This is a genomic window from Bacillus altitudinis, from assembly GCF_001191605.1.
Lineage (GTDB): Bacteria > Bacillota > Bacilli > Bacillales > Bacillaceae > Bacillus > Bacillus altitudinis.
Window position 1 is genome coordinate 3,458,867 of sequence record NZ_CP009108.1, and the last position, 57,671, is coordinate 3,516,537.

General features: G+C 41.7%; 53 protein-coding genes and 2 other annotated features (1 of these 55 cut by a window edge). Of the genes, 9 read left to right on the forward strand and 44 right to left on the reverse strand.

Annotation, left to right across the window (positions count from 1 at the left end):
* Positions 1 to 33: 33 nt before the first annotated feature.
* The 7 genes from ID12_RS17470 to zapA all read right to left on the reverse strand — a co-directional run bounded on the left by ID12_RS17470 (position 34) and on the right by zapA (position 7,885).
* Complete coding sequence (locus ID12_RS17470; RefSeq protein ID WP_008345988.1) at positions 34 to 1,743, reverse strand: AMP-binding protein; 1,710 nt, start codon at positions 1,741 to 1,743, stop codon at positions 34 to 36.
* 100 nt (positions 1,744 to 1,843) lie between these two features.
* Positions 1,844 to 2,299, reverse strand: coding sequence for an Imm63 family immunity protein (locus tag ID12_RS17475; RefSeq protein WP_035701944.1), 456 nt, complete (start codon positions 2,297 to 2,299; stop codon positions 1,844 to 1,846).
* Positions 2,300 to 2,461: 162 nt separating this feature from the next.
* Complete coding sequence (locus ID12_RS17480) at positions 2,462 to 2,866, reverse strand: DUF350 domain-containing protein (RefSeq protein ID WP_007501637.1); 405 nt, start codon at positions 2,864 to 2,866, stop codon at positions 2,462 to 2,464.
* A gap of 14 nt (positions 2,867 to 2,880) precedes the next feature.
* Positions 2,881 to 5,238, reverse strand: coding sequence for an endonuclease MutS2 (locus ID12_RS17485; protein WP_046527238.1), 2,358 nt, complete (start codon positions 5,236 to 5,238; stop codon positions 2,881 to 2,883).
* Between the two features lie 21 nt (positions 5,239 to 5,259).
* Positions 5,260 to 6,972 (reverse strand): DNA polymerase/3'-5' exonuclease PolX, encoded by a 1,713-nt coding sequence (gene polX / locus ID12_RS17490; protein ID WP_046527236.1) that lies wholly within the window; start codon positions 6,970 to 6,972, stop codon positions 5,260 to 5,262.
* 114 nt (positions 6,973 to 7,086) lie between these two features.
* Positions 7,087 to 7,620 carry a CvpA family protein gene (locus ID12_RS17495; RefSeq protein WP_008345997.1) on the reverse strand — a complete coding sequence of 178 codons (534 nt, stop codon included), beginning with the start codon at positions 7,618 to 7,620 and terminating at the stop codon, positions 7,087 to 7,089.
* 7 nt (positions 7,621 to 7,627) lie between these two features.
* Positions 7,628 to 7,885, reverse strand: a complete 258-nt coding sequence (gene zapA, locus ID12_RS17500) for a cell division protein ZapA (RefSeq protein WP_008345998.1) — start codon at positions 7,883 to 7,885, stop codon at positions 7,628 to 7,630.
* A gap of 134 nt (positions 7,886 to 8,019) precedes the next feature.
* Here zapA and rnhC point away from each other — a divergent pair, with 134 nt between their 5' ends.
* Entirely contained in the window at positions 8,020 to 8,943 is a 924-nt protein-coding gene (gene rnhC, locus ID12_RS17505; protein ID WP_079920306.1) for a ribonuclease HIII, read from the forward strand.
* A 245-nt stretch (positions 8,944 to 9,188) separates the two neighbouring features.
* On the opposite strand, the gene pheT is transcribed toward rnhC, so the two are convergent.
* The 3 genes from pheT to ID12_RS17520 form a co-directional block, all read right to left on the reverse strand.
* Positions 9,189 to 11,603, reverse strand: a complete 2,415-nt coding sequence (gene pheT / locus ID12_RS17510) for a phenylalanine--tRNA ligase subunit beta (protein WP_050827539.1) — start codon at positions 11,601 to 11,603, stop codon at positions 9,189 to 9,191.
* Between the two features lie 15 nt (positions 11,604 to 11,618).
* A complete protein-coding gene (pheS, locus tag ID12_RS17515; RefSeq protein ID WP_008346004.1) occupies positions 11,619 to 12,653 on the reverse strand; it encodes a phenylalanine--tRNA ligase subunit alpha in 1,035 nt (344 codons plus the stop codon).
* Positions 12,654 to 13,029: 376 nt separating this feature from the next.
* Positions 13,030 to 13,773, reverse strand: coding sequence for a TrmH family RNA methyltransferase (locus tag ID12_RS17520; RefSeq protein WP_050827541.1), 744 nt, complete (start codon positions 13,771 to 13,773; stop codon positions 13,030 to 13,032).
* Between the two features lie 113 nt (positions 13,774 to 13,886).
* Between ID12_RS17520 and sspI the strand changes: the two genes are divergently transcribed.
* Positions 13,887 to 14,108: a small acid-soluble spore protein SspI gene (gene sspI, locus ID12_RS17525; RefSeq protein WP_008346010.1), complete on the forward strand. Its 222-nt coding sequence runs from the start codon at positions 13,887 to 13,889 to the stop codon at positions 14,106 to 14,108.
* Positions 14,109 to 14,153: 45 nt separating this feature from the next.
* On the opposite strand, the gene cstA is transcribed toward sspI, so the two are convergent.
* The gene (gene cstA, locus ID12_RS17530) at positions 14,154 to 15,950 is read right to left on the reverse strand and encodes a carbon starvation protein CstA (protein ID WP_039168858.1); all 1,797 of its coding nucleotides are present in this window, start codon (positions 15,948 to 15,950) and stop codon (positions 14,154 to 14,156) included.
* 349 nt (positions 15,951 to 16,299) lie between these two features.
* Positions 16,300 to 17,388, reverse strand: a complete 1,089-nt coding sequence (locus ID12_RS17535; RefSeq protein WP_017358255.1) for a M42 family metallopeptidase — start codon at positions 17,386 to 17,388, stop codon at positions 16,300 to 16,302.
* A gap of 178 nt (positions 17,389 to 17,566) precedes the next feature.
* On the opposite strand from ID12_RS17535, the gene ID12_RS17540 reads away from it, so the two are divergent.
* The gene (locus ID12_RS17540) at positions 17,567 to 17,971 is read left to right on the forward strand and encodes a hypothetical protein (RefSeq protein ID WP_046527305.1); all 405 of its coding nucleotides are present in this window, start codon (positions 17,567 to 17,569) and stop codon (positions 17,969 to 17,971) included.
* A gap of 17 nt (positions 17,972 to 17,988) precedes the next feature.
* Here ID12_RS17540 and ID12_RS17545 read toward each other — a convergent pair whose 3' ends face one another.
* The 4 genes from ID12_RS17545 to infC all read right to left on the reverse strand — a co-directional run bounded on the left by ID12_RS17545 (position 17,989) and on the right by infC (position 19,451).
* Entirely contained in the window at positions 17,989 to 18,255 is a 267-nt protein-coding gene (locus tag ID12_RS17545) for a DUF1294 domain-containing protein (protein ID WP_008346019.1), read from the reverse strand.
* Positions 18,256 to 18,318: 63 nt separating this feature from the next.
* The gene (rplT, locus tag ID12_RS17550) at positions 18,319 to 18,678 is read right to left on the reverse strand and encodes a 50S ribosomal protein L20 (protein WP_007501659.1); all 360 of its coding nucleotides are present in this window, start codon (positions 18,676 to 18,678) and stop codon (positions 18,319 to 18,321) included.
* A 31-nt stretch (positions 18,679 to 18,709) separates the two neighbouring features.
* Positions 18,710 to 18,910 carry a 50S ribosomal protein L35 gene (gene rpmI, locus ID12_RS17555; RefSeq protein ID WP_003216324.1) on the reverse strand — a complete coding sequence of 67 codons (201 nt, stop codon included), beginning with the start codon at positions 18,908 to 18,910 and terminating at the stop codon, positions 18,710 to 18,712.
* A gap of 25 nt (positions 18,911 to 18,935) precedes the next feature.
* Positions 18,936 to 19,451 (reverse strand): translation initiation factor IF-3, encoded by a 516-nt coding sequence (gene infC, locus ID12_RS17560; protein WP_024718649.1) that lies wholly within the window; start codon positions 19,449 to 19,451, stop codon positions 18,936 to 18,938.
* Between the two features lie 71 nt (positions 19,452 to 19,522).
* Positions 19,523 to 19,654: a sequence feature (ribosomal protein L20 leader region), on the reverse strand.
* Between the two features lie 336 nt (positions 19,655 to 19,990).
* On the opposite strand from infC, the gene ID12_RS17565 reads away from it, so the two are divergent.
* Positions 19,991 to 20,566, forward strand: a complete 576-nt coding sequence (locus ID12_RS17565) for a DUF4352 domain-containing protein (RefSeq protein WP_017358258.1) — start codon at positions 19,991 to 19,993, stop codon at positions 20,564 to 20,566.
* 136 nt (positions 20,567 to 20,702) lie between these two features.
* Positions 20,703 to 21,482: an HAD family hydrolase gene (locus tag ID12_RS17570; RefSeq protein WP_017358259.1), complete on the forward strand. Its 780-nt coding sequence runs from the start codon at positions 20,703 to 20,705 to the stop codon at positions 21,480 to 21,482.
* 55 nt (positions 21,483 to 21,537) lie between these two features.
* Here ID12_RS17570 and ID12_RS17575 read toward each other — a convergent pair whose 3' ends face one another.
* The 20 genes from ID12_RS17575 to ID12_RS17670 all read right to left on the reverse strand — a co-directional run bounded on the left by ID12_RS17575 (position 21,538) and on the right by ID12_RS17670 (position 44,001).
* A complete protein-coding gene (locus ID12_RS17575) occupies positions 21,538 to 22,458 on the reverse strand; it encodes a methyl-accepting chemotaxis protein (protein ID WP_008346027.1) in 921 nt (306 codons plus the stop codon).
* A 171-nt stretch (positions 22,459 to 22,629) separates the two neighbouring features.
* Positions 22,630 to 24,570, reverse strand: coding sequence for a threonine--tRNA ligase (gene thrS, locus ID12_RS17580; protein WP_048001859.1), 1,941 nt, complete (start codon positions 24,568 to 24,570; stop codon positions 22,630 to 22,632).
* A gap of 45 nt (positions 24,571 to 24,615) precedes the next feature.
* Positions 24,616 to 24,863: a binding site (T-box leader), on the reverse strand.
* A gap of 43 nt (positions 24,864 to 24,906) precedes the next feature.
* Positions 24,907 to 25,776, reverse strand: coding sequence for a putative sporulation protein YtxC (gene ytxC / locus ID12_RS17585; RefSeq protein WP_008346029.1), 870 nt, complete (start codon positions 25,774 to 25,776; stop codon positions 24,907 to 24,909).
* 60 nt (positions 25,777 to 25,836) lie between these two features.
* The gene (locus ID12_RS17590) at positions 25,837 to 26,475 is read right to left on the reverse strand and encodes a TVP38/TMEM64 family protein (protein WP_007501676.1); all 639 of its coding nucleotides are present in this window, start codon (positions 26,473 to 26,475) and stop codon (positions 25,837 to 25,839) included.
* Positions 26,476 to 26,507: 32 nt separating this feature from the next.
* Complete coding sequence (gene dnaI / locus ID12_RS17595; protein WP_008346034.1) at positions 26,508 to 27,437, reverse strand: primosomal protein DnaI; 930 nt, start codon at positions 27,435 to 27,437, stop codon at positions 26,508 to 26,510.
* A 17-nt stretch (positions 27,438 to 27,454) separates the two neighbouring features.
* A complete protein-coding gene (gene dnaB / locus ID12_RS17600) occupies positions 27,455 to 28,876 on the reverse strand; it encodes a replicative helicase loading/DNA remodeling protein DnaB (RefSeq protein ID WP_017367826.1) in 1,422 nt (473 codons plus the stop codon).
* 99 nt (positions 28,877 to 28,975) lie between these two features.
* Positions 28,976 to 29,434: a transcriptional regulator NrdR gene (nrdR, locus tag ID12_RS17605; protein WP_003216720.1), complete on the reverse strand. Its 459-nt coding sequence runs from the start codon at positions 29,432 to 29,434 to the stop codon at positions 28,976 to 28,978.
* Between the two features lie 4 nt (positions 29,435 to 29,438).
* Positions 29,439 to 29,825 carry a hypothetical protein gene (locus ID12_RS17610; RefSeq protein WP_017358264.1) on the reverse strand — a complete coding sequence of 129 codons (387 nt, stop codon included), beginning with the start codon at positions 29,823 to 29,825 and terminating at the stop codon, positions 29,439 to 29,441.
* 185 nt (positions 29,826 to 30,010) lie between these two features.
* Positions 30,011 to 30,391: an adenosylmethionine decarboxylase gene (gene speD, locus ID12_RS17615; RefSeq protein WP_003216492.1), complete on the reverse strand. Its 381-nt coding sequence runs from the start codon at positions 30,389 to 30,391 to the stop codon at positions 30,011 to 30,013.
* A gap of 235 nt (positions 30,392 to 30,626) precedes the next feature.
* Complete coding sequence (locus ID12_RS17620; RefSeq protein ID WP_008346043.1) at positions 30,627 to 31,649, reverse strand: glyceraldehyde-3-phosphate dehydrogenase; 1,023 nt, start codon at positions 31,647 to 31,649, stop codon at positions 30,627 to 30,629.
* Between the two features lie 172 nt (positions 31,650 to 31,821).
* Entirely contained in the window at positions 31,822 to 32,427 is a 606-nt protein-coding gene (gene coaE, locus ID12_RS17625) for a dephospho-CoA kinase (protein ID WP_050827543.1), read from the reverse strand.
* 13 nt (positions 32,428 to 32,440) lie between these two features.
* On the reverse strand, positions 32,441 to 33,073 hold the full coding sequence (gene ytaF / locus ID12_RS17630) for a sporulation membrane protein YtaF (RefSeq protein ID WP_050827544.1): 633 nt from the start codon (positions 33,071 to 33,073) through the stop codon (positions 32,441 to 32,443).
* A gap of 174 nt (positions 33,074 to 33,247) precedes the next feature.
* Complete coding sequence (gene mutM / locus ID12_RS17635) at positions 33,248 to 34,081, reverse strand: DNA-formamidopyrimidine glycosylase (protein WP_007501686.1); 834 nt, start codon at positions 34,079 to 34,081, stop codon at positions 33,248 to 33,250.
* 25 nt (positions 34,082 to 34,106) lie between these two features.
* Positions 34,107 to 36,746 carry a DNA polymerase I gene (polA, locus tag ID12_RS17640; RefSeq protein ID WP_050827545.1) on the reverse strand — a complete coding sequence of 880 codons (2,640 nt, stop codon included), beginning with the start codon at positions 36,744 to 36,746 and terminating at the stop codon, positions 34,107 to 34,109.
* A 254-nt stretch (positions 36,747 to 37,000) separates the two neighbouring features.
* A complete protein-coding gene (gene pnpS / locus ID12_RS17645) occupies positions 37,001 to 38,743 on the reverse strand; it encodes a two-component system histidine kinase PnpS (protein ID WP_048001854.1) in 1,743 nt (580 codons plus the stop codon).
* Entirely contained in the window at positions 38,736 to 39,464 is a 729-nt protein-coding gene (locus ID12_RS17650) for a response regulator transcription factor (RefSeq protein ID WP_007501691.1), read from the reverse strand. The genes pnpS and ID12_RS17650 overlap by 8 nt, the downstream gene beginning before the upstream one ends.
* A gap of 187 nt (positions 39,465 to 39,651) precedes the next feature.
* Positions 39,652 to 40,590: a malate dehydrogenase gene (mdh, locus tag ID12_RS17655; RefSeq protein WP_007501693.1), complete on the reverse strand. Its 939-nt coding sequence runs from the start codon at positions 40,588 to 40,590 to the stop codon at positions 39,652 to 39,654.
* Between the two features lie 34 nt (positions 40,591 to 40,624).
* Complete coding sequence (gene icd / locus ID12_RS17660) at positions 40,625 to 41,896, reverse strand: NADP-dependent isocitrate dehydrogenase (RefSeq protein ID WP_008346060.1); 1,272 nt, start codon at positions 41,894 to 41,896, stop codon at positions 40,625 to 40,627.
* A 146-nt stretch (positions 41,897 to 42,042) separates the two neighbouring features.
* Positions 42,043 to 43,161, reverse strand: a complete 1,119-nt coding sequence (citZ, locus tag ID12_RS17665) for a citrate synthase (RefSeq protein ID WP_024424790.1) — start codon at positions 43,159 to 43,161, stop codon at positions 42,043 to 42,045.
* A gap of 375 nt (positions 43,162 to 43,536) precedes the next feature.
* Positions 43,537 to 44,001 (reverse strand): DUF441 domain-containing protein, encoded by a 465-nt coding sequence (locus ID12_RS17670; RefSeq protein WP_007501699.1) that lies wholly within the window; start codon positions 43,999 to 44,001, stop codon positions 43,537 to 43,539.
* Positions 44,002 to 44,101: 100 nt separating this feature from the next.
* On the opposite strand from ID12_RS17670, the gene ytvI reads away from it, so the two are divergent.
* Complete coding sequence (gene ytvI, locus ID12_RS17675; protein WP_025207772.1) at positions 44,102 to 45,220, forward strand: sporulation integral membrane protein YtvI; 1,119 nt, start codon at positions 44,102 to 44,104, stop codon at positions 45,218 to 45,220.
* A gap of 24 nt (positions 45,221 to 45,244) precedes the next feature.
* On the opposite strand, the gene ID12_RS17680 is transcribed toward ytvI, so the two are convergent.
* From ID12_RS17680 to dnaE, 7 genes are all read right to left on the reverse strand, one after another.
* Positions 45,245 to 45,634, reverse strand: coding sequence for an FxsA family protein (locus tag ID12_RS17680; RefSeq protein ID WP_007501703.1), 390 nt, complete (start codon positions 45,632 to 45,634; stop codon positions 45,245 to 45,247).
* Positions 45,635 to 45,734: 100 nt separating this feature from the next.
* The gene (pyk, locus tag ID12_RS17685; protein WP_035701978.1) at positions 45,735 to 47,495 is read right to left on the reverse strand and encodes a pyruvate kinase; all 1,761 of its coding nucleotides are present in this window, start codon (positions 47,493 to 47,495) and stop codon (positions 45,735 to 45,737) included.
* A 27-nt stretch (positions 47,496 to 47,522) separates the two neighbouring features.
* Complete coding sequence (gene pfkA / locus ID12_RS17690; protein ID WP_017358271.1) at positions 47,523 to 48,482, reverse strand: 6-phosphofructokinase; 960 nt, start codon at positions 48,480 to 48,482, stop codon at positions 47,523 to 47,525.
* A gap of 339 nt (positions 48,483 to 48,821) precedes the next feature.
* Complete coding sequence (gene accA, locus ID12_RS17695; RefSeq protein ID WP_017358272.1) at positions 48,822 to 49,799, reverse strand: acetyl-CoA carboxylase carboxyl transferase subunit alpha; 978 nt, start codon at positions 49,797 to 49,799, stop codon at positions 48,822 to 48,824.
* Positions 49,784 to 50,659: an acetyl-CoA carboxylase, carboxyltransferase subunit beta gene (accD, locus tag ID12_RS17700; RefSeq protein WP_050827546.1), complete on the reverse strand. Its 876-nt coding sequence runs from the start codon at positions 50,657 to 50,659 to the stop codon at positions 49,784 to 49,786. Before accD ends, accA begins: the two co-directional genes overlap by 16 nt.
* A gap of 305 nt (positions 50,660 to 50,964) precedes the next feature.
* Complete coding sequence (gene ystJ, locus ID12_RS17705; protein WP_007501712.1) at positions 50,965 to 52,197, reverse strand: NADP-dependent malic enzyme; 1,233 nt, start codon at positions 52,195 to 52,197, stop codon at positions 50,965 to 50,967.
* A gap of 141 nt (positions 52,198 to 52,338) precedes the next feature.
* Positions 52,339 to 55,674 carry a DNA polymerase III subunit alpha gene (gene dnaE / locus ID12_RS17710; RefSeq protein WP_035701982.1) on the reverse strand — a complete coding sequence of 1,112 codons (3,336 nt, stop codon included), beginning with the start codon at positions 55,672 to 55,674 and terminating at the stop codon, positions 52,339 to 52,341.
* Between the two features lie 137 nt (positions 55,675 to 55,811).
* Between dnaE and ytrH the strand changes: the two genes are divergently transcribed.
* The 3 genes from ytrH (at position 55,812) to ID12_RS17725 (ending at position 56,948) form a co-directional block, all read left to right on the forward strand.
* On the forward strand, positions 55,812 to 56,153 hold the full coding sequence (ytrH, locus tag ID12_RS17715) for a sporulation membrane protein YtrH (protein ID WP_007501717.1): 342 nt from the start codon (positions 55,812 to 55,814) through the stop codon (positions 56,151 to 56,153).
* On the forward strand, positions 56,150 to 56,653 hold the full coding sequence (gene ytrI, locus ID12_RS17720) for a sporulation membrane protein YtrI (RefSeq protein ID WP_007501718.1): 504 nt from the start codon (positions 56,150 to 56,152) through the stop codon (positions 56,651 to 56,653). Before ytrH ends, ytrI begins: the two co-directional genes overlap by 4 nt.
* Before the next feature lie 109 nt (positions 56,654 to 56,762).
* Entirely contained in the window at positions 56,763 to 56,948 is a 186-nt protein-coding gene (locus tag ID12_RS17725) for a YtzJ family protein (RefSeq protein ID WP_008346082.1), read from the forward strand.
* Positions 56,949 to 56,997: 49 nt separating this feature from the next.
* Here the strand turns inward: ID12_RS17725 and ID12_RS17730 are convergent, their stop codons facing one another.
* Positions 56,998 to 57,671 carry the 3' portion of a DHH family phosphoesterase gene (locus ID12_RS17730; protein WP_035701985.1) on the reverse strand. It continues 268 nt past the right edge of the window, so only the last 674 of its 942 coding nucleotides appear in the window; its start codon lies beyond the right edge, outside the window; its stop codon occupies positions 56,998 to 57,000.

Consider the following 57,671-nt stretch of genomic DNA (forward strand, 5'->3'; position numbering starts at 1 on the left):
GGCCGCTTGACCGGATGATGCTGGTTCATTCTCTCATTGATCGACTGGTTCTTCTGTTGAAGATGATTGCTTTCTTTTTTCTTCTTCAATTAACACTCTGCGCAAGATTTTCCCTACAGCCGTTTTAGGCAGTGATTCCTTAAATTCGTAGACACGCGGCACTTTAAATGAGGCAATTCTTGTTCTAACAAAACGATCCAGTTCATCCTCTGTTACATAGGCATCCTTTTTCGGGACAACAAAGGCTTTTACTGTTTCCCCTCTATACGGATCTGGAATACCCGCCACAACCACTTCTTGTACAAGCTCATGCTCATAAAGGGCTTCTTCAACCTCTCTTGGGTAAATATTATAGCCGCTCGCGATGATGACATCTTTTTTCCGGTCTACGATATAGAAAAAACCATCCTCATCCATATACCCAATGTCTCCTGTGAAAAACCAGCCGTCTCTTAACACTGCCGCTGTCTCATCCGGCTGATTCCAGTACCCTTTCATGATTTGAGGACCTTTGACGATAATCTCTCCATGCTCATATGGCGCTTTGAGTCCACCCGTTTCTTCACAATAAATACCGGCATCCGTATTCGGCCAAGGGCACCCGATACTTCCTATTTTGTTCGCTCCCCATAAGAAATTGGCATGAGTGACAGGAGAAGTTTCTGAAAGTCCATATCCCTCCACCAGCCTTCCTCCTGTTAGTTTTTCAAAACTCTGTTTGACTTCAACAGGAAGAGCGGCCGATCCGCTTAAGCATGCCGTGATGGATGATAGGTCATACTTCTCAATATTCGGATGATGAAGCAGGGCAATATACATCGTTGGTGCTCCTGGGAACAGCGTCGGTTTCTGTTTTTCAATAGTCTTCAAGGCATCCGCTGCATCAAAACGCGGAAGAAGAATCATTTGATGACCTTCTTTGACTGCAAGGTTTAGCACGGTCGTCATGCCGTATACATGAAAGAACGGAATGATCCCTAGAATCCGTTCTTTTCCACGGTTCGTTTTATACATCCAGGATGCACACATTTCTGTATTGGCTACTATATTTTCGTGTGTGAGCATGACTCCTTTTGGTAAACCGGTCGTTCCGCCTGTATATTGCAAAACTGCGACATCCTCTTTCGGTTGAAAGGATATTTGCGGAATCTGTTCTCCTGACGACTCTTTCATGATCTGTGAGAAATGATGAATGGAATCACTCTTCTCCACTTGGATGACCATGTTGTTTTTCCTTCGCTGGACAATCGGAAACAATATGTTTTTCGGAAATGGCAAGTAATCTTGTAATTTTGTGATGATCAAATGTTCCATACTTGTCAGCGCTTTCATTTTATAGGCCTTTGGATACAGTAGATCGAGAGTGATCAGCACCTTAGAGCCGCTGTCCTCCATTTGATATTCCAGTTCTTTCTCCGTATAAAGCGGATTGGTTTGAACGACAATGCCGCCTGCTATTAAAACCGCATAATAAGAAATCACCGATTGCGGGCAGTTTGGCAGCATAATCGCTACTCTGTCGCCTTTTTTGACACCGATGTCAATCAAGTGACTGGCTAATTTCAGCGCATCTTCTTGTAACTGCTGGTAGGTGATGTTTTTTCCTAAAAAATGAATGGCTGTATGCTCAGGTGCTGCCTCTGCGGAGCTGAATAAGTAAGATTGCAATGTTTCATTTGGGATGGTGAGTTCGTGGGGAATTTGATTCGGGTAATGCAGAAGCCATCGTTTATCTGACTGCATAAAAACCCTCCTTCCTGAACTTTCGTACTATTTTATTATAGCAAACTTTTCCTTATGGCAGTTTGCTTTTTTCAAATCGAGCTCGTTCTATGGCACATCTTCATTTTTTCGCCGGTGTTTCTATAGAGGCTCTTTTCCCTTCATGATGCCACTTTTCGTATAATCCACCGATCGCACGAAATGACTCATGGACTCTCTCCACAATCTGTTTATGGATACTAGGGTCATTAGGTAAATGTGTTTGGATGTTGTCCACTTGATATTGTCTCATCATGTCTAGATACACAGTTAGAAAGATGGTGTCTTCTAAAATCCAATATACGACTTCATCCGCCTCTTTTGTTCTTTTATGAAGCACTTTAATCCCTCGTTCATATTGAATAAGAATATAGCCGGATGGATCAATGTCGATATATGGACTCAAATCATCAAAAAAACCAGTCGTTTGAAAAGGACGCGCAACATACGGTTCATATATGTCTTGGGGAAGAGATGTCTTTTTGAGACAACTGTCAATGCGCTTTATGAGTTCGTCTTTTTGCAAGATTTGATTCATTCTGATTCGCCGCCTTTGATGAGTGAAAAGCTGTCAAGGTTTTCCCTGACAGCTTTCTAGAATGTATTCTTCATTTTACAGGAACATGTAAACGGCACCAATAACCGCAAAAGTGCAGGCAACTACAATTAATACTTTGGCTAGTTTTTCCATGTCGTCTCCTTAAATGCCGGCTGCTACTACATAAGACAGCCCAACAGAAATAATGAGTGAAATAAACCCGACCGCTCTATTATCATTCTCAATCTCTTTGTCTACTTTAAATCGTGGTGTTAAAAATTCAAAAATGAAATAGCTGACGAGCAGCATCACAAAGCCGTATACGCCCCATCCGACCATTTGAAGAAGCGAGTTGTGCTGGGCGATGGAATGCTGAAAGACATTGGCAATCCCAAAAATCTTCCCGCCGGTTGCCATAGCAACAGCTAAGTTCCCCCGCTGAATCTCTTCCCAGTTTTTATAGGAGGTCACGAGTTCAAATATGGTCAGAAATAAGACAAGACATAGGACGGCCACGCTGTAATAGGCGGCAATTTCCACAAGTTCATTTTCCCAAAAGGCTTTCATGCGTTTTCTCCTTTTTACTTTAATTCGACGATGGTGACGCCTGATCCTCCCTCGCCTTGTTCTCCAAAACGAGCATTTTTTACACTACGGTGCTGTTTTAATAATTCCTGGACCCCTTTTCTCAAGGCGCCAGTGCCTTTACCGTGAATGATCGACACACGCGGATAGCCAGCTAAGACGGCATCATCTAAGTATTTCTCGACTCTGCTTAAGGCATTCTCATAGCGCTCTCCTCTTAAATCAAGCTCAAGTGATACATGATAGTCTTTTCCTTTGACCGCCGTGATGGCTTTCTCTTGCTTAAATTCCGGTGCTGATTTGATAAATTCCATATCTTTTTCTTTTACTTTCATTTTTAGAATGCCCATTTGGACACTCCATTCTTTGTTACCCGTTTGTTCGATGAGCGTTCCTTTTTGGCCAAACGTCAGCACTTTGACTTCATCGCCTGGCTTTAGCTGTCTTGCTGCTTTTTTCACTGGCTCTGGTTTTTTCTTACGGTCAAACTCAGGGACAGCTTCTTCAAGACGCTTTCTCGCATCAATGAGTTCATGTTCTTTGAATGAACGATGCTCACTTTTAATGGACCGAAGCTCTTGAATAATCTCTTCTGCTTCTTTTGTTGCTTGTTCAATTTTTTCTGCCGCTTTTTGTTCAGCTTCTTCCAGCAGTTTGTCCTTTTGTTCATTCCATTCAAGGATTTGTTTTTGCAATTCTTTATGGAGCTTCTCTGCTTCTTTTCTATAGAATTCCGTCTCATGCAGTTCTTCTTCTGCTTGTTTTTTGCTGTCTTCTAACGAAGCAATCATCTGATCGACTTCATTATGTTCTGCGTGCATATCTGCTTTTGCACGATCAATTAAATGATGAGGCAGTCCTAGACGCTTGGAAATTTCAAATGCATTACTTCGTCCCGGCACCCCGATGAGCAAGCGATATGTGGGGGATAAGGTTTCAATATCAAACTCTACACTCGCATTTGTGACGCCTTCTCGGTTATATCCGTATGCCTTCAGCTCAGGATAGTGAGTCGTTGCGATGACGCGCGCATTTGTTTGATGAACTTCATCTAAGATGCTCATCGCAAGTGCTGCACCTTCAGCAGGATCTGTCCCCGCACCTAATTCATCAAATAACACGAGTGAATTAGACGTCAAATGCTTTAAGATATCCACAATATTGACCATATGAGATGAGAATGTACTCAAGCTCTGTTCAATAGACTGCTCGTCTCCAATATCAGCAAAGACTTGATCGAATACAGCCACTTCTGATCCTTCTTCGACTGGAATATGAAGACCTGCCTGCGTCATCAGCGTAAGAAGTCCAAGTGTTTTTAAAGTGACGGTCTTACCGCCTGTATTTGGACCTGTGATGACGATCGTAGAAAAATCTTTGCCTAGCTCAATATCATTTGCCACAACCTGATCTCGTGGCAATAGGGGATGTCTTGCCCGTTTTAAATAAATCTCCCCTTGGTTATTCACAGTAGGTTTTGTGGCTTTTTCTGCTTTTGCATATTTGGCTTTGGCGAAAATAAAATCTAATGTCTGAAGTTCATTCACATTATGAAGCAATTCATCAATGTGCTCTGACACACTCGCTGTTAGCATTTGCAAAATCTTTTCAATCTCTTGCTTTTCTTTTAGGCGAGTTTGCTGCAAGGTGTTATTTAAATCCACGACCACCTGCGGCTCAATAAAAAGAGTTGCGCCTGAAGAAGATTGATCGTGAACAATCCCTCCATAATTCGAGCGGTACTCTTGTTTTACGGGAATGACAAACCGATCATTACGAATGGTCACAATGGTGTCTGACAGCATTTTCGTGGCAGATTGTGAACGAATCATTGATTCTAATTTATCTCGCACTTTTGATTCTAGTGATCGTAACTGCGTTCGTATGGTGCGGAGGGCTGGCGTTGCGTGATCAAGCACTTCTCCATTGTCACCAATACAGCTTTCGATTTCTTTTCTCACGTCTGGCAGTAAAATCAGCGATTCTGCATATGTATGAAGACGGGGTATCTCTACTCCGTCCTCATACATAGAGGCGAGAAAGTGCTTCATGTTTTTTGTGGTATATAACAGCGCCGCAATTTCCATCAGCTCAGAAGGGCTTAATATACTGCCTATTTCTGCTCGTTTGACGCCTCGTCTAATATCCGTTAACCCGCCAAATGGCGCAGATCCTTTTAAACGAATCACATCTTGCGCTTCTGCTACCTCTTCTAGCAGATGCTGAATGCTCTCGATATCTGTGAGTGGTATTAAGTCCTGCGCTTTTTCTTTCCCTAAAGTCGAAGCAGTATAGGACATGACTTTTTCTTTTACTTTATGAAATTCTAATGATGCTAACACTTTTTGTTGCAGCATGGTCCAGCCTCCTAACGACTACCTGTCACGCGTTAAAAACTTTTTCATCTCATCGAGAGAAAATGTATTCACGACATTTGCTTTTGGTGTCCAGCCCTTTCTTGCAGCTGTGACACCGACTTCCATATGATCGAGCATGGCGATGTTGTGCGCATCTGTGTTGATCATGATGTTCACACCCGCTTCGTTTGCTTTCATTAAATGCTCTGTTTTTAAATCAAGTCTTGACGGGTTGCTGTTGAGTTCCAGTGCAGTGCCCGTTTTTTTCGCAAGCTCTATGAGCTGATCAATATTTAAGGCATAGCCATCTCGTCTACCAATCAAACGGCCTGTTGGATGGGCAATTAAATCCACATGCTGATTATTCAAGGCATTTTCTAGGCGCTCCATAATGACTTCCTCCGGCTGAGAGAAGCTAGAATGAATAGACGCAATGACAAAATCCATGTCTGCTAGAAAGTCATCATCATAATCTAACGATCCGTCCGGCAGAATATCCATTTCGACCCCTTTGAAAATGTAAAAATGCTCGAATTCTTGATTCAGCTTGTCAATTTCTTTTGCTTGCAAACGCAAACGTTCTTTTGTTAAACCGTTTGCTACTTTTAAATATTGTGAGTGGTCTGTAATGGCCATGTATTCATAGCCTTTTGCGATACATGCCTCTGCCATTTCGCGAATAGAAAAAGCGCCATCACTCCATGTCGAGTGCATATGAAGATCGCCTTTGATATCTTTTCGTTCTACAAATTGCATACTTTCTTTATACGTATCAATCTCTGCTCCGGTTTCACGAATTTCTGGCGGAATGAGCGGAAGTTGGAAATGTGCATAAAAAGCGCTTTCGTCTTCAAATGTTTTCACATCCCCAGTTTCAATCGTTTCAACCCCATATTCACTAATACGCTCACCGCGCTCCTTCGCAAGCTGTCGCATACGAATGTTATGATCTTTTGAGCCAGTGAAATGGTGCAGCGTTGTTGCAAATTGGTCTGTTGTCACAAGCCGGAAATCTACACTGATTTCAAAATCAAGTGCAAGAATGACCGATACCTTCGTATCACCGCTCGCAATGACATCTTTGACATCATCAAGAGCAACAAGCTGCTTCCTCACTTGTTCAGGGTTGTCAGTCGCAATGATGTAATCTAAATCTTTAACCGTTTCACGCGCACGTCTTAAACTACCCGCTCTTGAAAAACGGATGATTCCCTCCATCTGTTCCAGCGCATCATCAATTCGCTCTGCCACATCTAATGCAAAGCCAATTGGTAGTCGTTCTGGCTGCTTCCCTGCCTCCTCAAGAGCGGCAAGAATCTTTTCTTCTGTTTTTTTGCCAAACCCAGCAAGCGTTTGTACTTTTTCCGCTTCACATGCTTCTTTTAAAGACTGTGCATCGTGAACACCAAGCTCTTGGTAGAGCTTAGCAATCTTCTTCCCGCCGAGTCCTTGCAATTTTAAGAGCGGGACAAGTCCTTCAGGCACTTCTTTTTTTAATTGTTCGAGTGTTTCAGACTGTCCTTTTTCGATATACTCTGTGATCACAGCAAAGGTTCCTTTTCCAATGCCGGGTAATGCTAATAGGTCATCTATTTGAGAAAGACTGCGGTCATCTTGTTCCAGTGCCGCAGCTGCTTTACGAAAGGCAGAAATTTTAAAAGGATTGTCTCCTTTTAGCTCCATATAGACTGCAATTGTTTCAAGAAGTTTGATAATATCTTTTTTATTCATCTCTCATCCTCCAGCCGCTTTGGCATCTTCCTATATAAATATACAAACTTTCCCTTCATCCGACAACTTTCTGTCATGGAATGAGAAAAAACTTCTCCAAGAAAGGAGAAGTTCTTAAACTCCATACGTCGACCAGAGGTCTTTGACAAGACCGGACAGGTAAGGGGTGCTATTTACGATCACATCTGCTAACATTGATTTGCTCATCATCGTTTGAAGCGCATCGACTGGAAGTAATGCGGCCACAAACAATAAAATAAACACAAATAGATAGGTTTCAAGAAATCCTAAAACAGCGCCAAGCAGTTTGTTGACCTGTTTAATCACAGGGATACTTGCAATGGTTGTGAGCAATCCGCCGATGATAGCGAGCAGGATTTTGGTCAAGATAAACAGAATGATAAACGCAATGGTATTATAATAAGCTGTTTCTAGATTCCCACTAAAGAAAGCAAGCTGCGCTTGACCGCCGCTAAAATTAGGTGCTGGAATCCACGTAAGCTGTGGTGCAAGTGACTGATAAAACATAGAAGCCACTAAAATAGAAACAACAAAGCTAATCAATTTAATAAATTGAAGAATAAACCCGCGTTTTAGACCGACAAGCGTTCCCATAAGAAGCAAAAACAAAATGATGATATCGATCACGGTAATTTCATTCCTTTTCTTTTAGATGAAGCTCTAGTTTTTCGTATTGCTCTTTTAATTTCAAGTAGTCGTGGACGACATTGACTGCTGTCAGTACAGCTAATTTGTTTATATCAAGGTATGGATTTTTTTCATTGATTTCTCTCATTTTATCATCAACAATTGAAGCAACATGTCGCATATGCATCTTCGTTTCTTGACCGATGATCGTATAGGACTGTCCGTAAATCTCAACTGTTGTTTTCGTTTTACCGCCGTCAGACAACGTTTCTCCTCCATTCCACGAGAATCCTAGTCTCTATCATAACATGTTTAGACATTGAATGGAAAGACGAGCCCTTCCCTGTTATGGTACACTTTAGAAATCAATGATATCAAGGTAAAAAGGAGTTATCCACTGTGCCCCAATCCGTCTTAAAAGCAACATCAGAAGACATGAAAAAAATGAAGAGCGTGTACGCTCAGCATTTAACTGACACTTTGCCACCAGGCGCTCTTTTTCAAGCAAAGGTTCCCGGCTGTACGATTACAGCCTACAAATCTGGAAAAGTACTGTTCCAAGGACAAAAGGCAGAAGCTGAAGCGAGTCAGTTCAACCATTTACATTCAGCTGAAACAAAAAGCAAAAAAACACCATCCATCACACAGTACAGCCCACCACCCGGCATTGCTTCCATGTCGGTTATTGGCTCAGATGAGGTCGGTACTGGCGATTATTTTGGACCCATTACGGTCTGTGCGGCTTATGTTGATTCCAGTCAGCTTGCTCTCATGAAAGAGCTCGGGGTGAAAGACTCAAAAGGACTCAAAGATCCGCAGATTATCAACATTGCCAAAGACTTGATCAAAACCATCCCGTTCAGCCTTCTCGTGCTTCGGAATGAAAAATACAATGCGATGCAGGAAAAGGGCATGAGCCAAGGGAAAATGAAGGCACTGCTTCATAACCAAGTCATTACCTCCGTGCTAGAAAAACTGGATGGCAAGAAACCAGAAGCCATTCTCATTGACCAATTTGCCGAACCGGGTATTTATTTCAGGCACCTTGCGGGGAAAAAGATCATTCGGGAGCGTACATACTTTAGTACGAAAGCAGAAGGCATCCACTTATCGGTTGCTGCAGCTTCTATTATTGCAAGATATGCTTTTTTAATTGAAATGGATAAATTATCAAAAGCAGCGGGCTTTGACATTCCAAAAGGGGCCGGTCCACATGTTGACAAAGCGGCAGCAAAGCTGATGAAACAGCACGGCGAAGAGGCTTTACGCCAATTTACAAAACTTCATTTTGCCAACACCCAAAAAGCGAAAAAATGGTTATAATTAAAAAAGAGCTATCGCCCATAAAGCGATAGCTCTCAGATTGTTGACAAAGGGCTAAAATGAACTTGATTTTAGCCCTTTGTCTTCTTTTCAGCGTGATAGAAAACCTTTGCAGTCTAGGAAGGACGAGCACTGGCACAGAGCGAATTTGACATTCGTGAGTACCAGCGCGCAGGACTGACAAAGAATGCGAGGGTTTGTCTACACGCTAAGAGCTATCGCCCATAAAGCGATAGCTCTTTTTATTATCCGCGCAAGACGGCTTGATACGTATCTTCTAATGCTTTCAATACGTTTGTATGAACAGCCGTGACTTCTTCCTCGGTCAACGTTTGTTCTGGGTTTAAATATTGCAGAGAGAATGCAACAGATTTCTTGCCTTCTTCCATATGCTCACCCTCATACACATCAAAGACGGAAAGGTCTGTGAGCAATTGGCCGCCAGCTTCATAAATGACTTGCTCCAGCTGTCCGCTTGAAATATGCTGATCGACGACAAGTGCGATGTCTCTTGTCACTGCTGGGAATCTCGGAATAGCCGTATATTTCATATCCTCTGTTTCAGACGTCATTACATCTGTTAAATCAAATTCAAATACATACGTTTCTTTTAAATCTAATTCCTTTTCCACTAATGGATGAAGTGCAGCTACAAAGCCAATCACTTTTCCATTTAAATGAACATCAGCTGTACGTCCTGGGTGAAGGCCCTCACGCTCTGCTTGAACATACGTGATCTCTCCTGATACACCAAGCTTTTCAAACAGCCCTTCTGCAATACCCTTCGCTACATAAAAATCGACAGCTTTTTTCTCGCCCTGCCAAAGATTTTTATGCCAAAGACCTGTTAACGCACCTGCCACATGCTCTTTCTCTACTGGTTTTGCGCCTTCCGTTTCCGCTAAGAAAACAGAACCTGTTTCGTAAAAGGCAAAAGAATCAGCTTGTCTTGCTAAGTTATATGCGACAGAATCAAGTAAGTTTGGCAGAAGGCTTTGTCTCAGCACACTTCGTTCCTCACTCATCGGCAAGGAAAGTCTTGTTTGATAAGCTGGATTTAAAGCAAAGGCTGTGGACTTATGCTGATTCGTTAATGAATACGTAATCGCTTGAGAAAGCCCTGCGCCCTCTAAGAAACGTCTCACCTTTCTGCGCTTCACTTGGTATGGCGTAAGACCACCAACGGTACCAGCTGTCGCAGGGAGTGTAGATGGAATATTGTCGTAGCCGTATAATCTCGCGACTTCTTCAATGAGGTCCTCTTCAATCGTAATATCCATTCTACGGGAAGGAACCGTTACAACAAGCACATCATTTGATTCGCCCACAGTAAAGCCTAGTTTGTTGAAAATCTGAATCATATCTTCTTTTGAAATGCTCATACCAAGCACCTTGTTCACACGCTCAGTTGATACGTGGATGACATTCATACTTGTTTCAAGGTGGTTTTCCTCAACTGTACCACTTAGCACTTCGCCGCCTGCATACATACTGATCAATTGCGCTGCTCTTTCGGCTGCTGATTTCGTCCGCTGCGGATCGAGCCCTTTTTCAAATCGTGTGCTTGATTCACTGCGAAGCCCTAAGTCTCTAGATGCTTGACGGACGGTTTGACCGTTGAAATATGCCGCTTCTAAAAGAATCGTTGTCGTCTCATCACGCACCTCTGATTCAAAACCGCCCATGACACCTGCAACAGCATGCGCTTTTGTGCCATTTGTAATGACAAGATGCTTCGAAGACAATGTACGTTCTTGTTCATCCAGAGTTTGAATCATTTCATTTTCAGCCGCTTTACGTACAACCACCTGCTTTGAACCAAACCGGTCATAATCAAAGGCATGTAGTGGTTGACCGTATTCAAGTAAGACAAAATTCGTAATATCCACGACGTTGTTAATTGGGCGGATACCTGCATTCATCAATCTTGTTTGCATCCAAAGTGGTGCTGGTCCAATCTTTACATTTTTAATGATCTTCGCTGCATAAAGTGGATTCGCTTCTTGATCCTCAATTTTAACAGAAATATAGTCTGCTGCTTTTTCAGAAGAAGTTTCATGCGCTGTATCAGGAAGCTTGATGTCTCTCCCTAAAATGGCGGCAACCTCATAAGCGACACCTAGCATATTAAGGGCATCGGCACGGTTTGGTGTTAAGCCAAGCTCAAGTACCGCGTCATCTAATTGAAGCGCTTGAAGGGCATCATCTCCTGGTTTCACGTCATTCGGGAAAACAAAGATGCCTTCTGCATATTCTTTTGGTACGAGCTTGCTCTCTACGCCTAATTCTTGCAGAGAACAAATCATGCCATGAGACTCTTCACCGCGCAGTTTGGCTTTTTTAATTTTAAAATTTTCAGGAAGGACTGCACCAACCGTTGCGACGGCCACATGCTGTCCTTTATCCACATTTGGAGCCCCGCATATAATTTGCACCGGTGCGTCTTCGCCGATATCAACAAGACATTTGTTTAATTTATCCGCATTCGGATGCTGTTCACGTTCAATGACGTGTCCAACGACAACGCCTTTGATGCCTTCGCCTTTATACTCAACGGCTTCCACTTCAATTCCGCTTCTTGTGATTTTCTCTGCTAATTCATCCGGCTGAATGCCTTCTAAATCGACATAGTCCTCTAACCATTTATATGAAACAAACATGTTGATTTCCTCCTCTTAGTCCTGCTTAAATTGCTTCGTGAATCTAATATCATTTGTGTAGAAATGACGAATATCATCTATGCCGTATTTCAGCATCGCAATACGTTCAACACCCATTCCAAAAGCAAAGCCTTGATAAGTATCTGGATCAAATCCGCTCATTTTTAATACATTCGGGTGAACCATTCCTGCACCTAAGATTTCAATCCAGCCTGTTCCTTTACATACAGAACAGCCTTTCCCGCCGCATTTAAAGCATGACACATCAACTTCAACGGAAGGTTCTGTGAATGGGAAAAAGCTTGGGCGCAGTCTAATTTCACGATCCTCACCAAACATTTTTCTTGCGACTGTCTCAAGCGTTCCTTTGAGGTCACTCATGCTAATATTGTGATCGACCACAAGTCCTTCAATTTGCATGAATTGATGGGAGTGAGTGGCATCATCGCTGTCACGTCTATATACCTTACCAGGGCAGATGATTTTCACAGGACCTTGGCCTTTATATTTCTCAAGTGTACGTGCTTGAACGGGTGATGTTTGTGTTCTCATGAGTGTGTCTTCAGTAATATAGAAGCTGTCCTGCATATCACGTGCAGGGTGTTCTTTTGGAAGATTGAGCGCTTCAAAGTTATAGTAATCTGTTTCCACCTCTGGGCCCTCTTCAACGGTATAGCCCATGCCGATAAATAAATCTTCAATATCTTCTACGACAATCGTTAATGGATGTCTTGCCCCGATTTTGATCGGACTTGCTGGCAATGTGACATCAATGGTTTGAGAAGCCAGTTTCTTTTTCACTTCTTCTGCTTCTAGCTGCTCATTTTTTTCAGCAATGGCACCAGCAATCTGCTCTCTTACTTCGTTTGCGAGTGCACCCATTTTTGGTCTTTCTTCAGCGGAAAGCTTGCCCATTCCGCGCAGCACTTCTGTAATCGGACCTTTTTTCCCTAAATATTGAACACGAATGTCATTGACTTCTTTGAGCGAGCTGGCTGCTTCTACCTTCGCTATCGCTTCTGTTTCAAGCTGTTTTAACGTTTCTTGCATGAGTGTCATCCTCCTTTTAATATACAAAACCGTCTGAATAAACGGGTGTTTGATTGTTTGAAGACAATAAAAAAACCCGCCCCTCCAAAAAAGAAGGGACGAGTTGTGGTCGCGGTACCACCCTTGTTAAGCACAAATATATGTGCGAATAAGCTTCATTGACATAACGGAATCAAACGAATCCGGTCCACCTTTACGCAAAACCTGCGGTCCCGGTGACAACTCCAGAGGTGAATTCCTGTTTCAGCATTCCTTAAATGCACTTTCAGTCTACGATGCATTCTCCCTATTAGGACGCTCCGTGAAACAATCTTCCTCTATCATGGTTTTTAAAATATTAGTTTCATTATAGTGAAAAATAGGACGTGATGCAACACTATCCGCGCAAATGATAGACAAGAACCGCTGCTGCCACAGCCACATTTAATGATTCCGCTTGTCCGTACATCGGAACATATAAATTTTGATCTGTCATTTGAAGAATCTCTGGATCAATACCTGCTCCCTCGTTGCCTACAATTAACGCAAATGGACCTTCTGATGCTATGTGTCTATACTCTTTCGCATTTTTTAAAGCACTGCCATATACAGGTATACCTTGCGCCTTTAATGCTGGAATTGTCTGTTGTAGCGTTTGTTTTAAGATAGGCAGGTGAAAATGAGACCCTTGTGCTGAACGGAGCGTTTTTCCGTTAAACGCATCAACGGTTCCATCCCCTAGAATCACAGCATCAAGCCCCGCTGCATCTGCTGTCCGAATGAGTGTGCCTAAATTCCCCGGATCCTGCACTGCATCTAACAGAAGCATTCGTTCATACTTTTTCTCCTCAAATACAGGAATGGTACAAACCGCTGCGATTTGCTGAGGTGTTTCCGTTTCCGTCATCGCAGTAAAAGCCTCTTCACTTAATTCATACAGCTCAATGTCAGGCTCGATGTCCGCAGGGAGCATGTCAGGTGTTGCGACCATTAACTCTTTTACAACCCCGCTTTTCAATGCTTCTTCTACTAAGTGTTTTCCTTCAACAAGGAACAGCCCTGTTTTCGTTCGTTCTTTTTTTGTATGGAGCTTTTTCCATTGTTTAATGTGTGCGTTTTTAGCTGATTCTATATATTTCAAGCGACTTTAACTCCTTTAAATATCATGAATTTATTATATCTCAAGCACACTACATAATAAACCTGTCTTTGAGACAGAATAGGGCTATCACCATCAAAAAAGGAGTGTGGGCAATGGATTTTAATTTAAGAGGCGCAGTGATTCAAAACATTACTGGCCATAATCAAGAGCAGCTTGAGCATACGATTTTAGATGCGATTCAAAGTGGCGAGGAAAAAATGCTGCCAGGTCTTGGCGTTTTGTTTGAGGTGTTATGGCAAGAGGCATCAGAAGATGAAAAAAATGAAATTCTTGAAACATTGGAGCAGGGCTTAAAGCCTGAGCATCAGCAATAACAAGAAGCCGGTTTGCTTATCTATGAGCAAGCCGGCTTTGTTCATTTAGCCAGTGATTGGTGTCTCCATTCGAAGAGCTGGATCGCGCCAAATCTCGATCCATTTTTTAATAGCGAACACGATAATGACAAAACCTAAAATCAGCATAATCATCGAAAGCACGGCGTTCAGTACACTGTAGCCAGATGCTTCAGGATTGAGATAGACATTCGCAACCATCCAATAACCCGCATAATTCACCGTCACATATAAGTAAGCAAGTGGAATTAAACAAGTCAACATATACCGTCTTTTATCCGCAATTTTTAACACAACCGTCGCCCCAATGATTAATCCGACCGAGGCCATTAGCTGGTTTGACACGCCAAAGAGTGCCCAAATGGACCCAATGTCTCCAGAGTAAAGCAAGTATCCCCACATAAAACAAGCAAGTGCACTTGCAAAGACTGACCCTGGTACCCAGTCATTTCGTTTCAGCGGTTTATATGCTTCTCCAAAGAAGTCTTGGATCAAATATCGCGCGACACGGGTTCCTGCGTCAATCGCCGTTAAAATAAAGACGGCTTCAAACATAATCACGAATTGGAAGAAATAAGAGGCCAAATGACTAAAGAACGGAATACCCGTAAAGATGTACGCCATCCCTACAGCTAATGTAACAGCTCCACCTGTTCTTCCTTCTAAGTCAAGACCGATTTCTTTGCTTAGTTGAGGAAGATTCTCGACACTCATACCAAGCGTACGGAACACTTCAGGTGTACTATTAATTGCAAAATAATCTCCCGGATGAAGCGCAGTAGCGGCAATTAACGCCATGATTCCCACTAAACATTCTACGAGCATCGCGCCAAACGCCACCGGCTTCATATCACTCCAACGATCTAGCATTTTTGGCGTTGTGCCAGAGCCAACAAATGCATGAAAACCAGAAATCGCACCACAAGCAATGGTAATCGAAATAAAAGGCCATACAGGTCCAGCTAAGACAGGCCCTCCTCCATTTACAAACTCCGTAAACGCCGGAAATTGGATGGTTGGATTAACCACAAAGATTCCCGCAATCAGCGCGATGAAAACACCAATTTTCATAAAACTGCTTAAATAGTCTCTTGGTGCCAAAAGCAACCAAACCGGCAGGGCCGCAGCAAAGAACGCATAGATTGGCAGGGCAAGAGCAAGCGTTTTTGTATCAAGTGTTAACAAATCTCCAAGTGCTGTTCCTTGAATATTCGGTCCAAGGAATACCCCCAACATCAGTAATATGAATCCCGCAGATGTCGCCAGCTTTAAATTGCCTGTCTTTTTATAATAAAGGCCGACTCCCATCGCTATTGGAATGGTAATACCAACTGCAAAGGTTCCCCAAGGATTTCGTTCTAAAGCATGAAGCACAACCATGGACAGTCCTGCCATTGTAATTGTAATAATAAATAACATGGCGAGCCCTGTGCAAAATCCTGCCACAGGACCAAGCTCCTCTTTCGCTACCTCGGATAGTGATTTCCCCTTTTTTCGCATCGAAGCAAACAAGACCACAAGATCATGAACAGCTCCGCCAATCACCGCTCCAATTAAGAGCCAAAGGAGACCAGGTAAATACCCAAATTGTGCGGCTAAAATCGGACCAACTAATGGACCAGCAGCGGCAATTGCAGCAAAGTGATGCCCAAATGTGACCCATTTGTTTGTTGGCACATAATCTTTCCCATCCTCGAGTGCATGAGCCGGTGTAGGATGATCATCTGTGACCTTTAGTACCTTCACCATCATAAACGTGCCATAGAGGCGATAGGCAATCGCTAAAATACACATCGATCCTATCACAATTGAAACCGCATTCATTTAACCATCCCCTTTGTATAAACAATTTGTTACAAATATAACATAAATTGAGTGATTTTTCTTTCTTTTAAAACCTAGTTGACAAATAGGAATAATTGATTTAATCTAAAATAAGCTTCACCTACTTCCATAAACTCTCTTTTGACAGAGCCTCAATTGGCTCTGTCCTTTTTATTGATTTCATCTTACATAAATACAAGATAGATCACATGTGCCTTCCTCACTAGAAAAATATCACTTCATTTACTGAAAACAGTTCTTTTGACACAACTTACATTCCAAAGTTCATTTCCTGGGAAATTCAACGCAATTAAAAAACCTTTCCCCATACTGAGGAAAGGTTTTATCATTAAGAACCGTACGTAATTTGTTCGACCGTTTTTTGATCAAGTCTTTTGATGACTTCTGTTAAAAGCTTCACCGCATTTTCATAATCATCTCGATGAATCATGGCTGCATGGGTATGAATATATCTGCTTGGAATCCCGATGGATAGTGATGGAACGCCATGACCTGTTAAGTGAATACCTCCAGCATCTGTTCCTCCACCTGGCATGGAATCATATTGATAAGGAATGTTTAATTCATCTGCAGTTTGGACAACAAAATCGCGAAGCCCTTTATGAGAAACCATGGAAGCGTCGAACACAACAATCGTTGGTCCTTTGCCAAGTTTGCTTGTTGCTTCTTTTTCAGTAATACCTGGTGTATCACCTGCTACTCCAACATCAATAGCAAATCCAATATCAGGCTGGATGGTAGCTGCAGCTGTTTTAGCTCCACGTAAGCCAACTTCCTCTTGGACAGTTGCTACACTGTATGCAATATTTTCATGCTGAGTATCCTTTAAATTCTTCATGACATCAATCGCTACTGCACAGCCGATACGGTTGTCCCAGGCTTTTGCAAGAAGCATTTTTTCGTCATTCATTACCGTAAACTCAAAGTAAGGTACGATTTGATCTCCAGGGAGGACGCCCCATTCCATTGCCTGTTCTTTGCTCGAAGCCCCAATATCAATGAACATATCTGTGATTTCGATTGATTTCTTTCGTGCTTCTGGTGATAAAACATGTGGCGGTTTAGAACCAATCACACCTGTAATGTCTCCTTTTTTCGTCACAATGGTGACACGCTGCGCCAGCATAACTTGAGACCACCAGCCACCGACCGTTTGAAAACGAATATAGCCTTTGTCATCGATTTTTGTCACCATGAATCCTACTTCATCTAAGTGACCAGCAAGCATCACTTTAGGCCCATTTGCATTTCCTTCCTTCTTAGCAATTAAGCTGCCAAGGCGGTCTGTAGAGACTTCATCCGCATATGTTTCTATGTATGACTGCATGACTTTTTTTACATCACGTTCATTTCCTGGAATCCCTTTTGCATCCGTTAGGTCTTTCAGCATAGTTAATGTTTGATCTAGTTTTGTCATTCTGTGTATCCTCCTTTTTCTTCATGGTGCATTCTTATTATACAAAACCTCTTTCGTTCAATACGATCTTTTTATGAATATTTTTTCGTTAATCGAAATATTTTTTTAAAAAAGTTGAAACCTTTTGTCTTTCTCATTCGTAGTACATCAGATAACGGTATTGGAGGTGCATCCTGTCATGTTTGTCATCCTCATTAGACTTGCTCTTGTTGCATTGCTTGTCTATATATTCTACATGGCGGTAAAATTCTTCTCAAACCCGAGAAGAAAGCTGAAACAAGCACAATTAAAAGAAGGCTTTTATTTTATGGACGAACAGCAAAATGCCCGTAAAAATTTTAATTTCGTCTATAAAGGTGTCTTGTTTGAAGGGGAGAAGCATGTTCCTTCTAAGGATCATCCTCTGTTTGTCCACTCCATTTACGTTTGGACGGAGTCACCTGAGAAGCTAAATGAATTCACATTAGAAGACTTTGAAAAACTTGAGGACAACATCATTGAACGGTATCCTCAAACAAAAATTGATTGGGATCAGCCCATCAAAAAAATCAAACAAAAAAAGGGAGCAGATACGCCGACTTAACGGCGTCTGCTCCCTTTTCAGATGAGATTGAGATAGACCAATATCACCAATTGGACAACAATTAAAGCAGGCATACCCATTTGAAAGGCAGGATGCTTCGTTTTATGACGGAAATACTGCATGCCAAGAAATGACCCAGCAGCACCAAAAAGTACTGCGGCACTCCATAAGTGCGCTTCTGATATTCTCCATTTGTGTGCTTTCGCTCGGCGTTTATCCTCTCCCATGAGACAAAACCCATAGACATTGACCAAGATGAGCAGCACGATCAGAGCGATATTCATTGATTTCACCTCACATGATGAGAAAAAAAGATCACTCCTTGGCGGAATGATCTTTTATATGACTTACTTGTCTAGTTGTGCTTTTGCAGCATCAGCAAGCTGGTTGAATGCGTTTAGGTCATTCACAGCAAGATCAGCAAGCATTTTGCGGTTTACTTCGATACCAGAAAGCTTTAAGCCATGCATTAAACGGCTGTAAGAAAGACCGTTCATACGAGCTGCAGCATTGATACGAGTGATCCATAGTTTACGGAAGTCACGTTTTTTCTGACGACGGTCACGGAAAGCGTAGTTTCCAGATTTCATCACCTGTTGGTTTGCTACTTTATATAATCTATGTTTTGAACCGAAATAACCTTTTGCTAATTTAAGAACCTTTTTACGACGCTGACGCGACACAGTTCCGCCTTTTACTCTTGGCATTGTAATTCCCTCCTATGTTTCCTATTCCAGATTACTTGATGTTTGCAAGTTGTTGTTTGATACGTTTGAAATCTCCAGCACTTACGATTGCGCTCTTACGCAATTTACGTTTTTGCTTTGTAGATTTGTTAGCGAACAAGTGACTTGTGTACGCATGAGAACGTTTAAGTTTACCAGAACCTGTTTTTTTGAAACGTTTAGCAGATCCGCGGTGAGTTTTCATTTTTGGCATTGGATGTTTCCTCCCTCTGTTACTTTTACTTTTCGACTTTTGGTGCAAGCATGAGGAACATGCTGCGTCCGTCCATCTTAGGTTTTGTTTCTACTGTTGCTACTTCAGCGCAAGCTTCAGAGAAACGGTCTAACACGCGCTGTCCGATTTCTTTATGCGTAATCGCACGGCCTTTAAAGCGGATAGAAGCTTTCACTTTATCTCCCTTTTCAAGGAATTTGATTGCATTACGGAGCTTCGTGTTAAAATCATGTTCATCGATTGTCGGGCTCAACCGAACTTCTTTTAAGCTAATGATTTTTTGATTCTTACGTGCCTCTTTTTCCTTCTTCTGTTGTTCGAATCGGAACTTACCATAGTCCATGATTCGGCAAACAGGTGGTTTTGCATTTGCAGCAACTAACACAAGGTCAAGATTGGCTTTCGTAGCAATTTCCAGAGCTTCCTGGCGGGTTTTAATCCCAAGCTGATCGCCATTTTGTCCGATCAAACGAACTTCACGCGCACGAATACCTTCATTAACTAATTGATCTTTGCTAATAGTGAGCCACCTCCATGAGATTTTGAATTGAGTTCACAATTCATTTTGACCATTTCGTTGTATGTTTTACAGGCAAACAAAAAGTGTGGGCATATAAAACACCCACACTGCGAACATTTGCATGAAAAAATAAATGTACGGTCAACCTGTCAACTACAAACATGTGTCAATCAGGTGAGAAGCGGGTGCTTCTGCTTGTGATATCTATTCAATTCGTTAACTATTCTACACAATTTTCATTTGTCCGTCAAGTAACCGAACTCTTGAAACAACTTTTTCATTTTAGCATGACGAAACGATTTGGGCAAGCCTTATTTAAAAAGAAATAAAGTCTCTTCAAATCCTTCAATTTTTCATTATCACACCGATATAAATCAAGTTGTATACATAAATAAACAAAAATATAAATCATATTCCATATAAAAAAGGATTATATATCTATTTTTTCAAAAAAATGATTGATTTTATAATTCTTTAGACTTATCATTGGAGAAGTATTCAAATTCATTTAATAAATTAAGGAAAAGTAGGGGATTTATTTGAAAAAGTTTTTTAAGATTGGGTGTCTTAGTATCATTATTCTCATTTTGATTATTATCTTTGTATCTTGTATGGCTGGGGGCGGCAGCAAAAAAGATAATACATCAAATACTGGTTCTAAAAATGCAGTAACGAGTAGCGAAAAGAAAAATGATAAAGAAAAAACGCATAAAATTGGAGATAAAGTAGCAGTCGAAGATTTTACTTATCAAGTAAACAGCGTAACAGAAGCGAAATCTTTACAAAAACAGTATATGAGCGATGTAACGACAGACGGCAAATTTGTGATTGTTGAAGTAACGGTCAAAAATACAGGTAAAAAAGGCAGAATGGTAGATACTGAGATGTTCAGGTTAATTGGCAAAGACGGCACAGAATACAAATCACTTGCAACAAATAATATGTATGTAAATGATACCGATTCAAGTTTCTTCTTAAAACAAATAAATCCTAAATTATCTAAAAAAGGCAGAATTGCTTTTGAAGTTCCAAACGAAAAGAAATTCTCGCTTCAAGTCTCATCAGGATTAGGATGGACTGGCGGTAAGTATAAGACCATTGATTTATCAAAATAATGTAAGAGTGCACATTTTTGTGCACTTTTTTTATTACTAAATAATCTATTTAAACTCTAAAACTTCTATTGTAAAATGAACATGAGCCTGTCACATGCAATTGAGGGTAACTACATACATAACAAGGGAGAAGATCATGAAAGCCGTATTTTTCGATTTAGATGATACTTTGCTTTGGGATGAAAAAAGCATTCATACCACTTTTCAGGAAACATGCAGGGAAGCGGAAAAGAAATATGGACTTGATCCAGAATCGTTTGAACAGATTGTGCGTGAAGAAGCAAGAAAGCTGTACTCTTCTTATGAAACATATGATTATACTGTCATGATTGGCATTAATCCTTTTGAAGGACTGTGGTCCAATTTTAGTGAGCCGATTAGCGAAGGCTTTCAAAAGCTGAACGCCCTTGCACCAGAGTATCGCAAAAACGCTTGGACAAACGGCTTAAAAGAGGCAGGAATTGACGATGAAGCATTTGGTCAATACTTAGCAGATTTCTTTGCAGCAGAGCGCAGAAAACGCCCGTATGTCTATGAAGAAACGTATCCTGTTTTAGAGCGCCTGAAGGGCAACTATGAATTACTTCTTTTAACAAATGGAGATCCTAGTCTGCAAAAAGAAAAACTTGCAGGTGTTCCGGAACTTGCCCCTTACTTTAATGAAATTGTGATTTCAGGAGATTACGGGAAAGGAAAGCCTGATCCTGGCATCTTTGAGCACTGCCTTCAGCTGTTAAATCTCACAAAAGATGATGTCATCATGGTAGGAGATAATCCAAAAACAGATATTCTCGGCGCTTCTCGCGCTGGCATCCAAACCGTTTGGATCAATCGTCATGGCAAGAAAAATGAAACAGATGTGACACCAGATTATGAAATTAAAGACTTACACGAATTGTTTGATATTTTAAAATAAACCATAGGAAAAACACCCTTCTCCTGATCGAGATTGGGTGTTTTTTCGTTTTCGGCTATACAATTGCTGCTAAACTTTGTGCTTGACGATCTAAGCCGCGTGCTGCTTCTCCTACATTCATGAATTCCTCGCTTGCCTGCTTGACAAGATCCCGGTTTGTAAACACACTTGTCTTTGCACGGCTTGTTCCGTTGCTGACCTTTTCAACTTCTAAATGGATCGCCTTCACATAACGATCCACCTTTACGATCGCTTCCTTTGAATCTGTCGCAAGCTTACGGATTTCTGCCGCGACGACACTAAAGCCATTTCCATAGGAACCCGCATGCGCAGCTTCTATGGCCGCGTTCAATGCGAGCAGCTGCGTTTGGGAAGCGATACTGTTAATCGTTGTAGCAATTGAGCTGATCGACTCCACCTGCTCTGTTAACCCTTCTAGCAAACTCATATTTTGATCCGTTTCATTCGCGATATGTTCAAAAGAAGCATTTACACTTTGACTATGCTGGATGCCGATTTCCGCTCGCTCCATTAATTTTGCAGACATATCCTTTAGGTCTTCTACTACCTGCTTCATTGTGTTTTCTCTCTCCGTAATATCTGTTGCCACTTTCACGACAGCCACTACATTCCCCTCTTCATTGAGCACTGGTGTATACGTCGCTTCAAGCCATAAGGTGTCACCGTACTTCGTGATCCGCTGCACCTTTTCCTGAAACACTTGACCATTCTTCAAACGCTTCCAAAACATTTGATAACTTGCGTCTTCTGCAATATGCGGAGGACAAAACTGTCTATGCTTTAAACCAATCATTTCTTCCTTTGAATATCTCATGGCTTTTGCAAAAATATCATTGACCCATAGGACCTTACCTGTGACATCAAATTCAATCATCGCCAGTGAGTGCTCTAGCGCACGAAGCACAGCTGATTGCTCCAATACTTGTGTTGATGAAGTGTTTGTTGTTTGAATCATCGCTTTCATTCCCCCAATTTGCCTCTCTCTAATAGTACATACTTACCCATACTTTCGTACTATCTAAACGTATCATTTGCGCAAATGGATCACTAGTGGAGAATTTTTTTCCATAAGAAAAAAGCCAGCAACCTCAATAGATGAGATCACTGACTGTTTCGTGCGCCTTCATTATTTTTTTGCTTCTGCGACTGCATGTTTCACAAAAGCTTCGAGGTCCATTGTTTCTGAATCTTGTTCCCCATATTTTCTTACATTGACCGCGCCATTTTCTGCTTCTTGATCACCGACAACTAGCATGTACGGAATCTTTTGCATTTGCGCTTCTCTAATTTTGTATCCTATTTTTTCATCACGACTGTCTAGTTCTACACGCAGTCCTTCAAGCTGCAAACGTTCTTGCACTTTTTTCGCGTAATCTAGATGGACAGATGGTGAAACCGGGATGACTTGGAATTGTACAGGTGCCAGCCATGTTGGAAGAGCTCCTTTGTATTCTTCAATTAAGAAGGCAACGAAGCGTTCCATTGTGGACACAACTCCTCTATGAATGACAACTGGACGATGGTGTTTTCCATCTTCTCCGATATATGTGAGATCGAAACGCTCTGGAAGTAAGAAGTCTAGCTGTACAGTAGACAAAGTCTCTTCTTTTCCAAGAGCTGTCTTTACTTGGACGTCAAGCTTCGGACCATAAAATGCCGCTTCGCCTTCTGCTTCATAGTAGTCATGTCCAAGCTCGTCCATTGCATCTTTCAGCATAGACTGCGCTTTATTCCACATTGCATCATCGTCAAAATACTTCTCAGTATCTTCTGGATCACGGTAAGATAAGCGGAATGTGTAGTCATTCAAGCCAAAGTCTTGATACACTTCTTCAATTAGGCGAACTGTACGAATGAATTCGTCTTTGATTTGATCTGGACGAACAAAGATATGAGCATCGTTTAATGTCATCCCGCGAACACGTTGAAGGCCGGATAAAGCACCTGACATTTCATAGCGGTGCATTGTACCAAGCTCTGCAATCCGAATTGGCAATTCGCGATAGCTATGCGGCTCGTTTTTGTAAATCATCATATGGTGCGGACAGTTCATTGGACGGAGGACAAGATCTTCGTTGTCCATTTCCATCACAGGGAACATGTCTTCTTGATAATGCGCCCAGTGGCCTGATGTTTTATACAATTCTACACTCGCAAGAACGGGTGTATACACATGCTCATAACCAAGGCGTACTTCTTTATCAACAATATAACGCTCAATGACGCGGCGAATTGTTGCCCCTTTTGGCAGCCAGAGCGGAAGACCTTGGCCCACCTTTTGAGAGTTCGCAAACAGTTTCAATTCCTTGCCTAGTTTACGGTGATCACGCTCTTTTGCTTCTTCAAGCAGACGTAAATGCTCGTTTAATTCTTCTTTGCTGAAGAAAGCTGTTCCGTAAATACGCTGAAGCATTTGGTTGTTACTGTCGCCTCTCCAGTAAGCACCTGCAAGGCTTAACAGCTTGAATTCTTTGATTTTCCCTGTAGACGGCAAGTGAATACCTCGGCATAGATCGAAGAATTCACCTTGCTCATAAATTGTGACGGCTTCGCCTTCTGGGATTGCTTCTAACAGCTCTAGCTTCAATTCATCGCCAATTGCTTCAAAGCGTGCTTTCGCTTCTTCTCTTGAAACTTCAATGCGCTCAATCGGCAAATTGCTGTTAATGATTTTTTTCATTTCTTTTTCAATCTTTGGTAAATCTTCAGGTGTAATCGCTACATCGATGTCGACATCATAGTAAAAGCCATTTTCGATGACAGGGCCTACGCCAAACTGGACGTGATACTCTTTTCCATAAATGCGTTTGATTGCCTGTGCAAGCAAATGCGCTGTGCTGTGTCGCATAATATCGAGCGCTTCTTCACTCTTATCTGTGATGATCTCGATTGTTCCACTTTCTAACAGCGGCGTACGCAGATCTATTTCTTTGCCGTTCAATTTACCGGCAAGCGCTTTTTTCTTTAGGCCTGGGCTAATTGATGCCGCGATGTCTTCTGTTGTAGCTGTTTTGTCAAACTCCTTGACTGCTCCATCTGGAAATGTAAGTTGAATTTGTTCTGACATCTCTAGTCACTCCTTTTTTTGGCAATATAAAAACCCCGCCCCCTGGAAAGGGACGAGGTTGAATAAACGGAATCGTGGTTCCACCCTTTTTCCCGTATTTGCAGCTTGCTTTGTCAAAAACAAATACGGCTTGTGGTTCAATAACGGGAATTCCCGTCAGCTATTACTAAACAGTTCACAGCTGATGTTCAAAGGTGGTAAAGCAAATGGTCCTACGCTAGGAAGCTTTCAGCCACGGCTTCCCTCTCTTTAAGCGGGTGTTCATTTGTTCATGTCCTTATCAATACGGTCTCTGTATGAAGTTACACCGTATTATAAAACGTTTTTTCGTGAAAATCAAGAAAGCTTTTCACTTTTCTTTTCCAAATGACTAGGAACAAATTGAACATGCTGTTCCTGAAACGAATGAGGAGGGAATACCTCAACTCTTTCTTGAAAAATATTTTGAATGGTTTGCACCATCGAGTGACCCGTATCATCTGTAAATAGGTCAATCTTTTGTGGCGCAATGGATACAAGCGGTGCAATCAACTGCGAATCAATATACATTGGATGCTCTCTTACAAACTGTCTGTCTATGTATTGTTTTTGATCACGCTCAGAAGCGTACCGAAATTCCCAAATCATCAGGCGGTCCTGATGCACAACATGTACTTTTTCAAGCTTAGGTTCTCTTGACATCACATAGTCTCGAAGGGATTGAATAAAGTTTTGATATTCTTGTTCCATTTTATATTCTTCGATGGATACTTCAACATAGTTCTTCAGCCTTCTGTCATACGCTGAGAGCCTAAATGTCATAAATGAACCAATGGAAAAAACACCTTTCTGTAAAGAAATCGTCTCAAGCTCTTTTTTTAACAGATCCTCCCTCGGCGGGTCTTGATGAATTCCAGGAATATCATCTAGATCCCCTTTCATGATGCTATGGGCGATTGAAAGAATTTGGTGCTGCTCTTCTGGATCTTTAAATAAGTATGTGTTTTCAAGGATGCTGCGCATGCGTTCATTTTCTTTGCATTCCAAAAAAAAGTGAATCAGTAATGTCCGCACAATGTGCTCAATGGCTTCTCCTGATTTCTTCGCTTCTATGAGAAGCCGGTCTTTCCCTTGTTGAATCGAAATGTGATGCCGACTGTCCAAGTGTTCAGCAAGATGTAAAAAAGCGGCGGTATCATATTCATCTTCAAAGATTATTTCAAGCATGTTTGTCCCCCCTAACGACATCTGTTACATATATATGGGGGGAACATAAAAAATAGACGCCTAAAATAAATCAGGCATCTTTCTTTTTAAAATCAGTGGCACTGAGATAAAGATCAAATAAATCAAACAAACAATCGCTAAGGCGGCATAATTTCCGCTTACAAAGCTTGATCCAAGGACATTTAACGCCACAGTACCAGGTATTAATCCTAAAAAAGTCGCTGCCGCAAATGCACGATAATTCGCACGTGAAGCTGCTGCGGCATAACTGACAAAATCAAAGTGAATGGGCGCAATGCGTAATAAGAGGATATAAAGAAATCCATGCTCTTGAATACGGGACGTCACCGCTTTTAGCTTCCGATTGCTTGATTCGGTTTCCTGCTTGTTTGAACGGAAGGTTGAGGCAAGCAGGAAAGATCCTGTTGCACCTGCTGTCGCACCAGCTAAGGCATAAATGGTCCCAAGGACACTGCCGAATGCCAAACCTGCTGCTAGCGAAAAGACGGTGAGAGGGACAAGCACAAATGGACGAAAAAGTGATAAGAAAAGAAAGACAAAGGGAGCCAACATCCCAAATTGAAGAATCCAATTTTTCACATCTTTCGGCGACAGTTGAAGATGCTGTTTGTTGAGCCACCATAGCACAGCAGCTAGAACGCCAATCACGAGGAAAAGCAGCCATTTTCTTTTATTCATTTCATCCGCTCCCCTTCACGTGACCTATCTTTTTATAAATGACGGCGATTTTCCCCTTCAAGCAGAACTGGTTCAGCTAGGTAGAGAATACGTTCCATTAATCGAGCTGCCTTCACCTCTTCTTTTTCCCCACGCTGTGAGTACGTAAAGTGATGCTTTAACTCATTCGGTGAGAAATTAGAAGAGAAAAAAGTCGGCAGCTGCTCTGCCATGCGGTATTGCAAGATTGTTCCTAAAAGTTCATCTCGTACCCAGCTTGTCATCGACTCTGCTCCAATATCATCAAGCATTAAAATTGGTGTTGATTTGACCATATTCAGCTTCTCTTCGAGTGTATGATCGGCTAACGAATTTTTTAACTCTCTCACAAATTCAGGTACGTATACAAGGAGAGATGGATACTCTTTTACCGCTAACTGCTGCGCAATTGCTGCCAGAATAAATGTTTTTCCGACCCCAAACTTCCCGTGTAAATAGAGGCCTTTGCCCTTACCTGTTTCATCATAACTTTGCAGGAATTGACCTACTTTTTGAATGACTTCTTGTCTTCCAACCACATTTAAATCAGCAAACGTCGCTTGAAGAACATTCTGCGGAATGTACATGCTTTTCATGAGTTCTTGCTGTTTTTTCTGTCTATCAAGCCGCAGTTTGACAGGACAAGGGGAATATTCAATATCAATGCTCTGACCTTTGATCACAAGCTTCGGGTGATACCCGTCTAAAATGACATTTACATTCTCTTCCTCTAAGCAGTAAGAACAGCCCTTTGATTGTTGTACATATTCAAAGAGCCTGTTCAAGCTGCGATTGATCATGTCTTCTTGGATGTCCTCTTGATGCTCCTTTAAGAAAGCTTTTACATCTTCATCAGCTAGGACACTTTCTTTAATCTGATTGTATCTCACGCGAAAATCTACCCGCCCTTTTAGCTGATCAAATGAACGACCGATCGGTTTCATCTCCATCTCACCTCACATTAATGTGCATTGTACTTTTTCATATTATTAAACTGATCTAACAATTTTTCTTTTTCTCGTTCGAGGTCCTCTGTAGACAAGTTATCTGTCTGTTCTTTTGGCTGTTCTTTCGTTTCAGCTTCTTTCATCCAGTCAGGCAGCTTCTCCTCGCGGATCACTTTTCCTGATCCATATGATTGACGCTTATTTTTTTGCTGCGCCCATTCTGTCATTTGCCTATTCTCTTCTTTGGCAATTTTCATAGCAGCTGCCACGGTTTTAATTTTCTTTCGCACCCAGTGGGCGGCAATTTTCTGCATATATGTTTTGGACAGCTTCATATCCGTTTTTAGCAGTGTATAGTAGATCAAGACATTCATGACCCCAGGCTCTAGCTGCTGCTCAAGCATAATATCTTCAACAATTCTTAAGTCTGCATACGTCGGCTCAATGCCATCTGCCATATCTTTTAGAAGCTCTCTAGGCGAAATATGATCAAGCTTTTCAATCAATTTCGCATCAGGCGCATCTGCACCTGAATTCTGCGTGACATTGTGACGTAAATGCCTTGGCTGTTTTTGATCAATCAGCTTCGGCTGTTCACCTCTGTATTCAATTTGATACCAGTCTCTCGCTGCTTTTCGCAGATCCTCAGTTGATATCATCTGATCTGAACCACAGGCACCTGCGACAATATTTTGCATTTGCAGTGGGGTGATGCCATAGACGACCGCTAACTTCTTAATTGTCTCTTTCACTTGCTTTGTCAAAGCCTTTCTCGGAATCATCATATCCGACATGCCTGCTAACAATAGATCAAAATCAAAAGATTCATCTGAAAGCGGTGCAGGCTGACTTGAGCCAACTGTCACATATTCGTAGCCCTCGTCAAGCGATGACGCCTGATTGATTTCCTCTGTCATCTTGCGCTCTCCTGGCTGCAAGACGTGAAACACTTCTTCAAACGATCGGGAGATGTTCTTTGCATCAGCAGGAACTCCTGGATAAGAAAAATAATCACGAAGCTGCATATATTTTGCTTTCTCTACCCGATGATACAAAAGGACATTCAGCATACCGTCTTGGAAAAATTCATCCGGTCTCAGCGGCGGCACGAGCTCATATGTAAACAGTCTGCCTTCTTCCGTTTCCTGTTCATATGTGCGGAGTAATCCGATCGCTTCAAGCTTTAAGCGCTCCTCAAAAATATCATTTAAATTCGTTTGCAGCATCACCATCAGCTGACGGTGAGGTGCGGGTTTCCCCCACATTCGATTTTGTTCCAGCTCTCCCCACAGCGTCATGTATAAACTGAAAGCGGACATGCCAATAAGCGGCTGATATAAAAGAGTAATAAGCTGTCTATCGATGTCACCGAGCAATGAAGCGCTTTTGACGACATACGGATCGACGGCTAGCACTTCCTTCCAATGCTCTGTCATATGCTGATCCTCCCTTAATACGGTTGTCTTCATTGTACACTCTTTTTGCGTTTTACGCTTTACGCAGGAAAAAGAGCATGAAGAATCTTCAGCTCTTTTTTAGCGTTCTTTCTTTAATAAATCTTTTAATTCATCAATAAATACATTGATATCTTTAAACTGACGGTAAACCGAGGCAAACCTGACGTAAGACACTTCATCAATTTTCGCCAGCTCGTCCATCACCATTTCCCCTACAAGCTCGCTTTTCACCTCTGACATGCCTTGGTTACGCAATTCCTTCTCGATGTTAAAACAGACATCCTCAAGCTGTTTTAAAGCGACAGGACGTTTTTCACACGCTTTGATGAGGCCTCTCAGCATCTTTTCCCGGCTGAATTCTTCTCGAATTCCTTCTTTTTTCACCACTATCAATGGCAATTCTTCTAATTTTTCAAACGTCGTAAAGCGATATTGACAGCTTTCACACTCTCTTCTGCGACGGATGGACTTCCCTTCATCTACTGGTCTTGAATCAAGCACCCTTGTGCCAAGGTGCTGACATGTGGGACATTTCATTTCATCAGCTCCGATCTCTTCTTGGAAGTTGTTTGTCTAGTTCTTTATAGAGGGACAAAACAGCCTTTTGACTGTAGCCAAAGTCTGTTGGCAGCGCTGTTTCTGTTGTCACATTAAAATCGACAGCTGTTTCAAAAGGACGAATTGAAATGACAGTCGCCACGAGAAAAGCTTTTTTCGGCGTTCGTATGTTTGCGCTGATTTCACCTCGTTCTGCTGAAACAGATGTCACTTGATAGGAATCGTTTCTTGAAAGAACGGCTTCTACCGCTTGAAAAACTTGAGTTTGTGTCGATTTGTAGTAATGGCTTTTCAGTTCTGACACTGGATGATGGTCAGATGTTTCTGTATGATTTGAAATGAATCGTTTTAGCTTTTGCCCTAAAGTCATACACGTATCCCCTTTGTCATAAACCCTCTTCTTTATTTTATAAAAAAAACCTTTGTTTTCCTAGAACAAAAGTATAGACAGGTTAGATCATGCTGGATGCCCGTGTATGGAACAAATATAAAAAGGAGCATAACACAAAGGCATTTAATGCTTTTGGCCAGCTCCCATTGCAATCTTTTTTATGTTTACAGTGCTTTGGCTTGCGCCTGTTTCACTTGTACAGGTCCCATGCCTCGAGGAATTTCGATGTTTTCTCTTGTTTCAGCACCTAGTTCATCTCCGATATGATCTGCTGCAATATTCGGATCTAGATCGCCGCAAGTATAAACATCTATGCTCGCATAACCATGTTCAGGAAAGCTGTGAATTGTCAGATGAGATTCAGAAATAATGACAACTCCACTTACTCCTTGAGGTGCAAATTTGTGAAAAGCAACCTCTCTTACTTCAGCTCCTGATTTCAAAGCTGCATTTACAAACGTTTTTTCAATAAAATCCATGTCGTTCAGTTTATCACAGTCGCATCCCCATAACTCGGAGATAACGTGACGTCCGATTGTTTCCATCATGGACCCCCCTTAAACAAGAATGAAAGAGTGAAGTTCTAAGCAGCCGGACCGGACATATACCACGGGGGAAAGTTAGTCCAAAGAGGTCCTAACCCTTTAAGTATACCCGAATGAGTCTGCGAACAAGAAGTTCACGAAAAATAGTATACTTTGTTTAGACCCATTTTGCAAGCTGTGTTTTTAGTGGGATTTTCTCTCATTTCTTGAAAAGGGACGTTCAGTCTTCTTCATTTCAAACAGCTGAAAGCTCTTTCATCTGGGAACCAACAAACTTTACAAGATCAACCACTCTGCAAGAATAGCCCCATTCATTGTCATACCATGCAAGAACTTTTACTTTTCTGCCTTCCATCACCATCGTTGTGAGTCCATCAACGACAGCAGAATAAGGGTTTGTGTTAAAGTCTGTGGAGACAAGTGGTTCATCGGTGTAATCTAATATGCCAGCAAGAGATGTTTTTGAAGCCGTTGCAAAGGCAGCATTGACCTCTTCTGCCGTGACATCTTTTTTCAAGTCGACCACAAGATCAACCATCGACACATTTGAAACCGGTACGCGAAGTGCAAGTCCATGTAATTTCCCTTTCATGTGCGGCAGCACTAAAGAAAGCGCTTTAGCGGCACCCGTCGTCGTTGGAATGATGGACTGGGCACATGCTCTTGCCCGGCGCAAATCCTTGTGGGGGTTGTCGATATTTTTTTGATCATTTGTATAAGCATGAACCGTTGTCATTAAGCCGTTGTCGATGCCAAATTCATCATCTAACAGCTTGACAACTGGTGCTAAGCAGTTTGTTGTACAAGATGCGTTTGAAATAACGACGTGCTTTTCAGGATCAAGATCATCCTCATTGACACCCATTACAATTGTAACGTCTTCATTTTTACCTGGAGCTGTAAGTACGACCTTTTTCGCTCCGGCATCTATATGGCCCATCGCTTGATCTTTTGAATTAAATTTCCCTGTTGCTTCGATCACGATATCAATCCCAAGCTCTCCCCATGGAAGCTGCTTTGGGTCTCTATTATTGAGCAAAAGCACTCTTTTGCCATTGACAATCAACGCGTCATCTTCTGCTGTCACATCGCATTCGTAACGTCCATGATTTGTGTCATATTTAATTAAATGTGCTAGCGTTTCGGCAGGATAGCTTGCGTTCACCGCTACAATTTGAATTTGATCATCAAGCATTGCTTTTCTGAAGACCATGCGTCCAATTCTGCCAAACCCATTGATCGCTGCTTTTACCTTCATGAACAGGTCACTCCTCTATTATGTGTTATACTCAATAAATTTATTTATGAAATTAGTATATCACATTAGAATGTAATTGCCAGTATATAAACGTATATTTTCAAAAAAGGGCTGTTCTTTGCAATGAAATTGACGAAAAAAGCATAAAAAAAGAAGAGTACTGTATGTACTCTTACTTATCTGTATGTTCCCATTCGTTTAATATGTTCTCTAATTGCTTTCTAATAAAAGCAAGATCTTTTGTGTTTTCTATCACGCGGTCTGCTTTTTGGCATTTTTCCTCAAGAGGCTGCTGGGAGTGAATGCGATTCAGTGCTTCTTCCTCGCTCAGGTCGTTTCGATTCATGAGCCGCGACAGCTGCAATTCAGGCGTCGTGTACACAACGATGATGCGGTCGACTAGCCCTTCCAGCTTGCTCTCGAATAGGAGCGGGATATCAAGCACAACAAATGCTTCATTGTTGCTCACCCCTTCATCACGCTGCTCGAGCATTTCCTTTCTGACTTCAGGATGAACGATGGCATTGAGCTGTTTTCTTTTCTCTTCATCAGAAAAAATGATCGCTCCAAGCTGCTGCCGGTTCAGTTCACCATTTGGCAGAAGAACCTCTTCACCAAAAGTTTGAACGATTTGATGAAGGGCAGCCGATCCTTTAGAAACCGCTTCTTTTGCAATGATATCAGCATCCACCACCCGAATGCCTTTCTCTTTTATCATCTGCGAGACTGTGCTTTTTCCGCTAGCAATCCCGCCTGTTAATCCAATGACGAGCGTCAATTCGTTTCCTCCTTTACAGCTTCCACATCCCAATTAAAATGAGCAACAGCCCTGGTAAGCATGCGAGTTTATCGATCCAGCGCCAATTGGCCAAATAATGACCTGCACGCAGTCCGATGCATACAAAAAGAGAACTCATCACAGCGACCGTGATGCTCATGACAATTGGAGAAAAACCAAGAATCGCTGCACCAATCCCTGCACCAAATGCATCGATGGATAAAGCAATTCCAAGAAGCACCGCTTCCATTCCATTAATGGTGCCAGAGCGGTCAATATCTGCACTTGTAGGCTTTCGCAAAATATGAATGACAAGCCCAAGAGACTGCACTTCTACATTGAGAAGTGTTTTTTCATGAAGGAGCAAATCACGCTCTTTCGCTGGTTTATAAAATTGATACAGAACCCAAAGTCCGATGGCAATTAAAATGCCTCCACCCAGTTTATCTGTCACTGAGACAGGGAGGAATGTCGTGAGCAGGCTGCCAATCAGCATGGAAATGAGCAACACAATTCCTGAACAGCAAGCAATAATAACGATGGCTTTAAATGGAATTCTCATCTTGCGAAGACCATACGTAAAACCTACAGAAAAGCTGTCAATGCTGACGGCAATAGCTAAAAACAGAAGCGAAAACGAAATCATACCTGTACTCTTCCTTTCTGTTCATGCAACGATGATCAAGAGTCTCTAGGCGTCCTTAGACTCTTCTTCACTATATGAAGAGCAGGTGGGCTGTGTGTCAGTCTACACCTTGCTGAAAAAAGAATGTTTTTTATCGTATGCATGGCAAAAAGGAAGCATGCTGACGGCTTACTTTTATGAAGGGCGTTTTTGGCAGGTCACACAAAAATGAGTGCCGCGCCCTCCAACCACTGTTTTTTCTATGATACTTCCGCACGTCTGGCAAGGTTCTCCCCGCCGGTCATATACAAGAAGCTGTAACTGAAAAGTCCCAATATCACCTTGTGAATTGATGTAGGAACGAATGGTGCTACCTCCTGCATCAACAGCCACTTGAAGTGTGTCAATAATATGTTTGTGGAGCACCTTGCAAGATGCAAGACTTAGCTGATTCGCTTTTGTTTCTGGATGAATGCCTGATTTAAACAGCACTTCATCTACATAAATATTACCGAGGCCTACCACGATTTTTTGATCAAGTAAAGCCGTTTTGACCACGCGGGAGGTTTTCTTTAATTGCTCCCATAAATAGTCTGGTGTAAATGAGTCTGAAAAAGGTTCATACCCCAGCTGTGATAGCGGAAGTTCTTTTTCTTCTTCGCCTGGCTGAAATAGATGCATCGTCCCAAATTTACGGACATCATGATACCGAAGTTCGGTACCATCTGTGAACGTAAAGACGACGTGTACATGTTTATCATAAGGCTCACCAGTTTCATGTACACGGTATTTCCCTTCCATTCTTAAATGGGAGACCATCACATAGTGGTCTAAATGAAAGAGTAGAAACTTCCCTCTTCTTTCAATGGTTTGAATGGTTTCTCCTACCATCCTTCTAGCGAACTCTTCCGGTTCCCCAGGACGTTTGATGATATTTGGCCATTTGATATCGACCGTTTCAATCGTTTTTCCTTTGACTAACCGCTGAAGAGTGCGCCGGACGGTCTCAACCTCTGGTAATTCCGGCATGCTCCTCGCTCCTTTTTCTCTCTCTTTATTTTGCGTCGTACCAAGATGGGCCTGAAGCGAAATCGACTTTTAGCGGCACATCGAGCTGAAGTGCGCTTTCCATGACTTCTGGGACGATTTTTTCTAATATGGCGATTTCTTCTTTTGGCGCTTCAAAGATCAGTTCATCGTGCACTTGCAATAACAGATTTGCCTGCAGATTCTCTTCTTTTAACTTTCGTGCCATATCAATCATCGCTTTTTTGATGATATCGGCGGCACTGCCTTGGATCGGTGTGTTCATTGCCGTTCTTTCCGCAAAGCTTTTCACATTAAAATTACGGCTTGTGATATCTGGGATATATCGTCTACGTTTAAGAAGCGTGGTCACATATCCTTTTTGTTTTGCTTCCTGCACGATGTCCTCCATATAGGTTTTCACGCCTTTAAAGCTTGTTAAATAACGGTCAATGAAGGCCGCTGCTTCTTTTCTTGTAATCCCAAGATTTTGAGACAGTCCATAATCACTAATTCCATATACGATTCCGAAGTTGACAGCTTTGGCCTGTCTTCTCATAGAGGAAGTCACTTCTTCTTCTGAGACATGGAACACATCCATTGCTGTTTTCGTGTGAATATCCATATCTTGCGTAAAGGCTTCAATCAAGTTCTCATCTTGAGAAATGTGCGCGAGTACACGCAGCTCAATTTGAGAATAGTCAGCTGCAAACATGAGCCAGCCTTCTTTTGACGGAACGAATGCTTGACGAATCTTTCGGCCTTCTTCTAAACGAATCGGGATGTTTTGAAGGTTTGGGTCTGTTGAGCTTAGTCTTCCTGTTTGTGTAAGTGCCTGATTAAATCTTGTGTGCACTTTATGCGTATCTTTGCGCGTCACTTTCATTAAGCCTTCCACATAAGTGGATTGCAGCTTTCCTATTTGACGGTAATGCAGAATGGACCGAATAATTTCGTGCTTGTCTTCAAGCTTTTCAAGGACATCCGCAGACGTAGAGTAGCCGGTTTTGGTCTTTTTGATAACGGGCAGTCCTAATTTTTCAAATAAAATCACACCAAGTTGCTTCGGTGAATTAATGTTAAATGTTTCTCCTGCTAACCGATGAATGGTTTCTTCATATTCCTTCAGCTTCTTCGTGAGTTCTTCACCCATTTTCTGAAGGCGTTCAACATCCACTTTTACCCCAAGAGATTCCATTTCACCTAAGATGAGGGCAAGTGGCAACTCTAAATCTTCATACAGCTCATGCTGGTCATTCTTTTCTAACGCTTCAAGGGTCAAATCATGCAGCGCAGAGATCGCTGCTGCTTTTCTTCCAAGATGGTCTTTTAGCTCTTCTTCAGGTGGAATCGCCTGTTTCGCTCCTTTTCCGTAAACTTTTTCATCGGAAAGGGCAATGTTCAGGCCATATTCCTTCGCCACACTTGCAACGTCCTCATAGGATTTCTGCGGATTGACCACATAGGAAGCGAGCAGGACATCGTTATCGACACCTTTAAGATCAACATCATGCCATCTGAGCGCAACAACCGCTCTTTTGGAATCAAAGACCCATTTCTTCTTCGTTTCATCCTGTACCCATTGTTTAAACGCTTCAGATTGCAGAGCATCTTCTTTTGTCATAAAAAATGCACCGTTCTCATTATGGATCGCAAACCCTATCAAATCGGCTTCGTGATAATTGTCTCCTAGCTGTTCTACCACAAGTGCAGCGTGATCTGTCAGCATGTCCTCCGTGACATCTGTCATTTTCTTCACGTCTAGTTCGTCTATTTCTACTGGTTCATCTGATTCCGGCGCTTCTCCTAAACGCTCTAGCAGCGTTTGAAAGCCCAGTTCTTTATAAAGCGAGATGACCTGCTCCATGTGAGGACCTTCGTAGGCGAGCTCTTTGCTTGACACATCTATTGGGGCTTCTACGAGAATCGTCGCCAGCTTTTTACTCATCACCGCTTGTTCTTTATATTCTTCAAGCTTTTCTTTTAGCTTTTTCCCGCTGACTTCGTCAATATGATCAAGCAGATTTTCAACCGTTTCAAACTGCTTTAGTAATTTGATCGCTGTTTTTTCACCGACACCAGGCACGCCTGGGATATTGTCTGATGAGTCCCCCATCAGCCCTTTCATGTCGATGATCTGATCTGGTCTGAGGCCGTATTTCTCTTCGATATGGGCCGGTGTGTAATATTCTACTTCTGTGATCCCTTTTTTCGTAATGGCTACTGTTGTATGGTCTGTTGAAAGCTGCGTTAAGTCTTTATCTCCTGAGAAGATTTTGACCTCAAAGCCGTCCTTTTCTGCCTCTACAGCCAGTGTGCCGATAATGTCATCTGCCTCGTATTGCGGAAGCTCGTACCTTTTCACTTGATAAGCATCTAATAGCTCACGGATGAACGGCATTTGTTCTGATAGTTCTGGCGGAGTTTTTTGTCTTCCGCCTTTATATTCCTTAAAGGTCTCGTGACGGAAGGTGGTTTTACCCGCATCAAATGCTACGAGCATATGAGTCGGCTTCTCGTCTTCCAGCATCTTCATTAAGATCATCGCAAAGCCATAAATGGCATTTGTATGTACGCCTTTATCATTGGATAATAGCGGTAAAGCAAAAAAAGCTCGATAAGCGAGACTGTTTCCATCCACAAGTACTAATTTCTTTTGATCTGTCATCTTTTAATCCTCCATCGACTGAGCCGGCTCAGCCGTCTCTTTCGCACATTGTATGTTCATTTTATCAAAGTTTATTTTGAAAAGAAAATAGACGAGCCTGCATAAAAAAGGGACGAAAACAACAAGTGTTTTCGTCCTTCCAAAATTGGCTCCTTGGATGAAGGGGTTCCTATTCATCCTACCAATGATTGATTAACAAAACATGAATTCATTGTAAAGATCATGTAAATTTTAACGTCACTTTCCATTCTTCTCTATTTTGACTTTAAACTCACGGTAAACGTCGTCCCTTTGCCTTGTTTGCTATGAACAGAAATCGTTCCTTCATGTGCTTCGACAAGGTGTTTGACAATGGCAAGACCAAGCCCTGTACCGCCTGAGTTTCTACTTCGATCTTTATCAATTCGATAAAATCTCTCGAATATTCTTGGAATCTCACTCTTTTTCATACCGATCCCTGTATCTGCTACATCAAATTCATAGCTGTCTTTCCTCTGTCTTGCTGTGATCGTGACACTTCCTCCCTCTGGTGTATAGGTGAGAGCATTATTGATCAGATTGAGGAAAATTTGTTTTAATCTCAGCGGATCTGCCATGACATAGACCGGCTCTTTCGGGACACGCACTTGTAGGTCAATGCCTTTTTCAGCAGCCTTTTGTTTTAGCAGCACTTCAATCTCTTGAATGATTTCTGTCGCATTGGCTTCTTGAATATTCAGCTTAAAATGCTGTTGTTCAATTTTCGAGAGATCAAGTAAGTCTTGGATGAGTGTTTCTAAACGAATACTCTCTTTTAGGATGATGGACAAAAATTGTGTGAGCGCTTCTTTATCGTCAATGGCACCATCCAGAAGTGTTTCAGAAAAGCCTTTGATGGACGTGATCGGTGTCTTTAATTCATGTGACACGTTAGCGACAAAGTCTTTTCGCATCTGTTCTAGTTGCTTTGTTTCTGTCACATCATGAAAGACAAGAACAATCCCTTTCCATTCATCGTCTGTACTTAAGATCGGGACACCATCGACTTGGAAATAACGGCGCTCGATGTCAACAGCGAGACGTAAAAACTTTCGGACCTTGGTTTCTGTCATGAAAATTTCGTCTATTAACTCAATAATCTCTTCATGGGTAAAGGCTTCATGATACAGCTTGTGCATGTAAATATGTTTTTGCACTTTGAATTGCTTGCGGAATGTTCGATTGACTAAGTGAATATAGCCCATTTTATCAATCAAAATAATCCCCGCTCCAATGTTTTCAATGACTGTTTGCAGACGATCTCGCTGCATTTCGCCAGCGCTTGTCATGTCTTGAAGACTTTCTGCCAGACGCTTCATTGATGTATTGAGTTCACTTGTTTCAATGATCAGCTCTTCATAGTTATTTGTATCATAGTTCCCTCGTTCAAGCTGTTTGGCCACCTTTGTGGCATAATCAATCGGCTTTACATACTTCATCGACATGCGATAGCCAAAGAAGACGATGATAATGATGGCCGAACCAAGACAAAAGGCTAATGCAAGCCAGAGCTGGCCGTCAATCTCATTCAAAGGCTGGAATGAAGCATGAAGAAATAAATATCCCGCCGGTTCGTTTTGTTTCATCATTGGAACTGCATAATGAAACAGCGCATCTTTCTCATCCTCAATGAACATTCCTTTTGTTTGGAGCTGCTCATTTTCCAGCGTGTTTAAAATGACGGCTCTTTGTTCTGCTTGACCCGTTGTATGTATGATATTCCCCTTCACGTCCACAATCGACGCATTCATATCGAGATGCTGCTTTGCTTGATTGAGAATCTTCTTGTTTTGCTCCGCGTTCAAATCTTCAACATTCATTGAAGAAAGGAGAAAACTCGATTCCTTTTCCATTCGTTCGGTTAATTTTGTTTCATAAAAAATATGAAACATATGATCCAAGAAAAGACCAAGCGCAACAAACACAATAAACAGGAGAAAAATGAGCCCAGAAAAAAGGCGGGTTCTCACTTTACTCATTTGGCTTTGGCTCCTCCAATTTGTAGCCTAAGCCTCGAATGGTTTTAATATATGTTGGTTTTTTTGTGTTCTTTTCAATTTTGTCCCGCAAGTGGCTGATATGCACATCCACAATACGAGTATCACCTGCAAAGTCATAATTCCAAACCGCACTTAACAATAGATCACGCGTCAAGACACGGCCTTTATGCTTAGCCAAATAAAGAAGCAGTTCAAATTCCTTTGGCGTGAGCTCTAGACGTTCTTCTTGGAAATAGACTTCGTAATGTTCAGGTAAAATGCGCAGGTCTCCAATTTTGATTTGGTCTGCAATGATCTCTTCCTTCTCTTCTTGCACGGGAGCCGGCTGAGATTGCTGTGCTCTTCTCAAAATGGCTTTTACCCGAGCACCCACTTCTCTAGGACTGAAAGGTTTTGTCATGTAATCATCGGCTCCAAGTTCAAGACCGAGCACCTTATCAAATTCATCGTCCTTTGCTGTCAGCATTAAAATAGGGAACATCATTTTTTGAATTCTCAGTTGTTTGCACACTTCAATGCCATCCATTTTCGGAAGCATTAAATCAAGCACAATCAGATCAGGCTGTTCACTTGCTGCTTTTTCAAGCGCTTCTTCTCCGTCTCTTGCTGTGACGACATCGTAGCCCGCCCTTTCAAGGTTATAGCTTAGAAGTGTTACAATTGATTCTTCATCATCCACAACTAATATTTTTTTATTCATGTTGTGCCTCCAATTAGTGATTTCCCCTGCATCCGTTTTTTTGTATCTTATGTGAAAAGCGAGAAGTCATGCTTTCTCTTTCATTTTAACGAAAGCTTAACAAGAGAACAATTTAAAATTTCGACAAGATTGGTTTTGTAAACAAAAAGAAGACTCCTCATACGAGAAGCCTTCTTTTTTATTCATATTAAGACAATACTTTCATGACGTTCTTTACAGATTCAACAGAACGGTCAAGCTGACTTCTTTCTTCTTCTGTCAGCTCAAGCTCGATGATCTGCTCAAGGCCGTTTCCACCTACGATTGTTGGAACTCCAAGGTAAATGCCTTCGTAGCCATATTCACCTTCAAGGTATGCAATCGTCGGCATGACGCGGCGTTGATCTTTTAAGATCGCCTCAACCATTTCAACGAGTGAAGCAGCAGGTGCATAATACGCACTACCGTTACCTAATAGGTTGACGATTTCACCGCCGCCTTTTCTTGTTCTTTCAACAATTGCATCAATTCGCTCTTTAGGAATTAATGTTTCCAGCGGGATACCGCCTGCATAAGAGTAACGTACAAGAGGAACCATGTCGTCCCCATGTCCGCCAAGAACAAAGCCCGTCACATCTTTCACAGATAGGTTTAATTCTTGAGCAACGAACGTACGGAAACGTGCTGTATCAAGAATTCCTGATTGTCCGATGACTTTTTCTTTTGGTAATCCTGATTCTTTATAAACTGCATATGTCATTGCATCAACAGGGTTTGTTAACACAACAATGATCGCTTCTGGAGAATATTTAACGATTTCACGTGTCACACTGCGCATGATTTTTTCATTTGTTGACACGAGGTCGTCACGGCTCATTCCCGGCTTTCTTGCAATTCCTGCCGTAATGACCACGACATCAGAACCGGCTGTATCTTCGTAGTTAGAAGTTCCTGTAATATTCGCATCGAAGCCTTGAACAGGGCTTGCTTCCAGCATGTCAAGTGCTTTCCCTTTTGTCGGGTTTTCAAGCTGAGGGATATCCACTAATACGACATCCGCTAATTCTTTTTGAGCTGTTAGAAATGCTGTAGTTGCTCCAGTAAAGCCTGCTCCGATGACAGATACTTTTTTACGCTTGTTTGCCATTTCCTTTTTCCCCTTTAACTTTAAAGTTTAAGAATCAAGACAAGTTTTTGATGAGCTCGTCAGCAAACTCAGAACATTTCACTTCTGTTGCACCGTCCATTAATCTAGCAAAATCGTACGTGACGACTTTAGATGCAATTGTTTTTTCAACAGATTGAATCACTAGATCAGCAGCTTCTTGCCATCCAAGGTGCTCAAGTAAAAGCACGCCTGATAGAAGAACAGAAGATGGATTCACTTTATCAAGACCAGCATATTTCGGTGCTGTTCCGTGAGTCGCTTCAAAAATAGCATGTCCTGTTTCGTAGTTGATATTTGCACCAGGTGCGATACCAATTCCACCAACTTGTGCTGCAAGTGCGTCAGAGATGTAGTCTCCGTTTAAGTTCATTGTTGCGACAACATCGAACTCAGCTGGACGAGTTAAAATTTGTTGAAGGAAAATATCTGCAATGCTGTCTTTGACAATGATTTTGCCAGCAGCTTCTGCTTCACTTTGCGCTTTGTTTGCCGCATCTTTTCCATCTTGTTCTACAATACGATCATATTGTGCCCATGTAAAGACTTTGTCGCCAAACTCTTTTTCAGCCACTTCGTAGCCCCAGTTTTTGAAGGCTCCTTCTGTAAATTTCATGATGTTTCCTTTGTGAACAAGTGTCACAGATTTACGGCCTTGGTCAATCGCATATTGGATCGCTGCTCTGACAAGACGAGATGTTCCTTCTTCAGAAACTGGTTTGATTCCGATACCTGATGTTTCTGGGAAACGGATTTTATTCACACCTAATTCGTTTTTCAAGAAGTCGATTAACTTCTTCACTTCGTCTGATCCTTTTGCATACTCGATTCCTGCATAGATGTCTTCAGTGTTTTCACGGAAGATGACCATGTCTGTGTCTTCTGGACGTTTCACAGGAGATGGTACGCCTTGGAACCAGCGAACTGGACGTAAGCATGTGAATAAATCAAGCTCTTGTCTTAGTGCCACGTTCAATGAACGGATTCCTCCGCCAATTGGTGTTGTCAGTGGTCCTTTGATCGCGATTAAATATTCACGAATGTCTTCAAGTGTTTGCTCTGGAAGCCACTCGCCAGTTTTATTGTAAGCTTTTTCACCTGCATATACTTCTTTCCAAGTGATTTGCTTTTCACCTTTATATGCTTTTTCTACAGCTGCTTCAAGAACTCTTGATGCTGCTTTCCAAATGTCAGGACCGATTCCGTCCCCTTCGATAAACGGGATAATTGGATTATTTGGTACATTCAATACGCCGCCAGTAACTGTAATTTTTTCGCCTTGTGACAATGATATTACCTCCCAGGTTATGTAGTGAATATTTGAAACTTCCAAGCTTGATGTCTGCAAGCCAAGAAGTTTTTCACATGATTCGTTTTTTGTTGATATGGAGGCTGATTGGTTTAGATGGATCAGCCTCCACTATTCTATAAACATTAGTCTCTTTCACTGATCGGAACAAACGTTTGAAGATCTGGTCCAATATAGTCAGCTCTTGGACGGATCAGACGGTTGTTATCATATTGCTCTAAAATGTGAGCAATCCATCCAGAGAATCGGCTGATCACGAAAATTGGTGTAAACAAGTCATGATCAATCCCAAGACTGTGATAGACAGAAGCAGAATAAAAATCAACATTTGGTGGAAGATTTTTCTCTGATGTCACGATTTCCTCTGCGCGTACAGACATTTCATACCATTTTGGCTCGCCTGTGAGATTTGTTAAGCGCTGGCTCATTTCTTTTAAATGTTTTGCACGCGGGTCACCCTGGCGGTAAACGCGGTGGCCAAAGCCCATAATTTTCTCTTTCTTCTCTAGCTTACCATGAATATAGGAATCTACGTTTTCAACTTCGCCAATTTCTGACAGCATCTTCATTACGCCTTCATTTGCGCCGCCATGAAGTGGTCCTTTCAATGCGCCGATAGCCGCTGTTACACCAGAGTAGATATCTGATAGTGTAGCAACACATACACGTGCTGTAAATGTCGATGCGTTTAATTCGTGATCCGCATGTAGAATGAGCGCTTTATCAATCGCTTCAATTTCTACTGGTGAAGGCTCTTCGCCGTTTAGCATATATAAGAAGTTTGCAGCATAGCTGTATTCTTCTTTTGGCTGTACAGGCTCAAGTCCCTTTCGAATGCGTGAAAATGCAGCGACAAGTCCAGAAATTTTCGCTTGTAAGCGAATGGCTTTTCTGTAATTCGCTTCTTTGTCCATAATCTCTGATTCGTCATCAAGTAAACCTAATAAGGATACCGCTGTACGAATCGCAGACATTGGATGAACCCCATCCAGCGAATAAGATTTAAAGTGCTCAATGATTTCTTGCGGAATTTGAGCATTTTCATTGAGCTGCTGCTTTAACTCGCTCAACTCCTGCTCATTCGGCAGCTTTAAGTGCCATAACAGGTAGACAATTTCTTCGAAAGTAGCTTTTTCAGTTAAATCATCGATATTGTACCCTACATAAGTAAGAGTATCATCAATAATTGAGCTTACGGATGAAGTTGTTGCCACGATACCTTCAAGACCTCTTGTTGCTGTCATGTTCAATCTCCCCTTTTTAAAAAGATTCCCCTTCGTTGCAAAATTCTCGCTTTTTGAAAGCGCTATCCAACCAAAATAGGCTGGCAGGTTTAGAAAAGAAAATGCTTACATTTACCTATACGGTTAGAGCGCTTTTAGCCTCATATCTCTTGTTTGATCAATGAGTTCAAAATTAAGCCTATTCCCATTATAAACAATAATCAGACATTTGTTAAATGTTTAACTATAATTTTTTTTGATATTTTTTTTTCCAGCCTTCCGGTTCGGGCATGGAATAAAGGGATTTTGCTTCTTTTAATATATTTAATTATGTTTTTTTGCAAAAGCTCACGTCAGAAAAAATATCAAAAGAAAGTGGCATGAGCCACTCTCTTTTTATCCGCTGAAAAATTTCACTGCTTGCATCGCTAAATAGGCAATTCCAGCACCAATCAGCGGGCCAACAGCCACACCTTTGAATAAGCTGACAGCCAAAATCGTACCGAATACAAGCGCTGCTGTAATATGCGGATCGTTTTCGAGTAGCACAATGCCGTTTTTTGCAATTAATGCTACTAATATACCCGCTCCAAGAGCTATCCAAGCATAGGAAGATTTCATCGCTTCTCCAAGCTGTTTAAATCCAATGTCCCCTGTTGCGATCGGTACAAGCACAGCGATCGTGATGACCGTCACACCCCAATTGATACCTTTTGATTGCAGAACCGGGAATATTTTTTGATCCAGGCCAATCAGCTTAATGGCAATCAGCACAGAGACCGCTAAAATTAACGAATTGTTTTTTGCAATAAGTGCAATAACGAGTAAAAGAACCAAAAACAAATTTGCTTGAGTAAACATACGCCGCTCCTTTCTTTCTTTTTATTGCGACCTTTTCATATTACTAATCTTTTTGAATAAAATGAAGTATCGGACATGCTTGTTTTTTGGAGGGGATTGTGTGAATCACACGTATGTGGCCATTTTTTTGCGAAGTTTGATGATTTTCAGCATCGCCGTTTGTGCGGTTGTTTTTTTATATCAGTCTTTTCCGTTTTTATATCCATTTTGGATTGCATTTGCCGTGTCGTGTTTGATTCATCCAGCCGTATGCAAAATCGAAAACATGACCGGGATGCCAAGAGGTTTTGTTGTCATCATTGTGTTATTGCTCTTTTTAGTGGCAGCAGCTGGATTCATGACACTTTTAGTGGCGGAAATCATTTCAGGAAGTGCTTATTTAGCAAAGGTACTGCCAGGTCATCTTGATCAAATGATTGGGATTGTGGAACGTTTTTTCACGGATCAGATTTTGCCTTTATATCATGATTTGACTGCTCAATTTAATACACTTCAAGCAGGTCAAAAGGAATCGATTTTAGGACAAATCCAAGCACTTGGTGACGAAGCAGCGGCAAAAATCGGGACTTTCCTTTCAAAAACTCTTGAATTCATTCCAGCTTTTTTAGGTCTTTTGCCTGATGCAGCAGCGACGCTTTTATTTTCCGCACTAGCGACTTTTTTTATCACAAAAGATTGGTTTACGTTAAAAAAATATGGTTCTCGTATCTTTCCCGCCAAATGGATGCTTCATACACGTGCCATTTTATCTGAAATCAAAAAAGCCATTTCTGGCTTTATGAAGGCCCAGCTTCTCCTTGTTGCCATGACCATTGGGATCGTGCTGATTGGACTTTTCATCTTAAAGGTCGAGCATGCGATTGTGATCGCTCTATGTATTGGTCTAGTTGATTTACTTCCTTACATCGGGAGTGGCACGGTTTTTCTTCCGTGGATCATTTACTCCGCCATGACAGGAAATCTTTCACTCGCCATTGGACTAGGCATTTTGTATATTGTGGTGCTCATACAAAGACAAATATCAGAGCCAAAAGTCTTAAGTAAATCAATTGGTCTTAATCCTTTAGCAACACTTGTGGCGCTGTTTGTCGGGTTAAAATGCTTTGGTTTTCTTGGACTTGCACTCGGTCCCGCTTCTCTTGTCGTTTGGCAGGCGTTTCGTAATGCAGGGGTTTTCAGAGACCTTTATCAGTACATTCGGTATGGTGCGCAAAAGTAAAAGAGACCTGATGAGAAGGTCTCTTTAGCGTATAATCGTATAGCGTTTGCGATTGGACATGTTTCTAAGCCAGCGCTCAAAGAGCGGTTTGATCCGTTTTCTTGTCATGGGAATGAGCAGAACAGCCCCAATCAGATCAGAAAGGAATCCAGGTATGAGCAGCAGCAAACCACCGATCAGAATGCAGAAGCCATCGACAATGGTGGCCCCTGGCATTTTGCCATATTGTAAATCTCGCTGTACTTTCTGAAATGCTTCTATTCCTTGTTTTCTTGCAAAGTAAGCACCTAGTGCACTTGTCAGCACAATGACTAGCATCGTTGGTAAAATACCAATGATGTTACTTGAGATTAAAAATAAACTAATTTCAACTGCTGGGAACAGAATCAATAATAGTAGAAAATATTTTTTCAAGCCATATCACCTCATGGGGTCTCTTTCATCGAAAGCTGTTTACTTTTTTTAGTGTAACATAAAAAAAGAGAGGAGTCAGATAACTCCCCTCGTGTGTGATTTAAAGGACGCTTGCACGGCCTTTGTAGATCGCTCCGCGTGCTGGATCTACTGTAATCTCTTCGCCTTCTTTTAGAAGTGTTGTGGCACTGTCGAGACCAACAATGACTGGAATGCCAAGACTGAGCCCAACGACTGCTGCATGGCTTGTTAAACCGCCTTCTTCCGTGATAAGGGCAGACGCTTTTTCTAAAGCACCCATCATATCACGATCTGTGCAGTTTGCGACAAGAATCGCACCATCGTACATTTTTTCCTCTGCTTCTTTTCCGCTTTGTGCAATAACAACCGGTCCAAATGCAGATTTGCGGCCAATTCCTTGACCCTTCGCAATAATGTCACCGACAACATACACTTTCATTAAGTTGGTTGTACCTGTTTCACCAACTGGCACACCAGCTGTAATCACGATTAAATCACCATGTCTTACATAGCCTGTTTCAATTGACTTTTCTACTGCATTCTCAAGCATTTCATCAGTAGATGTCGTTTTTGAACCGCTCTTTGCAAATACACCGAATACGAGTGAAAGTTTTCTTGCCACTGATTCGTTTGCTGTGACTGCTACGATTGGTGCTTTTGGTCTATATTTTGAAATCATTCTTGCAGTATGACCACTCTCAGTAGGTGTCACAATCGCTGCCACATCAAGCTTCATAGCTGTGTGCGCAACAGATTGACCGATCGCATCTGTAATGCTGACCTCTACTTCTTCGCTTCTGCGAGAAAGGATTGCTTTATAGTTAAGTGCTTCCTCTGAACGTGAGGCAATGTTGTGCATTGTTTGCACAGCTTCAACTGGATATGTTCCTGCTGCTGTTTCACCAGATAGCATGATCGCATCTGTACCGTCAAAAATAGCATTTGCCACATCACTTGCTTCTGCACGAGTTGGACGCGGGTTACGCTGCATGCTATCCAGCATTTGAGTTGCTGTGATGACAGGCTTGCCTAAACGGTTGCATTTTTTGATCAGCATTTTTTGAACAAGCGGTACTTCTTCTGCCGGAATCTCAACACCAAGATCTCCACGAGCGACCATCAATCCATCTGATACCTCAAGGATTTCATCGATGTTATCAACGCCCTCTTGGTTTTCAATCTTAGGAATGATTTGAATGTCAGCTGCGTTGTTCTTTTCAAGCAGCTCACGAATTTCAAGAACATCAGAAGCTCGTCTCACAAAAGAAGCTGCAATGAAATCGACACCTTGTTCAATTCCGAACAGAATATCATTGGCATCCTTTTCTGTAATACCCGGCAAGTTCACACTAACACCCGGTACGTTGACACCTTTTTTGTTTTTCAGTGTACCTGTATTCATCACTTTTGTGACGATTTCTTTTCGGTCCATATTTAATTCTTTTACTTCTAGACCAATCAGACCATCATCTAATAAGATGGTTGAGCCCACTCCTACATCATGAATTAAATCTTCGTACGTCACACTGATTTTTTCAGTGTTTCCCACAATGTCTTCCATACTCACGATAAGATCAGCACCAGCAACTAACTCAATTGAGCCGTTTTCAACTGTGCGTGTACGGATCTCTGGACCTTTTGTATCAAGAAGGATCGCAATGTCCTTGCCTAAAGTTTTACCTGCTTTGCGAATGTTTTCAATACGTGCACCATGCTCTTCAAAATCTCCATGAGAGAAGTTTAGTCTGGCTACATTCATTCCTGCTTCAATCAATTCAGTCAGCTTTTCAATGCTTTCACTTGCTGGACCGATTGTACAAACGATTTTTGTCTTTCTCATTACTGTTCCTCCTAAGGTCTTCTCGTTTTATATAGAGAGCTCTTGTGAAAGTCGGTACATATTTTGATCGACTGTATGCTTTTTATCTAAGATGTCTAAAATATCGTGATGAACGAGTTCGTTGCTTTGAATGCCTACACAGCGTCCGCCTCTTCCTTCAAGAAGAAGTTCTACTGCATACGCTCCTAAGCGACTTGCGAGCACTCGGTCAAACGCACTTGGAGAACCTCCACGCTGAATATGTCCTAAGACAGATACACGCGTTTCAAGGCTTGTCTCCTCTTCAATTCTCTTACCAAATTCGACACCGCTGCCTACGCCTTCTGCGACGATGATGATACTGTGCTTCTTGCCGCGCTCATGTCCTCTTCTCAATCTGGCAATAATTTCGTCCATGTCATAGTCTGCTTCAGGAATCAAAATCGATTCAGCTCCGCCTGCAAGACCTGACCAAAGGGCAATATCCCCTGCATGTCTTCCCATTACTTCCACTACGTATGTACGTTCATGAGATGTGGCTGTATCACGAATTTTATCAATGGCATCAATGACTGTATTTAGTGCTGTATCAAAGCCAATAGTGAAATCAGTACCAGGAATGTCATTGTCAATCGTGCCAGGGACACCTACACATGGAAAACCGAGCTCTGTTAATTTCTTCGCTCCCATGAATGAGCCATCTCCACCGATGACAACAAGTCCTTCAATACCGAATTTTTTTAAGTTCTCAATCCCTTTTTCACGACCTTCAACTGTCTTGAATTCAGGACATCTTGCCGTGTAAAGTTTTGTTCCTCCACGATGAATGATATCGCCTACTGAACCTATTTCGAGTTTCTCAATTTTACCGTTAATTAGACCTGAATATCCATTATAAATACCGTAAACTTCTACATTATGGTAAATTGCTTTCCTTACAACTGCGCGCACAGCTGCATTCATTCCTGGGGAATCCCCACCGCTCGTTAAAACTCCTATACGCTTCATCTTTTTCACCTCAGAGACCATATATGAATTAAACATACCATTTCCACTGCTTGAAAACAATCATGAGCAAAACCGGATGTTTTCAATACGAATTTCTAAAACCGTACTTATTATACAATTAAATAAAATGTTTTTAAACAAAAGTTAAGAAAGTCATGAAAGCACTTTGTTCAAAAAACAGTTGATTCAAGTGCTCTAAACCTTGTCAAATCAACGTTTTCAGACGTTTCAAATTTTATGAAAACAAAAGAAAATTATTTTCAAATAGCGCTTACATCAGATCGTTTTGATGAAAAAAGACGAAAAAAATAAACGCCAGCCAAAAGGCTGTACGTCTATTTAGTTTACCCCAATATATTGATTTTCAATCGATACTTTGCCGATTGCTTTGTATTTTTGATATCTTTGTTCGACTAATTCTTCAGGCGATTGTTTGAGCAAAGATGTAAGTGACTGTTTTAATGTTTTTTCAATGTAGGCTGCTTGTTGTTTCACGTCTCGGTGTGCTCCACCTTGCACTTCTTTAATAACATCATCTATAATATCTAATTCTTTTAGGTCTGGAGCGGTAATTTTCATTGATTCTGCAGCTTTTTTTGCAAGTGATGAGTCCTTCCAGAGCAGTGCTGCTGCACCTTCAGGTGAAATCACTGAATATGTTGAGTTCTCTAGCATAAATAGGTGGTTTCCTACGCCTAAGCCTAGTGCTCCGCCACTTCCGCCTTCTCCAATGACAATACAGACAACCGGTACACGAAGTCCTGCCATTTCGAAAAGGTTTTTCGCAATTGCTTCACTTTGCCCGCGTTCTTCAGCTGCTTTACCAGGATAAGCTCCTTTTGTATCAATAAAGCAAATGATTGGACGATTAAATTTATCTGCTTGTTTCATCAAGCGCAATGCTTTACGGTAACCTTCTGGATGCGGCATCCCGAAATTACGGCGCAAGTTTTCTTTTGTGTCTTTTCCGCGCTGATGACCAATGACTGTGACAGGAAGTCCTTTAAACGTAGCAATTCCTCCAACGATGGCTTCATCGTCGCCATAAAAACGGTCACCGTGACATTCGAAAAAGTGATCAAACAGCTCTTGAATGTAATCGAGAGTTGTTGGGCGCATCGCATGACGAGCAATTTGTACTCTGTCCCACGGCTTTAGATTTGTATAAATGTCTGTTTCAAGCTTACTCAGACGCGTTTCAAGGCGCTCAATTTCTGCACTTAAATCCATCTCTGAGTTTTGTGTGAACTTTTTCAATTCATCAATTTTCGCTCGAAGTTCAATGACAGGTTTTTCAAATTCTAGTTCTCCAGCCACTCTCGTTCACCTCCTGTGCTGTGTAATGCTAAGATTTGGCCTAATGTTTCTTTCATTTCTGCACGGTGAATCACAGCATCTAGCTGACCATGCTTCATTAAAAATTCAGCCGTTTGGAAGTCCTCTGGTAGGTCTTCACGAATGGTTTGTTCAATGATTCTGCGACCAGCAAAACCAATTAATGCACCAGGCTCTGCAAAGTTGTAATCACCGAGAGACGCGAAACTAGCTGATACACCGCCAGTTGTCGGATTGGTCATCACAGAGATAATCAGACCTTGATCCTCGCTGAACAGCTTTAATGCTGAACTTGTTTTTGCCATCTGCATCAGACTAAGAATCCCCTCTTGCATTCTTGCTCCTCCAGATGCAGTGAAGATGATAAATGGCACCTTGTCCGCTTTTGCTTTCTCAATAGCTAATGTAATCTTTTCACCAACGACTGAGCCCATGCTGCCCATACGGAACGTGGCATCCATGACAGCAATGACAGCACTTTGACCTTTAATGTCACCTTTTCCTGTTACGATGGCTTCATTCAAAGATGTTTTTTCTCTGTCTTTCTGAAGCTTTTCTTCGTAGCCTGGGAAACCGAGCGGATTCTCAGAAATGAGGTGACCGTTAAATTCTTCAAATGTGCCTTCGTCTACAAGGCTTTCAATACGTTGTTTTGCATTCATTTGCAAATGTCTGCCGCAATTCATGCAAACACGTAAATTTTTATCTAGTTCTTTGGTGAGCATTATTTTTTTACATTGCGGACATTTGGTCATGATGCCTTCAGGCACATCTTGACTTGCCTGTTCAGAGGGTACAGATGCATATTTTTTCTTTTTACTGAAAATATTCTTGATTGACAAATGACTACCTCCCTTTTTGAAGGGTTTTTTCTTTACACGCACATCCACTATTATAGGACATGTCATAACTGTACCGAAACTATTGTACTTTTTTTGTCAAACGCTGTCATCCTTCATTCAATTTTTTCAGTGGGGAATTGATGAGAAATGAGTATAGGTTTGGGGCGCTGAGTAGTTGGTATATGTGAATTGTGAACGTCTACAAAAAAATCTCATTTAGGATGAAAAAAATTTCGTGTAAGAGAGGAAATGGTGCACGTTTTTCCTCCAAATTCAGAAAGAACGTGCACACTTTTCCAATTCGATTACTCGCCGATAATCGTTAACTTTCTTGTTTTTTCTGCAACAGCTTCTGGGTCTACTTTGATTCTTGAAACGCCCGTTTCCATTGCTGCTTTTGCCACTGCTTTGGCTACCGCTGGCGCTACTCGTGCATCAAATGGTGCAGGAATAACGTATTCCGCTGACAATTCTTCATCTGATACAAGGGAAGCAATCGCTTCAACAGCTGCAATTTTCATTTCTTCGTTAATGTGTGTCGCACGTACATCAAGCGCCCCGCGGAAAATACCAGGGAATGCAAGGACGTTGTTCACTTGGTTCGGGAAGTCAGAACGGCCAGTTCCTACAACACTTGCACCTGCTGCATGTGCGTCTTCTGGCATGATCTCTGGGTTTGGATTCGCCATTGCGAAGATGACAGGATCTTTTGCCATTTTTCCAACCATTTCTTTAGTTAAAGCACCTGCTACTGAAACGCCGATAAAGACATCTGCGCCTTCAATCACTTCTTCTAAAGAACCTTCTTTACGATCTTGGTTCGTGAATTTAGCTACTTCATTTTTCACTGCATTCATACCATTCGGACGGCCTTCATAAATAGCGCCTTTTGTATCACACATGATGATATCACGTACACCGAAATGATAAAGAAGTTTGATAATCGCAATTCCTGCTGCTCCAGCGCCGTTTGCAACCACTTTAATTGAAGACATTGATTTTCCAGACAGCTTCAGTGCATTCACAAGTCCTGCTACTGTTACAATCGCTGTCCCGTGCTGATCATCGTGGAAAACAGGAATGTTTGTCTCTTTTTTCAAACGCTCTTCAATGATAAAGCAGTTTGGTGCTGCAATATCTTCAAGGTTCACGCCGCCAAACGTCGGCTCAAGAAGCTTCACTGTTTCAACAATTTTGTCTACATCGTTTGTTGCAAGTGCGATTGGGAATGCATCAACACCTGCAAAGCTTTTGAATAAGACAGCTTTTCCTTCCATTACTGGAAGAGATGCTTCTGCCCCAATGTTTCCAAGCCCTAACACAGCACTTCCGTCTGTGACAACAGCGACCATATTGCCTTTCATTGTATAATCATACACTTTGCTTGTGTCGTCATAAATATCTTTACATGGCTCTGCCACACCTGGTGAGTAAGCCAAGCTCAAGTCTTTCGCATTTTTCACTTGTACCTTTGATTTTGATTCGAGTTTGCCTTGATTCTCTTTGTGCATATGTAATGCTTCTTCTCTTAATGACATGTGATGAACACTCCTTCAAGTGGAAAATGATTTAATGAATTGCTAAGTTGATAAGCACATACTTGGCAGTTTAAATACACAGAATCTTTAAAATGATAACACAATAGGTGAAATTGTAAAACATATTCAGACGATTTGTCATCATTTAATCACAACGTTTTGTTCACCGAGCAGCTCTTTTAACTGGAAAATGACCGCATGATCTGCATGAACTTTGTATGCATCTGGAAGTCTCATCGTCTTTTTTTGCTTTTCATAATACAAATAGACATCTGCTTCTCCCCTGTGCATGGAGATCACTCGTTTCACTTGTTCTAGCAGCTCCTGCGTATGGTTCTCTTCTTTGACTCGAATGTAGACAGATTCTTTTCTTTTAGAGCCCATCTCTTCCAGTAGAACAGCTTCTTGTACGATGATTTGACTGCTCTCATTTCTGACATCTATTCTGCCTTCAACATAAAGCATTGCGCCCTCCTCAAGTAAGGGGGACAGCTTTCTAAATTGCTCTGGAAAGACGACACCTTCCATTTCTCCCGTTTCATCCCCGAATGTGACAAATGCCATCGATTGTCCATTTTTTGTCCGAATCGATTTCAACTTTGTCAAAAGACCACCCATTGAGATCTTTCGCTTTATATAGGAAGAAAGTCTGATGATTTCCACTGCACCATTCTCTCTCAAACGATCTCGATACGCTTGTACAGGGTGATTTGATAAATATAACCCGAGTGCCTCTTTTTCAAATTGCAGGAGATCAACAAGCGGCAGTTCGTCTATCTCCGCATATTTTGGCTTAATGGAGAACGTTGTATCCCCAAGAAAGTCCAATTGATCCTCAGGTGTTAAAAATGACACATGGTCTAACGCAATATCTATCGATGCTAATAACGAAGCACGATTTGGATGAAGCTCATCCATTGCCCCTGAGAAAATGAGGGCTTCAATCGTTTTTCGGTTGACACTCTTTGTTGATACCCTTGCGCAAAAATCAAATAAATCTTCAAATGGCTTTTCCTGTCTTGCTCTGTATATATCCTTTACAGCTGACACTCCGACATTTTTGATCGCTCTTAAGCTGTAGCGGATCTCCCCTTTTTCAACCGTGAATGGAAATTCGCTCTTATTAATAGAAGGCTTCAACACCGATATCCCTTTTTCCTTTGCCTCATAGAAATATTGAGCCACTTTGTCTTCATTTCCAATCACACTCGTTAAAAGACCGCACATAAAATATAACGGATAATGCGCTTTTAAATAAGCAAGCTGAAAGCCGATCATGCTATATGCAACAGCATGGCTTCTATTAAAACCATAGTTTGCAAATTTGACGATTAGGTCATAAACGTCATTTGCAATGTTAACAGGATACTCCTTTTTTAGGCATCCTTCAACAAAATGGCTTCGCTCTTCATCAAGCACCTTTTTATCCTTCTTTGAAACGGCTCTTCTTAGTAAATCAGCCTCGCCCAGCTTAAAGCCTGCCATCTTTGCTGCAATCAGCATGATTTGCTCCTGATAGACGATGACCCCATATGTATCCTTTAAGATGTCATACAAATCTGGATGCGGGTAGGAGACTTTCACTCTGCCATGCTTTCGGTCGATAAAGAGCGGGATATTCTCCATCGGCCCCGGGCGGTATAAGGCATTGACAGCCACGATATCTTCTAGACTAGAAGGTTTCAGTCGTCTCAGCACCTGACGCATACCTTGTGACTCCAGCTGGAAAATCCCCGTTGTATCTCCCGCTGATAACAAATCAAACGTTTTCTGATCTTCATATGAAATGTCACTAAAGTTAATGTGGACGTTTTCCTGTCTTTCAATCTGGTTTTTAATGGATTCAATTAATGTTAAGTTTCTCAAACCTAAAAAATCCATTTTTAAAAGACCGAGATCTTCTAAATAATTCATCGCATATTGCGTCAAATACACTCCATCATGGCCTTCTTGAATAGGCACGACTTGTGTGAGCGGCTCCTCACTTAGAACAACGCCGGCTGCATGTGTTGACGTATGTCTTGGTAATCCTTCTACCTTTAAAGCGGTTTGAAACACTCTTTGCAGCTCTTCAGATTGCTGGAGCAGTGTTTTTAATTCTGAGGAGACTGTCACCGCTTCTTTCAGTGTCGTCCCTGGCTTTGATGGGATGAGCTTTGCAAGGCGGTCTGCTGCTTTTGAATCAATTCCCATCACACGTCCGACATCTCTTAAAGCTGCCTTTGCGGCAAGTGTTCCAAACGTGACAATTTGCGCCACATGCATATCCCCATATTTGTCTTTTACATATGAAATGATTTCATCTCTTCTCGTGTCAGGGAAATCGATATCTATATCCGGCATGCTGATTCGTTCAGGATTTAAAAAACGCTCAAATAAAAGCCCGTGACGAATCGGATCGACATCTGTAATAAACAGAACATACGCAACTAAAGAGCCTGCTGCTGATCCCCGGCCAGGACCTGTGACAATGCCATGATCATGAGCATACTTCATAAAATCCCACACAATGAGGAAATAATCACTGAAATTCATTTTTTGAATGATGCTCAGCTCATACTCAAGCCTTTTGATATATGTGTCATTTGAAGCAATCTGTCTTCGTTTCATGCCTTCTTGGCACACTCTTCGTAAAAACTGATCAGCTGTTGATTGATCAGGCGTCGGATAAGTTGGCAGTTTCGTCTGACCAAGATTTAAATCGACCTCACAGCGGTTTGCAATCTCAACCGTTCTTGCCAGCAATTCTGGATCATCACCAAACCACTTCATCATTTCTTCGGTCGATCTGAAATGCTTGTCTCCTTGGTCTTCCTCTATTTCTGATAACTGCTGGCCTGCTTTAATGGCCTTTAAACATGTATATGCGGTTTTGTCCTCTTGATGGATATAGTGGACGTCACCTGTTGCCACAAGCGGGATGTTCGCCCTTTTTGAGAGTTCCCGCAGCTTATGAGACAGCTCTTCGTCCTGCTGAAACGGCTGAACGGCTAAATACACATGTTCCTCACCAAAAAGATCTTTTAAATGGCTCGCTGCATCCCTTGCTTCATCTAGCTGATCATGTTGCAGCAGCGTTTCAATATAGCCGGATACGCCTGGTGTGATGGCAATAAGGCCATGATGATAGGCTTTCAGCCATTTCTCTTTCAGGCCGGTTTTTGACTTTGATTTCAAGACACTGCTAATTTTGATCAAGTTTTGATAGCCTTCATTGTTTTTGGCAAGGAGGATCAAAGGATAAGCCTCTGTCTCTTGTTCATCTATGAAGACAGAAGCTGTTAAACCGATAATCGGCTTGATGCCATGTGTTTTACATTCCTTATAAAATTCAACCGTTCCATACATCACATGGTCATCCGTAAGAGCGAGCGCTTGATAGCCAAGTTCTTTCGCCTTTAATACGAGCTCCTTGACCTTCGCTGCACTGCTCAACAAGCTGTATCCACTGTGGACCTGAAGATGAACATAGGACATGCTTAATCCACTCCTTTCGTCTAAATTCATTCTTTCATTATAAAACGCGATGCGGTGAGAAACAAATGTTCTTTCTTTTCCGCTCGTTCATACTTGTCCAGCACACGCCATATATTGAATAGAGTGAGGTGGGAAAAATGGATGTGAAGGAAGCCTTTATTCCAAACTTTATTAGCTGTTATTTTATCGCACTGGGGGTTATTTTGGGCGGTGCCATTATCGGCGGGGTAGGTGCATATTTATCTGGTCAGCCACCGCTATCAATTATTTCAAGTCTTGCCAACCGCTTAAAAATTTGGGCACTTGTTGCGGCAATCGGTGGAACTTTTGATGCGGTCTATAGTTTTGAAAGAGGGATTTTCGAAGGGAACACACGTGATATTTTCAAGCAGATCTTGTTAATTATCTCTGCTATGGGCGGTGCGCAAACGGGGTATCTCCTGATTACGTGGCTCACTCAGGAGCATGTGTCATCATGAGGGTGCCTGAGCTGTATAAACGTCCAGGCTGGCAGCGTTTTTTTGCTGGGATGATGTTCGGCGCAATTATCAGCTGGCTGATTTTTCTCTTTACGTATGGCACCTTTCAAGAGAAGCAAGTGACACTGCTCAGAAGCCAGCAGCACCATATGGACAGTCTGAAAGAACAAATCACACTCTATCGGGAAGATTTGCATAAATTAAATGAAGACAATAAGCAGCGTCTGCTTATTCAGAGCGTAGACGTTCACCTCGTCAACCGTGAGCAGTACAAAATCCCGGAGCCAGATACCTTGAAATTTGAAGATCAGGTGAAAGAGGATATCTCAGAGGTGATCACAAAGGATATTGAAAGTGTCTATAAAACAAAAGAGCTCTTAAAACGGACCGTGGAAAATAAAGAATATACGATTAGAGAAAAGGCATACCGCGCCAAAGTCACTGAGCTGACCATTTATACAAAGCTATCGCTTGAAGTGCGTATTTCCTTTGCTGAATAATAGATGATGTGGAATTTTTATGAATTTCTGCACTCAATGATCGCTTTTCACTTGTTATTTTTATACACTAAAAGAAGAACGAGATGATTATAAGAAAGAGGTGAGAACAATGGAGGTTTACAGCTATCGTCAAATGGCACGAGACAAAGCAAGCCGGATTAAAGACGGCATGTGTGCTTATGCTGAGACAGAAATGATGGCCCATTTAATTAAAAAAGAATTAAAGCATCAAAATCTCCAAGCCTATGAAGATTCAACTGACATCGGCTGCTGGTTTATCCCTGTATCCAAGTAACCCTTTTCTCAAAGCTCAAAAAAGAGAGGGGGGACTTGAAGCCCCTCTCTCACGATGATGATTTACATACTTCTTCTAAATCACGCAAAATCTCATCTGCAACTGCCCAATCATATATGGACGCACCGGCTGCAAGCGGGTGACCTCCGCCATGATATTTTTTAGCAATGGTGTTAATGACGACGCCTTTTGAGCGGAATCTCACACGAATCTGATCGTTCTCTTCCACAAAAAAGACCCATGCCTTAATCCCTGCAATATTTCCAAGTGTTCCAACAAGCTGTGAGGCTTGCTGCGCTGTTGTTTGGAATGACTCCAAAATGTCACGTTTAATAAAAACAGAAGCTACGCCATTCTCTGATAAGGAGATATGTTGAAAAATATAGCCATTTAATTTCACGACATTCAAATCTGTCTCATACAATTGATTGAAAAGGTCTGATGATGAAAACGGATATTCGATGAGTTCACCCGCATATTTGAGTGTCTTTTTCGTTGTGTTTGGGAAAAGGAAACGGCCTGTGTCTCCTACAATGCCGGCATAAATGAGTTCTGCCGCCTTTGTATTCAGCTGATATCCTTCTTCTTTCCCCTCTAAATACAGCTCATAAATCATTTCACTAACAGAGCTTGCTTCTGTATCAACCCAAAGCAAATCACCATACGGATCTTCATTCGGATGATGATCAATTTTCATCAGCTTATCGCCCATTGAATAACGCT

What these genes read in the sequence shown, in the direction of transcription:
- ID12_RS17470 (WP_008345988.1), bottom strand. Translation starts at nt 1,743, where the DNA reads ATGCAGTCAGATAAACGATGGCTTCTGCATTACCCGAATCAAATTCCC.
- ID12_RS17475 (WP_035701944.1), bottom strand. Translation starts at nt 2,299, where the DNA reads ATGAATCAAATCTTGCAAAAAGACGAACTCATAAAGCGCATTGACAGT.
- ID12_RS17480 (WP_007501637.1), bottom strand. Translation starts at nt 2,866, where the DNA reads ATGAAAGCCTTTTGGGAAAATGAACTTGTGGAAATTGCCGCCTATTAC.
- polX (WP_046527236.1), bottom strand. Translation starts at nt 6,972, where the DNA reads ATGAATAAAAAAGATATTATCAAACTTCTTGAAACAATTGCAGTCTAT.
- pheT (WP_050827539.1), bottom strand. Translation starts at nt 11,603, where the DNA reads ATGTTTGTTTCATATAAATGGTTAGAGGACTATGTCGATTTAGAAGGC.
- pheS (WP_008346004.1), bottom strand. Translation starts at nt 12,653, where the DNA reads ATGCAAGAAACGTTAAAACAGCTTGAAACAGAAGCGATAGCGAAGGTA.
- sspI (WP_008346010.1), top strand. Translation starts at nt 13,887, where the DNA reads ATGGATTTTAATTTAAGAGGCGCAGTGATTCAAAACATTACTGGCCAT.
- cstA (WP_039168858.1), bottom strand. Translation starts at nt 15,950, where the DNA reads ATGAATGCGGTTTCAATTGTGATAGGATCGATGTGTATTTTAGCGATT.
- ID12_RS17535 (WP_017358255.1), bottom strand. Translation starts at nt 17,388, where the DNA reads ATGACAAAACTAGATCAAACATTAACTATGCTGAAAGACCTAACGGAT.
- ID12_RS17540 (WP_046527305.1), top strand. Translation starts at nt 17,567, where the DNA reads ATGTTTGTCATCCTCATTAGACTTGCTCTTGTTGCATTGCTTGTCTAT.
- ID12_RS17545 (WP_008346019.1), bottom strand. Translation starts at nt 18,255, where the DNA reads ATGAATATCGCTCTGATCGTGCTGCTCATCTTGGTCAATGTCTATGGG.
- rplT (WP_007501659.1), bottom strand. Translation starts at nt 18,678, where the DNA reads ATGCCAAGAGTAAAAGGCGGAACTGTGTCGCGTCAGCGTCGTAAAAAG.
- rpmI (WP_003216324.1), bottom strand. Translation starts at nt 18,910, where the DNA reads ATGCCAAAAATGAAAACTCACCGCGGATCTGCTAAACGTTTCAAAAAA.
- ID12_RS17570 (WP_017358259.1), top strand. Translation starts at nt 20,703, where the DNA reads ATGAAAGCCGTATTTTTCGATTTAGATGATACTTTGCTTTGGGATGAA.
- ID12_RS17575 (WP_008346027.1), bottom strand. Translation starts at nt 22,458, where the DNA reads ATGATTCAAACAACAAACACTTCATCAACACAAGTATTGGAGCAATCA.
- thrS (WP_048001859.1), bottom strand. Translation starts at nt 24,570, where the DNA reads ATGTCAGAACAAATTCAACTTACATTTCCAGATGGAGCAGTCAAGGAG.
- ytxC (WP_008346029.1), bottom strand. Translation starts at nt 25,776, where the DNA reads ATGCTTGAAATAATCTTTGAAGATGAATATGATACCGCCGCTTTTTTA.
- ID12_RS17590 (WP_007501676.1), bottom strand. Translation starts at nt 26,475, where the DNA reads ATGAATAAAAGAAAATGGCTGCTTTTCCTCGTGATTGGCGTTCTAGCT.
- dnaI (WP_008346034.1), bottom strand. Translation starts at nt 27,437, where the DNA reads ATGAAACCGATCGGTCGTTCATTTGATCAGCTAAAAGGGCGGGTAGAT.
- dnaB (WP_017367826.1), bottom strand. Translation starts at nt 28,876, where the DNA reads ATGACAGAGCATTGGAAGGAAGTGCTAGCCGTCGATCCGTATGTCGTC.
- nrdR (WP_003216720.1), bottom strand. Translation starts at nt 29,434, where the DNA reads ATGAAATGTCCCACATGTCAGCACCTTGGCACAAGGGTGCTTGATTCA.
- ID12_RS17610 (WP_017358264.1), bottom strand. Translation starts at nt 29,825, where the DNA reads ATGACTTTAGGGCAAAAGCTAAAACGATTCATTTCAAATCATACAGAA.
- speD (WP_003216492.1), bottom strand. Translation starts at nt 30,391, where the DNA reads ATGGAAACAATCGGACGTCACGTTATCTCCGAGTTATGGGGATGCGAC.
- ID12_RS17620 (WP_008346043.1), bottom strand. Translation starts at nt 31,649, where the DNA reads ATGAAGGTAAAAGCAGCGATCAATGGGTTTGGCAGAATTGGACGCATG.
- ytaF (WP_050827544.1), bottom strand. Translation starts at nt 33,073, where the DNA reads ATGATTTCGTTTTCGCTTCTGTTTTTAGCTATTGCCGTCAGCATTGAC.
- mutM (WP_007501686.1), bottom strand. Translation starts at nt 34,081, where the DNA reads ATGCCGGAATTACCAGAGGTTGAGACCGTCCGGCGCACTCTTCAGCGG.
- polA (WP_050827545.1), bottom strand. Translation starts at nt 36,746, where the DNA reads ATGACAGATCAAAAGAAATTAGTACTTGTGGATGGAAACAGTCTCGCT.
- pnpS (WP_048001854.1), bottom strand. Translation starts at nt 38,743, where the DNA reads ATGAGTAAAGTGAGAACCCGCCTTTTTTCTGGGCTCATTTTTCTCCTG.
- ID12_RS17650 (WP_007501691.1), bottom strand. Translation starts at nt 39,464, where the DNA reads ATGAATAAAAAAATATTAGTTGTGGATGATGAAGAATCAATTGTAACA.
- mdh (WP_007501693.1), bottom strand. Translation starts at nt 40,590, where the DNA reads ATGGCAAACAAGCGTAAAAAAGTATCTGTCATCGGAGCAGGCTTTACT.
- citZ (WP_024424790.1), bottom strand. Translation starts at nt 43,161, where the DNA reads ATGACAGCAACAAGAGGTCTTGAAGGTATCGTGGCAACAACTTCATCC.
- ID12_RS17670 (WP_007501699.1), bottom strand. Translation starts at nt 44,001, where the DNA reads ATGTTTACTCAAGCAAATTTGTTTTTGGTTCTTTTACTCGTTATTGCA.
- pyk (WP_035701978.1), bottom strand. Translation starts at nt 47,495, where the DNA reads ATGAGAAAGACAAAAATCGTTTGTACAATCGGTCCAGCAAGTGAAAGC.
- pfkA (WP_017358271.1), bottom strand. Translation starts at nt 48,482, where the DNA reads ATGAAGCGTATAGGAGTTTTAACGAGCGGTGGGGATTCCCCAGGAATG.
- ystJ (WP_007501712.1), bottom strand. Translation starts at nt 52,197, where the DNA reads ATGTCATTAAGAGAAGAAGCATTACATATGCACAAAGAGAATCAAGGC.
- dnaE (WP_035701982.1), bottom strand. Translation starts at nt 55,674, where the DNA reads ATGTCCTATGTTCATCTTCAGGTCCACAGTGGATACAGCTTGTTGAGC.
- ytrH (WP_007501717.1), top strand. Translation starts at nt 55,812, where the DNA reads ATGGATGTGAAGGAAGCCTTTATTCCAAACTTTATTAGCTGTTATTTT.
- ytrI (WP_007501718.1), top strand. Translation starts at nt 56,150, where the DNA reads ATGAGGGTGCCTGAGCTGTATAAACGTCCAGGCTGGCAGCGTTTTTTT.
- ID12_RS17725 (WP_008346082.1), top strand. Translation starts at nt 56,763, where the DNA reads ATGGAGGTTTACAGCTATCGTCAAATGGCACGAGACAAAGCAAGCCGG.